Origin of the sequence: Streptomyces sp. NPDC020597, assembly GCF_044335095.1 — a bacterium.
In the GTDB taxonomy this organism is placed as follows: Bacteria; Actinomycetota; Actinomycetes; order Streptomycetales; family Streptomycetaceae; genus Streptomyces.
On the sequence record NZ_JBIRUL010000009.1, the window covers coordinates 57,672 to 105,377 of the forward strand.

37 protein-coding genes, 1 tRNA gene and 1 other RNA gene (1 of these 39 cut by a window edge) are annotated in these 47,706 nt (G+C 73.2%); 33 read left to right on the top strand and 6 right to left on the bottom strand.

Annotated features, from left to right (window positions below):
- Positions 1-135, bottom strand: partial view of a hypothetical protein gene (locus tag ACH4ZA_RS17680; protein WP_107443696.1) — the 5' portion only. It extends 60 nt beyond the left edge of the window; the window shows 135 of its 195 coding nt (coding positions 1-135); its start codon is at positions 133-135; its stop codon lies off the left edge, out of view.
- Between the two features lie 237 nt (positions 136-372).
- On the opposite strand from ACH4ZA_RS17680, the gene ftsE reads away from it, so the two are divergent.
- The 17 genes from ftsE to ACH4ZA_RS17765 all read left to right on the top strand — a co-directional run bounded on the left by ftsE (position 373) and on the right by ACH4ZA_RS17765 (position 21,652).
- Entirely contained in the window at positions 373-1,062 is a 690-nt protein-coding gene (gene ftsE, locus ACH4ZA_RS17685) for a cell division ATP-binding protein FtsE (protein WP_057574412.1), read from the top strand.
- Positions 1,063-1,122: 60 nt separating this feature from the next.
- Positions 1,123-2,040: a permease-like cell division protein FtsX gene (gene ftsX / locus ACH4ZA_RS17690; RefSeq protein WP_057574413.1), complete on the top strand. Its 918-nt coding sequence runs from the start codon at positions 1,123-1,125 to the stop codon at positions 2,038-2,040.
- Positions 2,041-2,107: 67 nt separating this feature from the next.
- On the top strand, positions 2,108-3,286 hold the full coding sequence (locus tag ACH4ZA_RS17695) for a S41 family peptidase (RefSeq protein WP_319280722.1): 1,179 nt from the start codon (positions 2,108-2,110) through the stop codon (positions 3,284-3,286).
- 73 nt (positions 3,287-3,359) lie between these two features.
- Positions 3,360-3,908 (top strand): SsrA-binding protein SmpB, encoded by a 549-nt coding sequence (smpB, locus tag ACH4ZA_RS17700; RefSeq protein WP_398430208.1) that lies wholly within the window; start codon positions 3,360-3,362, stop codon positions 3,906-3,908.
- 119 nt (positions 3,909-4,027) lie between these two features.
- Positions 4,028-4,414, top strand: a transfer-messenger RNA (tmRNA) gene (gene ssrA, locus ACH4ZA_RS17705).
- Positions 4,415-5,182: 768 nt separating this feature from the next.
- Positions 5,183-6,004, top strand: a complete 822-nt coding sequence (locus tag ACH4ZA_RS17710; protein WP_398430209.1) for a hypothetical protein — start codon at positions 5,183-5,185, stop codon at positions 6,002-6,004.
- Positions 6,005-6,861: 857 nt separating this feature from the next.
- Positions 6,862-9,000 carry a bifunctional polysaccharide deacetylase/glycosyltransferase family 2 protein gene (locus tag ACH4ZA_RS17715; protein ID WP_398430210.1) on the top strand — a complete coding sequence of 713 codons (2,139 nt, stop codon included), beginning with the start codon at positions 6,862-6,864 and terminating at the stop codon, positions 8,998-9,000.
- Positions 8,997-10,346: an acyltransferase family protein gene (locus ACH4ZA_RS17720; RefSeq protein ID WP_398430211.1), complete on the top strand. Its 1,350-nt coding sequence runs from the start codon at positions 8,997-8,999 to the stop codon at positions 10,344-10,346. Before ACH4ZA_RS17715 ends, ACH4ZA_RS17720 begins: the two co-directional genes overlap by 4 nt.
- Positions 10,347-10,513: 167 nt before the next feature.
- On the top strand, positions 10,514-11,545 hold the full coding sequence (locus tag ACH4ZA_RS17725) for a hypothetical protein (protein WP_398430212.1): 1,032 nt from the start codon (positions 10,514-10,516) through the stop codon (positions 11,543-11,545).
- Positions 11,546-11,705: 160 nt separating this feature from the next.
- Positions 11,706-13,100 carry a nitrate/nitrite transporter gene (locus ACH4ZA_RS17730; protein ID WP_398430214.1) on the top strand — a complete coding sequence of 465 codons (1,395 nt, stop codon included), beginning with the start codon at positions 11,706-11,708 and terminating at the stop codon, positions 13,098-13,100.
- Between the two features lie 95 nt (positions 13,101-13,195).
- Entirely contained in the window at positions 13,196-14,371 is a 1,176-nt protein-coding gene (locus ACH4ZA_RS17735) for a uroporphyrinogen-III synthase (protein WP_319280713.1), read from the top strand.
- A 113-nt stretch (positions 14,372-14,484) separates the two neighbouring features.
- On the top strand, positions 14,485-15,081 hold the full coding sequence (locus ACH4ZA_RS17740; protein WP_398430216.1) for a CGNR zinc finger domain-containing protein: 597 nt from the start codon (positions 14,485-14,487) through the stop codon (positions 15,079-15,081).
- 405 nt (positions 15,082-15,486) lie between these two features.
- Positions 15,487-16,008, top strand: coding sequence for a sigma-70 family RNA polymerase sigma factor (locus ACH4ZA_RS17745; protein WP_010039908.1), 522 nt, complete (start codon positions 15,487-15,489; stop codon positions 16,006-16,008).
- Positions 16,008-16,841 (top strand): zf-HC2 domain-containing protein, encoded by an 834-nt coding sequence (locus ACH4ZA_RS17750; protein ID WP_319280709.1) that lies wholly within the window; start codon positions 16,008-16,010, stop codon positions 16,839-16,841. The genes ACH4ZA_RS17745 and ACH4ZA_RS17750 overlap by 1 nt, the downstream gene beginning before the upstream one ends.
- Positions 16,842-16,910: 69 nt before the next feature.
- Positions 16,911-19,310 (top strand): HelD family protein, encoded by a 2,400-nt coding sequence (locus ACH4ZA_RS17755; protein ID WP_398430217.1) that lies wholly within the window; start codon positions 16,911-16,913, stop codon positions 19,308-19,310.
- 330 nt (positions 19,311-19,640) lie between these two features.
- Complete coding sequence (locus ACH4ZA_RS17760; protein WP_319280707.1) at positions 19,641-21,059, top strand: NAD-dependent malic enzyme; 1,419 nt, start codon at positions 19,641-19,643, stop codon at positions 21,057-21,059.
- Positions 21,060-21,370: 311 nt separating this feature from the next.
- On the top strand, positions 21,371-21,652 hold the full coding sequence (locus ACH4ZA_RS17765; protein WP_007382399.1) for an HU family DNA-binding protein: 282 nt from the start codon (positions 21,371-21,373) through the stop codon (positions 21,650-21,652).
- Positions 21,653-21,756: 104 nt separating this feature from the next.
- Here ACH4ZA_RS17765 and murA read toward each other — a convergent pair whose 3' ends face one another.
- Positions 21,757-23,103 carry a UDP-N-acetylglucosamine 1-carboxyvinyltransferase gene (gene murA / locus ACH4ZA_RS17770; protein ID WP_319280705.1) on the bottom strand — a complete coding sequence of 449 codons (1,347 nt, stop codon included), beginning with the start codon at positions 23,101-23,103 and terminating at the stop codon, positions 21,757-21,759.
- 345 nt (positions 23,104-23,448) lie between these two features.
- On the opposite strand from murA, the gene ACH4ZA_RS17775 reads away from it, so the two are divergent.
- The 8 genes from ACH4ZA_RS17775 (at position 23,449) to ACH4ZA_RS17810 (ending at position 32,991) form a co-directional block, all read left to right on the top strand.
- Positions 23,449-24,021, top strand: coding sequence for a YqgE/AlgH family protein (locus ACH4ZA_RS17775; RefSeq protein ID WP_319280703.1), 573 nt, complete (start codon positions 23,449-23,451; stop codon positions 24,019-24,021).
- A gap of 42 nt (positions 24,022-24,063) precedes the next feature.
- Positions 24,064-24,363 (top strand): DUF3039 domain-containing protein, encoded by a 300-nt coding sequence (locus ACH4ZA_RS17780; protein ID WP_069773379.1) that lies wholly within the window; start codon positions 24,064-24,066, stop codon positions 24,361-24,363.
- 268 nt (positions 24,364-24,631) lie between these two features.
- Entirely contained in the window at positions 24,632-26,254 is a 1,623-nt protein-coding gene (locus ACH4ZA_RS17785; RefSeq protein WP_319280733.1) for a beta-N-acetylhexosaminidase, read from the top strand.
- A 237-nt stretch (positions 26,255-26,491) separates the two neighbouring features.
- Complete coding sequence (locus ACH4ZA_RS17790; RefSeq protein ID WP_319280700.1) at positions 26,492-27,385, top strand: FAD binding domain-containing protein; 894 nt, start codon at positions 26,492-26,494, stop codon at positions 27,383-27,385.
- Positions 27,382-29,139 carry a 2Fe-2S iron-sulfur cluster-binding protein gene (locus ACH4ZA_RS17795; protein ID WP_398430219.1) on the top strand — a complete coding sequence of 586 codons (1,758 nt, stop codon included), beginning with the start codon at positions 27,382-27,384 and terminating at the stop codon, positions 29,137-29,139. The genes ACH4ZA_RS17790 and ACH4ZA_RS17795 overlap by 4 nt, the downstream gene beginning before the upstream one ends.
- Complete coding sequence (locus tag ACH4ZA_RS17800; protein ID WP_319276370.1) at positions 29,136-31,445, top strand: molybdopterin cofactor-binding domain-containing protein; 2,310 nt, start codon at positions 29,136-29,138, stop codon at positions 31,443-31,445. The genes ACH4ZA_RS17795 and ACH4ZA_RS17800 overlap by 4 nt, the downstream gene beginning before the upstream one ends.
- Positions 31,442-31,627, top strand: coding sequence for a hypothetical protein (locus ACH4ZA_RS17805; protein ID WP_398430220.1), 186 nt, complete (start codon positions 31,442-31,444; stop codon positions 31,625-31,627). The genes ACH4ZA_RS17800 and ACH4ZA_RS17805 overlap by 4 nt, the downstream gene beginning before the upstream one ends.
- Positions 31,628-31,899: 272 nt before the next feature.
- Complete coding sequence (locus ACH4ZA_RS17810) at positions 31,900-32,991, top strand: SUKH-4 family immunity protein (protein WP_398430221.1); 1,092 nt, start codon at positions 31,900-31,902, stop codon at positions 32,989-32,991.
- Between the two features lie 95 nt (positions 32,992-33,086).
- Here the strand turns inward: ACH4ZA_RS17810 and ACH4ZA_RS17815 are convergent.
- A tRNA-Cys gene (locus tag ACH4ZA_RS17815) sits at positions 33,087-33,161 on the bottom strand.
- A gap of 237 nt (positions 33,162-33,398) precedes the next feature.
- Between ACH4ZA_RS17815 and ACH4ZA_RS17820 the strand changes: the two genes are divergently transcribed.
- The 4 genes from ACH4ZA_RS17820 (at position 33,399) to ACH4ZA_RS17835 (ending at position 39,272) form a co-directional block, all read left to right on the top strand.
- Entirely contained in the window at positions 33,399-34,856 is a 1,458-nt protein-coding gene (locus ACH4ZA_RS17820) for an MFS transporter (RefSeq protein ID WP_398430222.1), read from the top strand.
- Positions 34,857-35,192: 336 nt separating this feature from the next.
- Positions 35,193-36,989 carry a DEAD/DEAH box helicase gene (locus ACH4ZA_RS17825; RefSeq protein WP_319276374.1) on the top strand — a complete coding sequence of 599 codons (1,797 nt, stop codon included), beginning with the start codon at positions 35,193-35,195 and terminating at the stop codon, positions 36,987-36,989.
- 499 nt (positions 36,990-37,488) lie between these two features.
- Positions 37,489-38,139: an IclR family transcriptional regulator gene (locus ACH4ZA_RS17830; protein WP_057574434.1), complete on the top strand. Its 651-nt coding sequence runs from the start codon at positions 37,489-37,491 to the stop codon at positions 38,137-38,139.
- A 341-nt stretch (positions 38,140-38,480) separates the two neighbouring features.
- Entirely contained in the window at positions 38,481-39,272 is a 792-nt protein-coding gene (locus ACH4ZA_RS17835; RefSeq protein WP_319276375.1) for a S16 family serine protease, read from the top strand.
- A gap of 117 nt (positions 39,273-39,389) precedes the next feature.
- Here ACH4ZA_RS17835 and ACH4ZA_RS17840 read toward each other — a convergent pair whose 3' ends face one another.
- The gene (locus ACH4ZA_RS17840; protein ID WP_319276376.1) at positions 39,390-39,911 is read right to left on the bottom strand and encodes an Lrp/AsnC family transcriptional regulator; all 522 of its coding nucleotides are present in this window, start codon (positions 39,909-39,911) and stop codon (positions 39,390-39,392) included.
- 126 nt (positions 39,912-40,037) lie between these two features.
- On the opposite strand from ACH4ZA_RS17840, the gene hppD reads away from it, so the two are divergent.
- Positions 40,038-41,183 (top strand): 4-hydroxyphenylpyruvate dioxygenase, encoded by a 1,146-nt coding sequence (hppD, locus tag ACH4ZA_RS17845; RefSeq protein WP_319276377.1) that lies wholly within the window; start codon positions 40,038-40,040, stop codon positions 41,181-41,183.
- 61 nt (positions 41,184-41,244) lie between these two features.
- Here the strand turns inward: hppD and ACH4ZA_RS17850 are convergent, their stop codons facing one another.
- A complete protein-coding gene (locus ACH4ZA_RS17850; protein WP_398430224.1) occupies positions 41,245-42,795 on the bottom strand; it encodes a tetratricopeptide repeat protein in 1,551 nt (516 codons plus the stop codon).
- 93 nt (positions 42,796-42,888) lie between these two features.
- On the opposite strand from ACH4ZA_RS17850, the gene ACH4ZA_RS17855 reads away from it, so the two are divergent.
- Positions 42,889-44,394 carry an FAD-binding oxidoreductase gene (locus tag ACH4ZA_RS17855; protein WP_398430226.1) on the top strand — a complete coding sequence of 502 codons (1,506 nt, stop codon included), beginning with the start codon at positions 42,889-42,891 and terminating at the stop codon, positions 44,392-44,394.
- A 45-nt stretch (positions 44,395-44,439) separates the two neighbouring features.
- Here the strand turns inward: ACH4ZA_RS17855 and ACH4ZA_RS17860 are convergent, their stop codons facing one another.
- The gene (locus ACH4ZA_RS17860; RefSeq protein ID WP_319276380.1) at positions 44,440-44,916 is read right to left on the bottom strand and encodes an SsgA family sporulation/cell division regulator; all 477 of its coding nucleotides are present in this window, start codon (positions 44,914-44,916) and stop codon (positions 44,440-44,442) included.
- Between the two features lie 307 nt (positions 44,917-45,223).
- Here ACH4ZA_RS17860 and ACH4ZA_RS17865 point away from each other — a divergent pair, with 307 nt between their 5' ends.
- Together ACH4ZA_RS17865 and ACH4ZA_RS17870 are read left to right on the top strand one after the other, a co-directional pair.
- Positions 45,224-46,768: an RDD family protein gene (locus ACH4ZA_RS17865; RefSeq protein WP_398430227.1), complete on the top strand. Its 1,545-nt coding sequence runs from the start codon at positions 45,224-45,226 to the stop codon at positions 46,766-46,768.
- Positions 46,769-46,859: 91 nt separating this feature from the next.
- Positions 46,860-47,588, top strand: coding sequence for an RDD family protein (locus ACH4ZA_RS17870; RefSeq protein ID WP_319276382.1), 729 nt, complete (start codon positions 46,860-46,862; stop codon positions 47,586-47,588).
- Positions 47,589-47,706 lie beyond the last annotated feature (118 nt).

Here is a 47,706-nt window from a genome sequence, read left to right on the forward strand (position 1 = left end):
CAGCGCCATCGGGTTCAGCCCCGCGAAGAAGTTCTCCTGCTGCTGCAGCCGCTCGCGGTTCGCGCGGCACACGGGGCACCGGCCCTCGCTCACGGGGGCCGCGCAGTTAGCGCACACCAGCCGGTCGTACGTCATGCGCCTCGCCCTCCTTGCACCGGTTCCATGGACACAACGCCTCCGAGGGCGCGAACGTTCCCCTTCCACTGTGCCAGGTTCCTCCGGTGACCGCGCGGCTCACTCGAAGAGCGCTGGGCGTACAGAGTCCCGTACAAAAACGCACAAGCCCCACCCAACCCCTCCCGACGCCTGCGCCGCCCTCCCTGGTTCGCGTATGGTCACGCTCATCTACCCCCGGCGACCCGTGGTGCATCCGTGATCCGATTCGACAACGTCTCCAAGGTCTACCCCAAGCAGACCCGCCCCGCACTGAGGGATGTCTCCCTCGAGGTGGAGAAGGGCGAGTTCGTGTTCCTCGTGGGATCCTCCGGTTCCGGCAAGTCCACCTTCCTGCGGCTGGTGCTCCGCGAGGAGCGGACCAGCCAGGGGCAGGTGCACGTCCTGGGCAAGGACCTCGCGCGTCTGTCCAACTGGAAGGTGCCGCAGATGCGCCGCCAGCTGGGGACGGTGTTCCAGGACTTCCGGCTGCTGCCGAACAAGACGGTGGCGGAGAACGTGGCCTTCGCGCAGGAGGTCATCGGCAAGTCGAAGGGTGAGATCCGCAAGTCCGTGCCGCAGGTGCTCGACCTCGTCGGGCTCGGCGGCAAGGAGGACCGGATGCCGGGTGAGCTGTCCGGCGGTGAGCAGCAGCGCGTGGCCATCGCGCGCGCGTTCGTGAACCGGCCCAAGCTGCTGATCGCGGACGAGCCGACCGGAAACCTCGACCCGCAGACCTCCGTGGGCATCATGAAACTGCTCGACCGGATCAACCGGACGGGCACGACCGTGCTGATGGCCACGCACGACCAGAACATCGTGGACCAGATGCGCAAGCGCGTCATCGAGCTGGAGCAGGGCCGCCTCGTCCGCGACCAGGCGCGCGGCGTCTACGGCTACCAGCACTGACCGCCCCCGCCATCGCCCCCGCCCTCGCGGACGCCCCCGGAAAGGCCTGAACAACACGCCATGCGCGCCCAGTTCGTACTGTCGGAGATCGGCGTAGGTCTCCGCCGCAACCTGACGATGACCTTCGCCGTCGTCGTCTCCGTAGCCCTGTCCCTGGCGCTCTTCGGTGGGTCCCTCCTGATGAGCGACCAGGTCAGCACGATGAAGGGCTACTGGTACGACAAGGTCAACGTCTCGGTCTTCCTCTGCAACAAGAGCGACGCCGAGTCGGACGCCAACTGCGCCAAGGGCGCGGTCACCGCGGACCAGAAGAAGCAGATCAAGGCCGACCTCGACAAGATGGGCGTCGTCGAGAAGGTGACGTACGAGTCGCAGGACGACGCGTACAAGCACTACAAGGAGCAGTTCGGCGACTCGCCGCTGGCCAGCTCCCTCACCCCGGACCAGATGCAGGAGTCGTACCGGATCAAGCTGAAGGACCCGGAGAAGTACCAGGTCATCGCGACCGCCTTCGACGGGCGGGACGGCGTGCAGTCGGTGCAGGACCAGAAGGGCATCCTGGACAACCTCTTCGGGCTGCTCAACGGCATGAACTGGGCGGCGCGGGCGGTGATGGCGCTGATGCTCGTGGTCGCGCTGATGCTGATCGTCAACACCGTGCGCGTCTCGGCGTTCAGCCGTCGGCGCGAGACGGGGATCATGCGGCTCGTGGGCGCGTCGGGGTTCTACATCCAGGCGCCGTTCATCGCGGAGGCCGCGGTGGCCGGGCTCATCGGCGGCACGGTCGCCTGCGGATTCCTGGTGATCGGCCGGTACTTCATCATCGACAACGGCCTGGCGCTGTCCGAGAAGCTGAACTTGATCAACTTCATCGGCTGGGACGCCGTGTTGACGAAGCTTCCACTCATCCTCGCCACGAGTCTGCTGATGCCCGCGCTTGCCGCTTTCTTCGCGTTGCGCAAGTACCTGAAGGTGTGACGCATGCCCCGAGGGTCGTACGGTCAACCGTCCGTACGGTTCTTCGGGTTCCCCTAGACTCACCGCCATGTCAGGCCGTGACCTGTTCTGTCAGCCCCGCCGTTTCGGCCGCGGGGCCACGCTGACATTGGTGTTCGCGAGCGTTCTCGTCGCCGGTGCGGCGACCGGGTCGCTTCCGCGGGTGCCGGGCGACGGGCCGCGGAACGCCTCGGGCGCCGCACCCGCCACAGCCCCGGCCGGTCACTCGGAGGCCGTCGCCCGCGCCGCCGAGGAGGCCGCCGCCGACGGCAAGTCCCCCATGGAGGCCGCCGAGCGGGCCGTCAGCCGCAGCGGGGACCGCTGGGCGGCCGTCTACTCCCCGGGCGAGTACGAGGAGTTCGAGGCATCCCTCGACGGCCGGTACACCGGCGTGGGTCTGGAGGCCCGGCGCGAGCGGGGCGGCCGGATCGAGGTCACCAAGGTGCAGCCGGGCTCGCCGGCGGCCGCCGCCGGGGTCCGCCCGGGCGACCGGCTGCGCACCGTCGACGGACGGCCCGTGGACGGCCTCCCGGTCACCGACGTCGTCGCGTTACTGCGCGGTGACGCCGAGGACGCGTCCGCCGGCACCCCCGTCCGTCTCGGACTGGAGCGCGGCAAGCGCGCGTGGACCGAGACCGTGCGCCGGGCGCTGCTGTCCACGGACTCCGTCACCGTCCGGGAAGTCGCCGACCGGGTCACCGTCGTCACCGTCGCCGCCTTCACCAAGGGCGTCGGCAGCGCCGTGCGCGGTGCCGTGCGCCGTGCGCCGGCCGACGGCAGGATCGTGCTGGACCTGCGCGGCAACTCCGGCGGCCTGGTCACCGAGGCCGTCACCACCGCCTCCGCCTTCCTCGACGGCGGCCTCGTCGCCACCTACGACGTCGACGGCGACCAGCGCGCCCTGCACGCCGAGGCGGGCGGCGACACCCGCAAGCCCCTGGTCGTCCTCGTCGACGGCGGCACGATGAGCGCGGCCGAACTGCTCACCGGTGCCCTGCAGGACCGCGGCCGGGCGATCGTCGTGGGATCGCGCACCTTCGGCAAGGGCTCCGTGCAGATGCCGCGCCGGCTGCCCGACGGCTCCGTCGCCGAGCTCACCGTCGGGCACTACCGCACCCCCTCCGGCCACGGCGTCGACGGCCGCGGCATCACCCCCGACCTGGAGGCGGACGACGGGGCGCTGGGACGGGCCGAGACCGTGCTGAGCGGGCTCGGGGACACGTCCTGAACGACCGCCGCCGCGGATCCACCCGTAATCGGCTTTCCCTTAGGCCCCGTGCAGGTGCGAAAATGGCGGGACTATGAGCAAGGGAATGTACGTACCGAAGGAGTCCCAGCCGAAGCAGGGCGGGGCGGCCGCCCCGGCCAAGGCCAAGGACGGCAAGCGCAAGATCGTCGCGCAGAACAAGAAGGCCCGGCACGACTACGCGATCATCGACGTGTACGAGGCCGGCCTGGTGCTCACCGGCACCGAGGTGAAGTCGCTGCGCCAGGGGCGCGCCTCGCTGACCGACGGCTTCGTGCAGATCGAGGGCGACGAGGCGTGGCTGCACGCCGCGCACATCCCCGAGTACAGCCAGGGCAGCTGGACCAACCACTCCGCGCGCCGCAAGCGCAAGCTGCTGCTGCACCGCGAGGAGATCGACAAGCTGGCGGTGAAGTCGGAGGAGACCGGGCACACGATCGTGCCGCTCGCCCTGTACTTCAAGGACGGCCGGGCCAAGGCCGAGATCGCGCTGGCGCGAGGCAAGAAGGAGTACGACAAGCGGCAGACCCTGCGCGAGAAGCAGGACCGCCGGGAGACGGACCGAGCGATCTCGGCGGCCAAGCGCAGGCAGCGGCACGCGTAGCCGACGCGGACGGCCTCGCCGGGAATACGGTGGCATCGTCGTGCGTTGGTCACGTACGATGGCACCTGTGCCCCACGGTGGGCACGGGCCCTCCTCGGAGGGATTTGAAAAATCAACATGGGGATGATCGGTTTCGACAGCGACTGTTGAAACAGGGGAAGCGTGTCGAGGAAGCGGCAATGATCTCGTAAACCATATGTCGCAAAAAATAATCGCCAATACCAAGAGCGATTCCCAGTCCTACGCTCTCGCTGCCTAATAAGCAGTGAGGTAGGACCCTAAAGGGTGTCAGCCCGGGAGTGTTCCCGGCCCGGATCCTGGCATAATCTAGGGAACTAAACCATCTGGCCCGGTCACGGGGTGAGATGGGAAATCAAACAGTGACTGGGCCCGTCGGCGACTTGTTCGCGTGATCGCCGGGGCCGAGAAAATCACAGCGAACTGCACACGGAGAAGCCCTGATTCTGCACCGTTGGACGCGGGTTCGATTCCCGCCATCTCCACTCATCCCATGTGACATGAAGACCCCGCTCCCTCAGGGAGCGGGGTCTTTTTGCGTGCGGCTCCGCGCGCGAGCGGTCCTGCGTACCCGGCGCGGCGTATCGCCCCCTGTGCGTGTGCGGCCGGCTCTGCGCCTGCGCCTCGGTCACCTTCCGCATGAGCATGCACGGACGATCGGTAGATGTCGGTGCGCGGTCAGAAAAGCAGGCAATCCGACATCCATCAGGGTGTATTTTCCGGCCATGCCTGGAGGGGCGCCCCGTGCGGGCCGTCGAGGCCGCCTTTCTGTCTCCCGTCCGTCGCCGGTATGACGAATGGGCTGGTCCTCTCCGGCGTCCACGGCCCGACCGCGAAGCGCCCGTCCGCCGCCGGGTGCCGGAACGCCCCTTCTGCGCCCCGGGCGGGGATGCAATCCAGCCACAGGCATGGGCATGACTTGTGTCCATAAATGACACAACGCGAATGCCGGGCCCATGCCTGCGCTAGGTTCGTGGATCTGAGCGCAATGGGATAAAAGGGGCGCGAGGGCTGGGTGGGGGCCTGGTTCCGTCGGCGTGGGCTCGGAGTCGTAGGCGCTCCCGGAACAGTTCTGTGGGGGTAGTGCGCACGTGAAGAATTGGCGAGAAGAAGCCCAACCGGAGTGGCCCGAGGCCGTGTTCCCGACGAGGGGCGTGCCGGTCGCGGGGGCGGGACCGGCAGGATCTCAGAGCGCTCCTGGGCTCGGGGGCCACTCCCTGGCGCCGATGACGGGCGGCGGAAGATACCGCTCGCTGATGGACGCACCGCGTGACAACGGCCTGCTGCCGGCCCCTGCGGACGCGAACGGGGCGCCCGGAGGCGGACCTTCGAGCGATCTCCGGGACCCCTGGGGCGAGAAGCCTGGCGGCCCGGACGGGGAGGGCGCCGATCCAGGCGAGGTGACCGTCCAGCTCGACCCGCTGAAGCAGGGTCGGCCGGACGGCTCCGACGCCGCCTGCGACGTCCCGGTCTTCGTCGACGAGTCCGGTCGCCGCAGCCGGACGTTCCGCCGCATCGGCATCTTCGTGGGCATCGCGTGCGGTGCGTACGCCGTGATCATCGTGGTCGCGCTGCTCTCGGGCAACGCCGGCGCGCCCTGGCTGCCGGTACCGGTGCCGGGCCAGGCCGACGACAAGCCGGCGGCCGGCGAGGTGGGCAGCTCCTCGGCGCCCGACGACTCCGCCTCCTCGCACCCCGGAGCGCCGGGCTCCGCGCGTCCCGGCGGGACGGGGGCCACGGCCTCCGGGGCCGCCGCCGCACCGGGCAAGCCGGGGGCGAGCAGGTCGCCGGGCGCCTCGGGCAGCGCCGCGCCGACCGGTGGGGCGTCCGCGACGGCCCGGCCCTCGGCCGGCGGAGCCGTCCGGCCCAGCGACGGCCCGACGGCCTCGGGGTCCCCGGCCTCGGGTCCGACCGGCCCGGTGGTCGCGCCGCCGGCGTCCACGCCACCGCCGCCGGCCTCCCCGCCCGCGGAGTCCCCCTCACCGGTCTCGTCCCCGTCCCCGGCCGGCGGAGCCTCGACCACCGTCGCGGGCGGCCCCGCGGAACCGGCCCCGGCCGCATCGACCCCGGCGGCCTGAGGAAGCCCCGTGAGCACGGCCGGCCGACGGCGTGCGGACGGGAAGGGACGGGGGGAATCCCGCGGGGCGCGGGGGACGGGGCAGGAACGGGGACCCGCGGCAGGGCGGGAGCAGCGGCTCGGCCGTGGGCGGCTGCGCGCCGCGCCGGCCTGACGTGCTCGATTCCGGCTCGGCCGCCACGGTTTCGCCCGGCCCGGTTCCCGTCGGCCGCCCGTCGTCACCCGCCGGCCGCGTGCCTGCGACCGGCGCGCTGCCCGGGGCACTGGCGGGGTCCCTGACCCGGCACGCTCCCCGCCGTCCGCCCGCCGTCGGCAATCCGTCCCGCTCCCGCATCCGCCGGTCGCCCCGCTGTCCCGGACCCGCATCCGTCGGGCCCCCGCAATCCGTCCCGCTCCCGCCGACCGTTGCCGACCGTTGCCGACCGTTGCCGGCCCTCCGGGCGGCGTCCGCAACCCGTCCCGCTCCGCGCCGTCCGCTCGGAGCCCGTCCGCTTCCTGCCGTACGGCCGGAGCCCGTCCCGGTTCCCGCCGCGCGCCCGGAGCCCGGTCGGCCGACCCCGCCGTCCGGCCGACCCGGTCCCCTGCCGCCGACCCGACGGGGCGGCGGCAAATCCCCGTCCGACTCTCGTCCCCGGAGAACCAGCTCTCATGGCACCCCATACCAGCCGGCGTTCGGCCCGACGGTCCGCCGTCCGGCATTCCGCGCACGCCTCCGGCGGCCAGACCGCCTCCACCGCCGCCCCGCCCGAAGGCGAGCCGGGCAGTGGACGAAAGGCCGTCCGGCGGTCCGGCGCACGACGCGGCCGGGCCGCGGGCAGCCCCGCACACGGCGCAGCCCCGCCCGGACGCCGCCGTCTGATGCCTCCTCTCAGGCTGCGCCGCTTGCTGCCGCTGCTCGTGCTCGTCGCGCTGATGGCGATGCTGATGCTGCGCGGCTATGTGCACAGCGAGATCCTCGCCGACCACCGCATCCGCCCCGACGCCGCCGCCGGCACGGTGCCCGAGAAGATCCTCGACGGCGGTCCGGTCGTCGACACCCGCGGCGGGCAGGAGACCAGCCTGCAGGTGCCCGACCACCGGATCGTGCTCACCTTCGACGACGGGCCCGACCCCACCTGGACCCCCAAGGTCCTCGACGTCCTGAAGAAGCACCGCGTGCACGCCGTCTTCTTCATCACCGGCACCATGGCCTCCCGGTACCCCGACCTGGTCCGGCGGATGGTGGACGAGGGCCACGAGATCGGCCTGCACACCTTCAACCACCCCGACCTCTCCTACCAGTCGAAGAAGCGCATCGACTGGGAGCTCACCCAGAACCAGCTGGCCCTGGCGGGAGCCGCCGGCATCCGGACGTCCCTCTTCCGGCCGCCGTACTCCTCCAGTGCGGACGCCCTCGACGACGCGTCCTGGCCGGTCACCCGCTATGTCGGAACGCGCGGCTACCTCACCGTCTTCACCACCGCCGACAGCGAGGACTGGCAACGGCCGGGCGTACGGCAGATCGTCCGCAACGCCACGCCCGAGAACGGCAAGGGCGCCATCGTGCTCATGCACGACTCCGGCGGCGACCGCCGGCAGACCGTCCAGGCCCTCGACGTCTACCTCCCCGAACTCATGCGGAAGGGTTACGCCTTCGAGAACCTCACCGAAGCCCTGCAGGCGCCGAGCGCGCACACCCCGGTCACCGGGACCGACCTGTGGAAGGGCAAGGCCTGGGTCTTCCTGGTCGGAGCCTCCGACGACATCACCGCCGTGCTGGTCGTCGGTCTCGCCGTCATCGGCGTCCTCGTCTTCGCCCGCTTCGGCCTGATGCTGCTGCTCTCGGCGATCCACACCCGCCGTACCCGCCGCCGGGGTTTCGTCTGGGGCCCCGACGCGCCCGTCACCGAACCGGCCTCGGTGCTCGTCCCTGCCTACAACGAGGCCAAGTGCATCGAGAACACGGTGCGTTCGCTGATGAAGAGCGAGCACCCGATCGAGATCCTGGTGGTCGACGACGGCTCCAGCGACGGCACCGCCCGCATCGTCGAGGACCTGCGCCTGCCCGGTGTCCGCGTCGTGCGCCAGCGCAACGCGGGCAAACCGGCCGCCCTCAACCGGGGCATCGCCAACGCCCGGCACGACCTCATCGTCATGATGGACGGCGACACGGTCTTCGAGCCGTCCACGGTCCGCGAGCTCGTCCAGCCGTTCGCCGACCCGAAGGTCGGCGCGGTCGCCGGCAACGCCAAGGTCGGCAACAAGGACACCCTCATCGGCGCCTGGCAGCACATCGAGTACGTGATGGGCTTCAACCTCGACCGCCGCATGTACGACGTCCTGCGCTGCATGCCCACCATCCCGGGAGCCGTCGGGGCGTTCCGCCGCAGCGCGCTCGACCGCGTCGGCGGCATGAGCGACGACACCCTCGCCGAGGACACCGACATCACCATGGCCATCCACCGGGACGGCTGGCACGTCGTGTACGCGGAGAAGGCACGCGCCTGGACCGAGGCCCCGGAGTCCGTCCAGCAGCTGTGGTCGCAGCGCTACCGCTGGTGCTACGGCACGATGCAGGCGATCTGGAAGCACCGCCGCGCGCTCGTCGAACGCGGACCCTCGGGCCGCTTCGGGCGGGTGGGCCTCCCGCTCGTCTCCCTCTTCATGGTCGTCGCCCCGCTCCTCGCGCCCCTCATCGACCTGTTCCTCGTCTACGGCCTGCTCTTCGGCCCGACCGGTCAGACGATCGCGGCCTGGTTCGGCGTGCTCGCCGTCCAGGCGGGCTGTGCGGCCTACGCGTTCGTCCTCGACCGCGAGCGGCTCACTCCGCTGATCTCCCTCCCGCTCCAGCAACTCCTGTACCGGCAGCTGATGTACATCGTGCTCCTCCAGTCCTGGATCACCGCGCTCACCGGCGGCCGGCTGCGCTGGCAGAAGCTGCGCCGCAAGGGACAGGTGGCCGCCCCGCCGGGCGCGGCGACGCCGGCCCCGAGCCTGGACGGGGGTGCGGTCGGATGAGCACCGAGCCGAGGACGGAGTCGAGCGGCCGGCCGAGCAGCCGTCCGGCGGACGGCAGGCCGGGGGACGGCAGGCCGGCGCACGGTCGTCCGGTGGACAGCACCGCGCGGCTGCCCCGACTGACCGAGTCGACCGGGCCCGCCGAGTCGACCGGGCCCGCCGAGGCGACCGGGCTGCCAGCGCAGCCGGGCGCGACCGCGGGTTCGGAGGCGAGGAGGAAGAGCGGCGGACGCGACCGCTACTTCGACCTCCTCCGGGCGATCGCCCTGTTCCGTGTCGTCCTGTACCACCTGATGGGCTGGGCCTGGCTCCCCGTCGTGTTCCCCTCGATGGGCGTGATGTTCGCGCTCGCCGGCAACCTGATGGCCCGCTCGCTCACCCGGCGCCCCGCGCTGGAGGTCGTACGCGGGCGCATGCGCAGGCTGCTGCCGCCGCTGTGGCTGCTGGGCGCCGTCGGGGTGAGCGGCATGCTGGCCGCGGGGTGGGGCCCGGACGAGGAAGGGCACCCCGGCTGGTGGTGGCTCCACCTCGCGTACTGGATCCTCCCGCTGAGCGACCCGCCGTACGGCGATTCCCTGCCGGGCGTGCACGGCCTGGTCGGCGACGACTGGGCCACCGACATGGGTGTGCCCCTGTGGTACCTCCGCGCCTACCTGTGGTTCGTCCTGCTCTCCCCGCTCCTGCTGCGCGCCCTGCGCCGGCTGCCCTGGCCGACGGTTCTCGCGCCGCTCGCGCTGTCCGCCGCGCTGGAGTTCGGCGCCCTCTCGCTGCCCGGCTGGCGGCTGCAGGCCGCCCTCACGGATCTCGGCACGTTCGGCGCGTGCTGGCTGCTGGGCATGGCGCACCAGGAGGGACTGCTGCGCCGACTGCCCCGCTATGTGGTGCCGTCCCTGGCCCCGGCGGTGGCGGCGACCGGTCTCTGGTACGCCCTGGGCCACCACCTCAGGGAGGGGCACGACCTCGACGACATGCCGTTCGCGCAGTCCCTGTGGTCCTTCGCCGCGGTGCTGCTGCTTCTGCACCTCAGTCCGTCCTGGACCGAGTGGCCGGCCCGGCTGCGCCGCTGGGACCGGGTGATCACGCTGCTCAACTCCCGTGCGGTGACGATCTATCTCTGGCACAACGTGTGCATCGGCGTCGTCGAGGCGCTGTGGGACCGGCTGTGGGCCGTCCCGTGGCTGGAGGACGACGCCCACTGGATCCTGGTGAGCCCGTGGCCCCAACTGCCGTTCGTCTGGCTTCTCACGGCGGTCTGCGTCGTCTGCTTCGGCTGGGTCGAGGACCTGGCGGCCCGCCGCAGGCCCCGTCTGTGGCCGGACGGACGCGTCGGCGCGCACCGCGCGTGACCGGGAGCGTGTTCCGCCCCTGCCCGCTCGCCGGGCGGGGGTGAGGGGCAGGTCGAGCGGGCCGCTGCCGATCACCGGGGCCGCGGGCGTGTGGAAGACTGCCCGCGTTGCGTGAGTGAACAGCCGTTCGGCTGGTGGGGGAGTGAGTGCCGGTGAGCAAGCGGCAGATGCGAAGCATGCTGAAGTCGATGGCGGGCGGCGGGCCCGTCGAGGTCACCAGCCCGCTGGCCTCGGTGAAGAAGCTGGCCCGGCTCGCCTTCGTGGCCCAGCAGTTCGGATACGAGTACGCGGACGCCGGGCACGGTGGCTCCCAGGGCAACGCGCTGAAACTGCTGATCGTCCCCGATCCCAGCCCGCAGGCACGCGCGCGTGCCGCGCAGAACTGGGCGCAGTACCCGAACGCGCACGACGGGTTCTCCCTGCCGCCGCTGGTCCCGGACGCCTTCGAACTCCTCAGGACCCGCATCACCTTCGACCTCACCGGCAGGCAGGCCGAGAAGCGGATGGGGTACGGCGCGCTGGGCGCCACCGCGGGGTGCGCGGTCCTCGGGATACGGCTCGGGGCCACGGGCGCCGACTTCGGCGTCGCCTCCGCCGTCTGGGTCGTCCTCATGGCCGTCTGCGGCGCCGGCTTCGCCGTCAACCGGCGCCGCAACGCCGCGTCCGGCGCCCGGCTGAAGGCCGCCGGCTTCGCCCCGGTGACCGACGCGACGGGCCGCCTGCGGTACCTGCCCCCGGGAACGGGGGCGGGAGCGGCGGCCGGTCCCGGCGGGAACGCGTACGGCGGCGGGCTCCCGGCCCAGGCGCCCGCCCACGCCCCGGCCCAGCCCCCGTACGGTCCGTACGGCACCGCTCCGGCGGCCGCCCCCGGCTACGGCTACCCGCAGCAGGCGTACCAGCCGGCGCCGTACCAGGAGCCCACGCCGTACCAGGAGCCCACGCCGTACCAGCAGCCGCAGCCGTACCAGTACCCCCACCAGCAGCCGGGGCCGTACGCCCAGCCCCAGCCCGGTCCTTCCGCCCAGCACCCGCCGCACCCCCAGCACCAGCCCGCCCCCCAGCCGTACCCGGGCCCCCAGCCGTACCCCGGGCCCCAGCAGTACCCGTACTCTTCCCAGGCCCCGCAGGCCCCGCCCTATCCGCAGCCGCAGCCCCAGCCCCAGCCGCCCGCCCCCTACGGCCGGCCGCCCCAGGACTGAGCTCGTTGCGCGACCTCTCACCGGCGGTCCGGGCAAGGTGAGAGCAACGTTCCTTTCCGGTCACCCACAGCCACAGCCCGGAAACGCGCTCTCCCTACCTTCGGGACTCATCACCGCTCATCCCCCCGGACCACCCGAGCCCGGAGCACGTGGAGGCGTCATGACAGCCCCGAGTACAGCCCCCGCACCGCCGTCCCCCGCCAAGAAGGGGAGCCGCTGGATCGAGGAGTGGGACCCCGAGAACGAGGCCTTCTGGAACGAGAAGGGCGAGAAGATCGCCCGCCGCAACCTCGTCTTCTCCGTCCTCTCCGAGCACATCGGGTTCTCGATCTGGACCATGTGGTCCGTGCTGGTGCTCTTCATGGGCCCGGAGTACGGCCTCACCCCCGCCGACAAGTTCCTGCTGACGTCGATGGTGACGCTGGTCGGAGCGGTGGTGCGGGTGCCGTACACCTTCGCCGTCGCGATCTTCGGCGGCCGGAACTGGACGATCATCTCCGCCGGCCTGCTGCTCATCCCCACCGTCGCCGCCTTCACGGTGATGGAGCCGGGGACCTCCTTCGACACCTTCCTGCTGGTCGGCCTGATCGCGGGCATCGGAGGCGGCAACTTCGCCTCCTCCATGACCAACATCAACGCCTTCTTCCCGCTCCGCAAGAAGGGCTGGGCGCTCGGGCTCAACGCCGGCGGCGGCAACATCGGCGTGCCGGTCCTCCAGCTGATCGGCCTCGCCGTCATCGGCGCGAGCGGCGGCCCGCGCGTGCTGCTCGGGATCTACATCCCGCTGATCGTGATCGCCGCGACCCTGGCCGCGCTGTTCATGGACAACCTGGCGTCCGTGAAGAACGACACCGGCGCCGCGATCGACTCCGCGAAGGACGCCCACACCTGGATCATGTCCTTCCTGTACGTCGGCACGTTCGGGTCGTTCATCGGCTACAGCTTCGCCTTCGGGCAGGTCCTGACGAACCAGTTCGGCCGGACGCCCCTCCAGGCGGCCTACCTCACCTTCATCGGCCCGCTGCTCGGCTCCCTGATCCGCCCGGTCGGCGGCTGGCTGGCCGACAAGTACGGCGGCGCGAGGATCACGCTCTACAACTACGTCGGGATGGCCGCCGCGACCGGCGTCCTGGTCTTCGCCAGCATGCAGAAGTCGCTCGGACTCTTCGTCACCGCCTTCGTGGTGCTGTTCGTGCTCAGCGGCCTCGGCAACGGGTCGACGTACAAGATGATCCCCGGCATCTTCCAGGCCAAGGCCGTCGCGAAGGGCCTGCAGGGCGAGGCCGCGGCCGCCTACGGCCGGCGTCTGTCCGGCGCCTCCATGGGACTGATCGGCGCGGTGGGCGCGCTCGGCGGCGTCGGCATCAACCTGGCCTTCCGGCAGTCGTTCCTCTCCTACGGCTCCGGCACCGGCGCCTTCGTGGCCTTCCTCGCCTTCTACGCCGTCTGCTTCGCGGTCACCTGGGCCGTATACCTTCGCCGTCCGGCCGGCCGGGTGACTGCCTCCGGCTCGGCATCCGAGGCGAAGCCGCAGCTCAGCTACGCCGAGGTGTGACGTAACACGGGCGACATCAAGCCGAACCGAGCCTGTCACGCACCGTTGACAGGCTCGTCGGCATGTAGGTCAGACGCGACTGCGGGACGAGAGCTATGCACCAGGAACAGCAACAACCGGCCACCGGCCAACGGGCCGCCGTCGAACACGGGCCTCTCGCGGGCTTCACCGTGGGCGTGACGGCCGCGCGCCGGGCCGAGGAGCTCGGCGCGCTGCTCCAGCGGCGCGGCTCGGCGGTGCTGCACGCGCCCGCCCTGCGGATCGTGCCGCTCGCCGACGACGGCGAGCTGCTCGCCGCCACCAGGGAGCTCATCGAACAGGCGCCCGACGTCGTGGTCGCCACCACCGCCATCGGCTTCCGAGGCTGGGTCGAGGCCGCCGACGGCTGGGGACTCGGCGAGCAGCTGCTCGCCCGGCTGGGCGGGGTGGAGCTGCTCGCCCGCGGCCCCAAGGTGAAGGGCGCCGTCCGGGCCGCCGGTCTGACGGAGGCGTGGTCGCCGTCCAGCGAGTCCATGGCCGAGGTGCTCGACCGGCTCCTGGAGGAGGGCGTCGAGGGGCGCCGGGTCGCCGTCCAGCTGCACGGCGAACCGCTGCCCGGGTTCGTGGAGTCGCTGCGCGCGGCGGGCGCCGAAGTGGTGGGAGTGCCCGTCTACCGGTGGATGCCGCCGGAGGACATCTCGCCGCTCGACCGGCTCATCGACGCCGCCGTCGCGCGCGGGCTGGACGCGATCACCTTCACCAGCGCGCCCGCGGCCGTCTCGCTGTTCTCCCGGGCGGAGGAGCGCGGGCTGCTGTCCGAGCTGCTCACCGCCCTGCACCACGACGTGCTGCCGGCCTGTGTCGGTCCCGTCACCGCGCTTCCGCTGCAGGCGCGCGGCGTGGACACGATCCAGCCGGAGCGGTTCCGGCTCGGGCCGCTCGTGCAGCTGCTGTGCCAGGAGCTGCCGACCCGGGCCCGGGCCCTGCCGCTCGCCGGACACCGGGTGGAGATCCGGGGGCACGCGGTGCTGGTGGACGGGGCGCTGCGGCCGGTGCCGCCGGCCGGGATGTCGCTGCTGCGGGCGCTCTCGCGGCGGCCGGGGTGGGTGGTGCCGCGGTCCGATCTGCTGCGGGCGCTGCCCGGGGCCGGACGGGACGAGCACGCCGTCGAGACGGCGATGGCCCGGCTGCGGACGGCTCTCGGGGCGCCGAAGCTGATCCAGACCGTGGTGAAGCGCGGGTACCGGCTGGCGCTCGATCCGGCCGCGGACGCCAAGTACGCGGACGTCTGAGCGGTTTGCCCGCCCCGGGGCCGCAACCGCCCCGGACGGGCTGGTTATCGGCCTCCCGCGCTGGCACTGTGAGGGGAAGGGTTCTTCCGGGAGAACGCCCAAGGCGGTGGCGCATGGCACTGGGGACGGTCACGGACTTCCACGAGCTGCGGTTCGACGCCGGGCGGTGTTGTCTCGACCTGCTGGCGACCAGTCACCCCCAGGAACATCTCGACGGCGTCGCGCCGTTGTGCGCGTGGATCCGCGGCTGCGGACTCGTCCCGCCGGGCACCCCGCTGACCCACGCCGACCCGTCGTGGCCGCCGGCCTTCCGGGAACTGCGCCGCAATATAGGACAGTTGGTGCACGGGTGGCTCGCCCACACCGCCACCGCCGCACACGACCCCGCGCTCGCCCGGGTCAACGACGCCGCCCGGGTCGCGCCGCCCGTCCCGCGCGCAGTGCCCGGCGAGGACGGCTCGCTGGTGCGTGAGTTGGAACGACCGCCCGGTTGCGCCGCGCTGCTCGCCGCGGTGGCCCTGGACGCGGTGGAGTTGCTCACCGATCCGGTCGCCCGGGCCGCACTGCGGCAGTGCGCGGGGGACAACTGCCCCATCGTGTACGTCGACACCTCCCGGGGGCGCCGTCGGCGCTGGTGCTCGAGCGAGACCTGCGGGAACCGGGAGCGGGTCGCGAGGCACCGCCGGCGCGCCGCGCTCGCGCGCGCCTGAGGACCCGTCGGGCGCCGTCCGGGCGTCCGTGGAGGGCGGCGCCGGGCGTACTCCGGGTGACCGACCGCCAACTGCCCTGTCGGGTATGCGGCTTTCGTGGAGCCGCGGCCTGGCGGTCTTCGAAGTGATTTCGATTACACACCGTTTACTCGCGCCGGTCGACGGGCAGTCGGCGTGATCTTGTCGGTGTGGTGGATTTGTAAAGAAAAGACGGTGGGAATGTGCCGCCATGTCCCCCTCGTCATGACACCCCGAAGAAAAGTGTCCCCGCGGTTTGAACGCTCAACACCCCCCCTGCGTACCCGTCGTCGAGCGACCGAAGGGGGGATCCCCCGGACACCGGAGGTGGGCGTGCGCAAAGATGCGGCCGTGGCCAATGAACGTGGATCGAGGGCCCGACATCGCATGTCCCAGCCCTCGGAACCTGACGAGGAGCTGATGCGTGCTCTGTATCGGGAGCATGCCGGACCCCTGCTTGCGTATGTCCTGCGCCTGGTTGCCGGAGATCGGCAGCGTGCCGAGGACGTCGTGCAGGAGACGCTCATCCGTGCCTGGAAGAACGCCGGTCAGCTCAATCGGGCGACCGGATCGGTACGCCCCTGGCTGGTGACGGTCGCTCGTCGCATCGTCATCGACGGCCACCGCAGCCGGCAGGCCCGGCCGCAGGAGGTCGACCCGTCGCCGCTGGAGGTCATTCCTGCGGAGGACGAGATCGACAAGGCGCTGTGGCTGATGACGCTGTCCGACGCGCTCGACGACCTGACCCCGGCCCACCGGGAGGTGCTCGTCGAGACGTACTTCAAGGGGCGTACCGTCAACGAGGCGGCCGAGACGCTCGGCATACCCAGCGGCACCGTGCGCTCAAGGGTGTTCTACGCCCTGCGGTCGATGAAGCTGGCTCTGGAGGAGCGGGGGGTGACGGCGTGATGAGCATTTACGGGGGGTTCGGAGCAGGTGGGCCGGGTATGTCTGGCCCCATGCAGGGATCTGTGGGATCTCCGAGCCCGAGCGAACACGAGACCGTCGGCGCCTACGCCCTCGGCATCCTCGACGACGCCGAGGCGACCGCCTTCGAAGCCCATCTTGCCGGCTGCGAATGGTGCGCCCAGCAGCTCGACGAGCTGGCCGGGATGGAACCGATGCTTGCCGCGCTCGCGGACCTGCCCGGTTCCGGCACCCCGGCGATCGGCGACTCCCTGTCCGCCCGCCCCAGCCCGCGTCTCGCCGAGCGGCTGGTCGACGAGATCTCCGAGCGCCGCGCGCTCAAGCGCCGCCGCTCCTTCTTCCTGGTGGCGGCCGCGGCCGCGCTGATCATCGGCGGCCCCCTCACGGTGCTGGCCGCGACCGGCGGCGACGGCGGGAGCAAGGGCGTCCAGGCGGGCTCCACCAAGTCCGCGAACTCCGCCAAGGACGCCTTCGACACGCTCGCCCAGCGGGTCTCCGCGACCGACTCCGCCACCAAGGTCTCCGCGACCGTCGCCATGGGCGAGAAGGCGTGGGGCACGGAGATCGGCGTCGAGCTGAAGAACGTCAAGGGCCCGGAGAAGTGCTCGCTGATCGCCGTCGGCAAGAACGGCGAGCGCGAGACGGTCTCCTCCTGGTCGGTCCCGGAGTGGGGCTACGGCCTTCCCGGCGCCAAGACCGAACAGGCCAAGAACCCGCTCTACGTGTCCGGCGGCGCAGCCTTCAAGACCAACGAGATCGACCACTTCGAGGTCATGACCTTCGACGGCAAGAAGCTCGTCCAGGTCGACGCGTAGTCCCGCATGGCTTCACGGGCCCCCTTCGCGTACGGTTGACGGCTGCCCAGCACGTCAGAAGGGGGCCCGGTGGCCGCTCAGGCACAGCAGGAGACCGTGGTCGGATCGGTCGACGAAGCCGCACAGGATTCCGTGGGGGATTCGGTGCGGGACCGTGAGATCAGCGTCGAACAGGTACACCTCGACCGGGTGTACCGCCGCCTCGAGGAGAAGATCCACGAGGCCGAGTTCCTCATGAACGACGCGGCCCAGCGCGGCCAGGTCGGCACGCCCGGCGCCCTCGCCGAACGGGACGCACAGGTCTTCCGGGCCGGCGTCCACCTCAACCGGCTCAACAACGAGTTCGAGGACTTCCTGTTCGGGCGGATCGACCTGCTGCTCGGCAAGGACGGCAAGAAGGGCCCGGACGGCGCCTACACCGCCGTGGAGCCCGCCGAGGGCGCCGTCCGCCCCGACAACACGGCCGACATCGCCGAGACGCTGCACATCGGCCGGATCGGCGTCCTCGACTCCGAGTACGCGCCGCTGGTCATCGACTGGCGGGCGCCCGCCGCCGCCCCGTTCTACCGCTCCACCCCCGTCGATCCGGGGCGTGTCGTGCGCCGCCGGGTCATCCGCTCCAAGGGGCGCCGCGTCCTCGGCGTCGAGGACGACCTGATGCGTCCCGAGCTGCGAGCCTCCCTGGACGGCCGCGAACTGCCCGTCATCGGCGACGGCGCCCTCATGGCCGCACTCGGCCAGGCCCGCAGCCACACCATGCGCGACATCGTCGCCTCCATCCAGGCCGAGCAGGACCTCGTCATCCGCGCCCCCGCCGCCTCCGTCACCTACGTCGAGGGCGGGCCGGGCACCGGGAAGACCGCCGTCGCGCTGCACCGGGCCGCCTACCTCCTCTACCAGGACCGGCGCCGGTACTCCGGCGGCATCCTGATCGTGTCGCCCACCCCCCTGCTGGTGGCGTACACCGAGGGCGTGCTCCCCTCCCTCGGCGAGGAGGGCCAGGTCGCCATCCGCGCCATCGGCTCCCTCGTCGACGGCGCCGAGGCCACCCTGTACGACTCCCCGGCGGTGGCCCGGGCCAAGGGGTCGTACAGGATGCTCAAGGTGCTGCGCAAAGCCGCCCGCGGCGCCCTGGAGAACGGCGACGGCGGCGGCCGCGGCGCGCGGCAGCAGACACAGCTCGGCTTCGACGACGGGCCGGACGAGGCCCCCGAGACCCCGGGCACGCCCGGCCGGCTGCGCGTCGTCGCCTTCGGCCGCCGGCTGGAGCTGGAGGCCGCCGATCTGCAGCGCGTGCGGCACAGCGCGCTCAGCGGCACCGCCCCGGTGAACCTGCTGCGCCCGCGCGCCCGCAAGCTGCTCCTGGACGCCCTGTGGGAGCGCTCCGGCGCGGCCGGCCGGCACAGCGACCCGGAGCTCGCCGCCGAGCTGCGCTCCTCCTTCGACGAGGACGTGAGCACCGAGGACGCCTTCGTCGCCTTCCTCGACGCCTGGTGGCCCGAGCTGACCCCGCAGGCCGTCCTCGGCGCCATGGCCGACGAACGGCGGCTGGGCCGCTGGGCCCGCCGGATCCTCAACCCCGGCGAGGTCCGCAAGGTCGCCCGCTCCCTCAGACGGGACGGGCTGTCCGTGCACGACATCGCCATGCTCGACGAGCTCCAGGCGGTCCTCGGCTCCCCGGCCCGCCCGCGCAAGAGGCGCGAGCTCGACCCGCTGGACCAGCTCACCGGCCTCGAGGAGCTGATGCCGACGCGCGAGGAGACCCAGCGCGAGCGCGCCGAGCGCCTCGCGCAGGAGCGCACCGAGTACGCGCACGTCATCGTCGACGAGGCGCAGGACCTCACCCCGATGCAGTGGCGCATGGTCGGCCGCCGCGGCCGGCACGCGACCTGGACGGTCGTCGGCGACCCGGCCCAGTCCTCCTGGTCCGACCCCGACGAGGCCGCCGAGGCCCGCGACGAGGCGCTCGGCACCCGCCCCCGCCGCCGCTTCCAGCTGACGGTGAACTACCGCAACCCGGCCGAGATCGCCGAGCTGGCCGCCAGGGTGCTGGCGCTGGCCATGCCGGGCGCCGAGTCCCCGTCGGCGGTCAGGTCGACGGGTGTCGTGCCCCGCTTCACGGCCGCGCGCGGCTCCCTGGCGCCGACGGTGCGCGCGGAGGCCGAGCGGCTCCTGGAACGCGTGGACGGCACCGTCGGCGTCGTCGTCGCCATGAACCGCCGTGAGGAGGCCAGGCGCTGGCTGGCCGGCCTGGGGGACCGCGTGGTGGCGCTCGGCAGCCTGGAGGCCAAGGGCCTGGAGTACGACGCCACGGTCGTCGTCTCGCCGGCGGAGATCGCCGACGAGTCGCCGGCGGGCCTGCGGGTGCTGTACGTCGCCCTCACCCGGGCGACGCAGCAGCTCACGGTGGTGTCCGGGGAGCGGGACGAGCCGGACGGACAGGGAGTGCCGGACCTTCTGCGGGACTGATCGCAGTGAACTGCCCGCACGGGAATGGCGTTCGGGCATCCGTTTGTTAGCCTGGTCGTGACACCGGCTCGATCCAAGCCCCCGGGCCCAACCTTCGTCGCCACGAGCGACCACTTGCCGCGAGGCGAGCATGGCGGGTCGGTGTCATGAACGAGGGAAGAGGCCCGCATCAGCTGTGATGCGGGCCTTTTTCTGCGCCCGGACACGGCCTCGCCCGCCCGTCCACCGAGAACAAAACGATCGCAATTCGGGGCGGCTTTCCCGTACTCGTCGGTAGGTGCGACGATCGGACCGCAATCCCGCGACCCAGCAGTGCAGAGGAAGTCGGCCATGGCAACGGCGCCCAGCGTCTCCTACTCGATGACGGTCCGGCTGGAGGTGCCCGCGAGCGGTACCGCGGTCTCCCAGCTCACCGGGGCCGTCGAGTCCCACGGAGGCTCGGTGACCGGCCTCGACGTCACGGCGTCCGGCCACGAGAAGCTCCGCATCGACGTCACCATCGCCGCCACCTCCACCTCCCACGCCGACGAGATCGTCGAGCAGTTGCGCGGCATCGAGGGCGTCACGCTCGGCAAGGTCTCCGACCGTACGTTCCTGATGCACCTCGGCGGCAAGATCGAGATGGCGTCGAAGCACCCCATCCGCAACCGCGACGACCTCTCGATGATCTACACGCCGGGTGTGGCCCGCGTCTGCATGGCGATCGCCGAGAACCCCGAGGACGCCCGCCGCCTCACCATCAAGCGCAACTCCGTTGCGGTCGTGACGGACGGCTCGGCCGTGCTGGGCCTCGGCAACATCGGCCCGAAGGCCGCGCTGCCCGTCATGGAGGGCAAGGCGGCCCTGTTCAAGCGGTTCGCCGGCATCGACGCCTGGCCGCTGTGCCTGGACACCCAGGACACCGACGCCATCGTCGAGATCGTCAAGGCGATCGCCCCCGGCTTCGCGGGCATCAACCTCGAGGACATCTCCGCCCCCCGCTGCTTCGAGATCGAGGCCCGGCTGCGCGAGGCCCTCGACATCCCCGTCTTCCACGACGACCAGCACGGCACCGCGATCGTCGTCCTCGCCTCCCTCACCAACGCCCTGCGTGTCGTCGGCAAGGGCATCGGCGACGTGCGCGTGGTCATGTCCGGCGCGGGCGCGGCCGGCACGGCCATCCTCAAGCTGCTGCTCGCCGCCGGGGTCAAGAACGCGGTCGTCGCCGACATCCACGGCGTGGTCCACGCGGACCGTCCGGACCTCGTCGACGCGGCCCCCGACTCGGCGCTGTGCTGGATCGCCGACAACACCAACCCCGAGGGCCTCACCGGCACCCTGAAGGAGGCCGTGCGCGGCGCCGACGTCTTCATCGGCGTCTCCGCCCCGAACGTGCTCGACGGCGACGACGTGGCCGCGATGGCCGAGGGCTCGATCGTGTTCGCGCTCGCGAACCCCGACCCCGAGGTCGACCCGGCGGTCGCCCGCCTGACGGCCGCGGTCGTGGCCACCGGCCGCTCCGACTTCCCCAACCAGATCAACAACGTGCTGGTCTTCCCGGGCGTCTTCCGCGGCCTGCTGGACGCGCAGTCCCGCACCGTGAACACGGAGATGATGCTCGCGGCCGCGAAGGCCCTCGCCGACGTCGTGAGCGATGACGAGCTCAACGCGAACTACATCATCCCGAGCGTCTTCAACGACAAGGTCGCGGGCGCGGTGGCGGGCGCGGTGCGCGAGGCCGCCAAGGCCGCCGGGGCGTCGGCCTCGTAGCCTTTGCAGGCTCTGCCCTGCGGCACGCGGGGGCCCGGGCGGTCTGTGACGATCGCCACGACGGCCCCCGCACCGGCGCGTCGTGGAACCCCGGGCCGTGGACGGCCCTCTAGGGTTGCGCCCGAGCCAAGCGCTCTCGTGTGACTCCCAAGGGTTGTCTCACGACTCCGAGCGGGTGCCGGATTGGCTTTCCCGCCGCAGGTAGGGGCAGGATGCGTCTCTGGGCGCGAGCACAACGACTTCGCTGTGCCCCACAGGCGGCTCTGCCGCGTGGCACGCCTCAACGGCAAGAAGAACACGGGAGTAACAACATGAACCGCAGTGAGCTGGTGGCCGCGCTGGCCGACCGCGCCGAGGTGACCCGTAAGGACGCCGACGCCGTTCTGGCCGCGTTCGCCGAGACCGTCGGCGAGATCGTCGCCAAGGGCGACGAGAAGGTCACCATCCCCGGCTTCCTGACCTTCGAGCGCACCCACCGTGCCGCTCGTACGGCGCGCAACCCGCAGACCGGTGACCCGATCCAGATCCCGGCCGGCTACAGCGTCAAGGTCTCCGCGGGCAGCAAGCTCAAGGAAGCCGCCAAGGGCAAGTAGGCCTTCGCGTACGCGACGGGATCCGCGTACGAGGCTCGGCAACGCGAATGGGGCGGCTCCCCTCGGAGGAGCCGCCCCATCGTCGTGCGCGGACAGCGGGTGGGCTAGCCGAGGGCCTTGCCCGGCAGCTCCACCTTCGCGCCGAGCTCCACCAGCTTCTCCATGAAGTTCTCGTAGCCGCGGTTGATGAGCTCGATGCCGTGCACGCGGGACGTGCCCTGGGCCGCGAGCGCGGCGATCAGGTACGAGAAGCCGCCGCGCAGGTCGGGGATGACCAGATCGGCGCCCTGGAGCTTCGTGGGGCCCGACACGACTGCGGAGTGCAGGAAGTTGCGCTGCCCGAAGCGGCAGTCGGAGCCGCCGAGGCACTCGCGGTAGAGCTGGATGTGGGCGCCCATCTGGTTGAGCGCCGAGGTGAAGCCCAGCCGGGACTCGTAGACCGTCTCGTGGACGATCGACAGGCCGGTGGCCTGGGTGAGGGCGACGACCAGCGGCTGCTGCCAGTCGGTCTGGAAGCCGGGGTGCACGTCCGTCTCGAGCGCGATGGACTTCAGGTTGCCGCCGGGGTGCCAGAAGCGGATGCCCTCGTCGTCGATCTCGAAGGCGCCGCCCACCTTGCGGTAGGTGTTCAGGAACGTCATCATCGACCGCTGCTGGGCCCCGCGGACGTAGATGTTGCCCTCCGTCGCCAGCGCCGCCGACGCCCAGGACGCGGCCTCCAGACGGTCCGACAGGGCCGCGTGGTTGTAGCCGCCGAGCTTGTCCACACCGGTGATGCGGATCGTGCGGTCGGTGTCCATCGCGATGATGGCGCCCATCTTCTGCAGCACGCAGATGAGGTCCTCGATCTCCGGCTCCACGGCCGCGTTCGAGAGCTCGGTGACGCCCTCCGCCAGGACCGCCGTCAGCAGCACCTGCTCGGTCGCGCCGACCGACGGGTACGGCAGCCGGATCTTCGTGCCGCGCAGCCGCTGCGGGGCCTCCAGGTACTGGCCGTCCTCCCGCTTCTCGATCTTCGCGCCGAACTGCCGCAGCACGTCGAAGTGGAAGTCGATGGGCCGGCCGCCGATGTCGCAGCCGCCGAGGCCCGGGATGAAGGCGTGCCCGAGGCGGTGCAGCAGCGGGCCGCAGAACAGGATCGGGATCCGGCTGGAGCCCGCGTGGGCGTCGATGTCGGCGACGTTGGCGCTCTCCACGTAGGTCGGGTCGAGCACCAGCTCGCCCGGCTCCTCGCCCGGACGGACCGTCACCCCGTGCAGTTGCAGCAGACCGCGCACGACCCGCACGTCACGGATGTCCGGGACGTTGCGCAGCCGGCTCGGCTCACTGCCCAGCAGGGCGGCGACCATGGCCTTGGGTACGAGGTTCTTCGCACCGCGGACCCGGATCTCGCCCTCGAGCGGGGTGCCGCCGTGGACAAGCAGTACGTCGTCAGAGCCGTTGACGGTCATGTGTCTCGCGTTCCATGGATGGTGGATCAGGGCAGGGCCGTTGGGGTGGGGGCAGGGCCAGATGAGACAGGGTAATCGCCGTCGGCCCCTGTGCCGTAAGCCCGAGGACGCCTCAGGATCGTCATGGCTGTGTCACAACACGAACGGTTCCCCGCCGGGCACGGAAGGTCACCGCCGCACCTCGTCGCGGCCCGTGCGCCCGGTCCGCGTCCGTGCGCCCGTCCGGCTCCCGCCGCCCCCCTCGACGTGCGTCCCACCGGCTCGCACCTCCTCGTTCCCTCGCACGCACCCGCGCACCGCGCATTGCCTCCCCACTCGGCGGGAAGATGCGGGATCATGTCTGGCATGACCGAGGTGTCCTCGCTCACAGGGCGGCTGCTCGTGGCCACGCCCGCCCTGGCGGACCCGAACTTCGACCGTGCGGTGGTGCTCCTCCTCGACCACGACGAGGAGGGCTCGCTCGGCGTCGTCCTCAACCGGCCCACCCCGGTGGGCGTCGGCGACATCCTGGAGGACTGGGCGGAGCTCGCGGGCGAACCCGGCGTCGTCTTCCAGGGCGGCCCGGTCTCCCTCGACTCGGCCCTCGGCATCGCCGTCATCCCGGGCGGTGCGGCCGTCGACGGCGCTCCGCTCGGCTGGCGCCGGGTGCACGGCGCGATCGGCCTGGTCGACCTGGAGGCCCCGCCGGAGCTCCTCGCCGCGGCTCTCGGCTCCCTGCGGATCTTCGCCGGATACGCGGGCTGGGGGCCCGGCCAGCTGGAGGACGAGCTGGTGGAGGGCGCCTGGTACGTCGTGGAGTCCGAGCCCGGCGACGTCTCCTCGCCGTCCCCCGAACGGCTCTGGCGCGAGGTGCTGCGCCGCCAGCGCAACGACCTGGCGATGGTCGCGACCTACCCGGACGACGCCTCGCTGAACTGACGCGCGTGAGCATCCCGGCCCGGCTTCAGTACGCTTGGCGCCATGAGCACTCTTGAGCCTGAGACCCAGCCCCAGCGAGGCACGGGGACGGGGACCCTCGTGGAGCCGACGCCGCAGGTGTCGCACGGCGACGGGGACCACGAGCGCTTCGCCCACTACGTCCAGAAGGACAAGATCATGGCGAGCGCCCTCGACGGGACGCCCGTCGTGGCGCTGTGCGGCAAGGTCTGGGTGCCGGGTCGCGACCCGAAGAAGTATCCGGTGTGCCCCATGTGCAAGGAGATCTTCGAGTCCATGGCGGGCGGCGGGGACGACAAGGGCAAGGGCGGCGACAAGAAGTAGCCCGCGGAGCTTCCTGGGCCCCCGGGGCGCGTTTCGGCGCGCCCTGGGGGCTTCGGCGTGTGCGCCCGGCCGCGCGGGGCGCGCGGGCGGCGCCGGCCGGTCGCGGATCGGCCCAGGTCGCGGATCGGCCCAGGTCGCCGATCGGTCCAGGTCACAGATTGGTCCAGACCTCTTGTCGGGGTGATCTCCCGGCCCTAGCCTCCGGTGTGTCGTGCGAAGCAGTGCGAAAGCGGTTCCGGAGCCCCGAAGGACTGACGTGACGTCTGCGATGGATCTCGTCCCCGCGCCCCGCTCCGTCGACGGCCCGACGCCCCGCGGTGCGGTCCTGTTCGACGAGGCCACCACCCTGTGGGCCGCTCCCGGCACGGAGAGCGCCGAACGCTGGCTGCGCGCCACGCTCGGCGCGGCGCTCGGCCTGCCCCTGCGGCCCGGACCGCGGGACGCCCGCGACTGCGTGCGGCTGTGCCTGGACGACACGCTGGAGCCCGAGGCGTACCGGCTGAGCGTCGTCGCGGACTCGGGCGTCGAGATCCGCGGCGGGGATCCCGCCGGCGTCTTCTGGGGCGCCCAGACCCTGCGGCAGCTGCTCGGCCCGGAAGCCTTCCGGCGCGCGCCCGTCCGACGCGGCGTCAAGTACGGCGTCCCGCAGCGGATCGTCGAGGACGCGCCCCGGTTCCGCTGGCGCGGCCTCATGCTGGACGTGGCCCGGCACTTCATGCCCAAGGACGGCGTCCTGCGCTACCTGGACCTGATGGCGGCGCACAAACTCAACGTCTTCCACCTCCATCTGACGGACGACCAGGGCTGGCGGATCGAGATCCGCAGACACCCCCGGCTCACCGAGGTCGGCTCCTGGCGGGCCCGCACGAAATTCGGCCATCGCGCCTCGCCGCTGTGGGAGGACAAGCCGCACGGCGGCTTCTACACCCAGGACGACATCCGGGAGATCGTCGCCTATGCGGAGCAGCGGCACATCACCGTCGTCCCCGAGATCGACGTGCCCGGCCACTCGCAGGCCGCGATCGCCGCGTATCCGGAACTCGGCAACGCCGACGTCGTCGACACCGCCGCCCTGACCGTCTGGGACAACTGGGGGATCAGTCCGAACGTGCTGGCCCCCGCCGACGTCACCCTGCGCTTCTACGAGGGGGTCTTCGAGGAGGTGCTGGAACTCTTCCCCTCGCGGTTCGTCCACGTCGGGGGTGACGAATGCCTCAAGGACCAGTGGCGGCGTTCACCGGCCGCGCAGGCCCGCATCGCCGAACTCGGCCTCGCGGACGAGGACCAGCTGCAGTCCTGGTTCATCCGCCACTTCGACGCCTGGCTCACGGCGCGCGGGCGGCGGCTGATCGGCTGGGACGAGATTTTGGAGGGCGGGCTCGCCAACGGGGCGGCCGTGTCCTCCTGGCGCGGCAGCGCGGGCGGGATCGCCGCCGCGCGGGCCGGGCACGACGTGGTGATGTGCCCGGAGCAGCAGGTGTACCTCGACCACCGGCAGGCGGACGGCGCGGACGAACCCGTGCCGATCGGCTACGTCCGCACCCTGGAGGACGTCTATCGGTTCGAGCCCGTTCCCACGGAGTTGACGCCGGCGCAGGCGCGGCACGTGCTCGGCGCCCAGGCCAACCTGTGGACCGAGGCGATGGAGGACCAGGCGCGCGTGGACTACCAGGCCTTTCCCCGCCTCGCCGCCTTCGCCGAGGTCGCCTGGAGCGACCTGCCCGCCCCGGCGGAACGGGACTTCGCCGGCTTCGAGCGGCGGATGCGGTCCCACTACGCGCGGCTCGACGCCCTGGGCGTCGGCTACCGCCCGCCGGGCGGGCCCCGGCCGTGGCAGCGGCGCCCCGGCGTCCTCGGGCGGCCCCTCGAGGGACGGCCCCCGAACCGGTGATCCGGTGCGTCACGGAGAAACCCCGTCAGGGTCACCGAAGAGAGGCAATTCACGCGCACCGGTGATGCCGTGCGAAAACGGACCATCACCGGGACGAGGTGGGCGAATGCCTCCTAGCGGACCCCCGCTCTCGGGTGTTGCGAAGATGTGCCAGAGTTGCCACGTCCGCCCTGTCAGCACGTACCGTACGGCTTCACAGGTGGGACCAGGTGGGGCAGCGGGAAGGGGCAGCCGGTTTTGAGCACGCACGCACCGCAGGCGGCGCAGGCCGTCACGCTGCCCACGACACTGGACGACGCCGTGGCGGCCCTGGCGGCCATGCCCGCCGCCGTCCCCGTGGCCGGCGGCACCGACCTCATGGCCGCCGTGAACTCGGGTCAGCTGCGCCCTGCCGGGCTGGTGGGCCTCGGCCGGATCAGCGAGATCCGCGGCTGGCAGTACCAGGACGGCCACGCCCTGCTCGGCGCCGGACTCACCCACGCGCGCATGGGCCGCCCCGACTTCGCCGCCCTGATCCCGGCGCTCGCCGCGGCCGCCCGCGCCGCCGGTCCGCCGCAGATCCGCAACGCGGGCACCCTGGGCGGCAACGTCGCCTCGGCCGCCCCCACGGGCGACGCGCTGCCCGTGCTGGCCGCGCTGGAGGCGACCCTGATCGTCGCGGGCCCGGGCGGAGCCCGCCGGGAGGTCCCGGTGTCGCACCTGCTGGCCGGCATGGAGATGCTGCGCGGCGGCGAACTCATCGGGTACGTGCGCGTGCCCCTGCTGCACGCCCCGCAGGTCTTCCTGAAGGCCACCGGCCGCACCGGTCCGGGCCGCGCGGTGGCCTCCGTCGCACTGGTCCTCGACCCCGCACGGCGCGGGGTCAGATGCGCGGTGGGCGCCATAGCGCCGATGCCGCTGCGGCCGCTCGAGGCCGAGCAGTGGGTCGCCCGGCTGATCGACTGGGACAACGGCCGCGCGATCGTCCCCGAGGCCCTCGCGGCCTTCGGCGAGTACGTCGCCGCCGCCTGCATCCCCGACCCGACGCCCGGCGTGGACGGCTCCGTGCCGGAACTTCCGCCCGCCGTACTGCACCTGCGGCGCACCGTCGCCGCACTGGCCCGACGAGCACTGGGGAGGGCGCTGTCGTGACCGACGACCGGCAGGGACCCGGACACGGACAGGAGAACGGGCAGGACCAGGGCGCGCCGCAGGGCGTCGGCCGCTGGGACCCGTTGCCCCAAGGGGACTACGACGACGGCGCGACCGCCTTCGTGAAGCTCCCCGAGGGAGGCATCGACGCCCTTCTCGCGGGCCGCGGCGACAGCCCGCTGGCCGCCCCTGGGCACGGGTACGTGCCGCCCCAGATAGCGGTGGCGCCCCCCGCGGACGACGCCGCCACCTGGGCGGCCCCGGCCGGCGGCGGCGACTGGCCGCCCGCGCAGGACACCCCGCAGACGGTGGGCGACGACCGCTTCCGGTACAACCCGGGCGCGACCGGCCAGTGGGCGTTCGAGGACGCCTCGGCGGGCCAGGGCACGCCGCAGGCGCCTCCCGCCCCGGGCCACGACGTGACCGGCCAGTGGTCGATCCCCGTCGCGGGCGGCGACCTTCCCGACGAATCGGGCGAGTTCACCGCGTCCTCCCTGGTCGAGCAGTGGGGCGGGACGCCTCCGGCCACCCTGCCCGGCGGCGCGGCCGCGCCCTGGGCGACCGAGCCGTCCGGGACCGCGCACCAGACGTGGGACCGGGCCGCCGACGAGGCCGGCCCCGGGGCCGCGGAACCGGCGTCGCACGGCCACCCGCCCGCGCACCTGTCCCCGCACGAGACCGGGACCGCGTTCGCGCCGGAGCACGACCCGTCGGCCGCGGCCCCCGACCGGGCCCGCCCCGACGCCGAGCACGCCGGCCGGCGCCCCGACCCGGGCGGCGCGTTCGCCCCGGAAGTCTCCGCCGAGGCGTACACGGTGCCCGCCGACGGCCCCGCCGCGACCGCCCCGCGGGCCGCCGAGGCCGAGGGGACCGCCGAGACGTCCGGGGAGCCGGCGAGCGCCCGCGACGGCGCCCACGGCCCCGCGGAAGCCGCCCACCGGCCCGCGCGGCCGCCCGCCGAGCCTGGCGCCGCGCACGACGACGCGCCCGCAGGCGACGACCCGCGGACCCCGCAACCGCACGCCTCCGACCCGCACGTCTCCGACCCGCAACCGTCGGACCCGCAGCCGGAGCCGGCGGCGGACGAGGGCGCCGACGACGCCACGCCGCCGTTCCACGAGGAGCACCCCCTCGCCGGTTACGTGCTGCGCGTCAACGGCTCCGACCGCCCCGTCACCGACGCCTGGATCGGCGAGTCGCTGCTCTACGTGCTGCGCGAGCGACTCGGCCTCGCGGGCGCCAAGGACGGCTGCTCGCAGGGCGAGTGCGGCGCCTGCAACGTGCAGGTGGACGGGCGGCTCGTCGCCTCCTGCCTGGTCCCGGCCGTCACCACCGCCGGCAGCGAGATCCGCACCGTCGAGGGGCTGGCCGTCGACGGGCAGCCCTCGGACGTGCAGCGGGCCCTCGCCGCCTGCGGCGCCGTCCAGTGCGGCTTCTGCGTGCCCGGCATGGCGATGACCGTGCACGACCTGCTCGAGGGCAACCCGGCGCCGTCCGAACTCGAGGCCCGCCAGGCCCTGTGCGGCAACCTGTGCCGCTGCTCCGGCTACCGGGGCGTCCTGCAGGCCGTCCAGGACGTCGTCGCCGAGCGCCGGGCGCACGCCGACGCCGAGACGGACGGCGACGAGGCACGTATCCCTCACCAGGCGGGCCCGGGCGCCGGCGGCGTGCACGCGTCGGCGTTCGAGAACCCGGCGCAGCCCCACCCGCATGACCCCGCATACGGACAGGGCCAGGACGGAGGCCAGGCGTGACGAACGAGACAGCCACCGCGGCGACCCCCGTCGAGGCGGCCCCGGCACCCGAGCCCGCCCCGCACGGCCTCGGCGTGTCCCTGCAGCCCGCCGACGTGCGCGCCAAGACCGAGGGCACCTTCCCGTACGCGGCCGACCTGTGGGCCGAGGGTCTGCTCTGGGCGGCCGTCCTGCGCTCACCGCACCCGCACGCGCGCATCGTGTCCATCGACACCTCCCACGCGCGTGAGATGCCCGGCGTGCGCGCCGTCGTCACCCACGAGGACGTCCCGGGCCGCGCGCTGCACGGCCGGGGCGCCGTGGACCGGCCCGTGTTCGCCTCCGACGTCGTCCGCCACCACGGCGAGCCCATCGCGGCCGTCGCCGCCGACCACCCGGACACCGCGCGCATGGCCGCCGCGGCCGTCATCGTCGAGTACGAGACGCTCGACCCGGTGATCGACCCGGAGCTGGCCTTCGAGGCGGAGCCCCTGCACCCCGACGGCAACCTGATCCGGCACATCCCGCTGCACCACGGCGACCCCGACGCGGCCGGCGTGGTCGTCGTCGAGGGCCAGTACCGCATCGGGCGCGCCGACCCCGCCCCCATCGGCGCCGAGGCCGGTCTCGCCGTGCCCCGTCCCGACGGCGGCGTGGAGCTCTACCTCGCCTCCACCGACCCGCACACCGACCGGGACACCGCCGCGGCCTGCTTCGGCCTCGACCCCGAACGGGTGAAGATCGTCGTCACCGGCGTGCCCGGCGCCACCGCCGACCGCGAGGACCAGGGCTTCCAGCTCCCGCTGGGCCTGCTGGCCCTCAGGACCGGCTGCCCGGTGAAGCTCACGGCGACCCGCGAGGAGTCCTTCCTCGGCCACGCCCACCGCCACCCCACACTGCTGCGCTACCGTCACCACGCCGACGCCGAGGGCCGGCTGGTGAAGGTCGAGGCGCAGATCCTGCTGGACGCGGGCGCCTACGCCGACACCTCCGCCGAGGCCCTGGCCGCCGCCGTCTCCTTCGCCTGCGGCCCGTACGTCGTGCCGAACGCCTTCATCGAGGGCTGGGCGGTGCGCACCAACAACCCGCCGTCGGGCCATGTGCGCGGCGAGGGCGCGATGCAGGTGTGCGCCGCCTACGAGGCGCAGATGGACAAGCTGGCGAAGAAGCTCGGCGTCGACCCCGCGGAGCTGCGGCTGCGCAACGTCATGGCGACCGGCGACGTCCTGCCGACCGGCCAGACGGTGACGTGCCCCGCACCGGTCGCCGAACTCCTCCAGGCCGTCCAGGAGTTCCCCCTTCCGTCGCTTCCCAAGGACGCGCCCGAAGAGGACTGGCTGCTGCCCGGCGGCCCCGAGGGCGCGGGCGAGCCGGGCGCGGTGCGCCGCGGCGTCGGCTACGGCCTGGGCATGGTCCACATGCTGGGCGCGGAGGGCGCCGACGAGGTCTCCACCGCCACCGTGAAGGTTCAGGACGGCGTCGCGACGGTGCTGTGCGCGGCCGTCGAGACCGGCCAGGGCTTCACCACGCTGGCCCGTCAGATCGTCCAGGAGACGCTGGGCGTCGACGAGGTCCACGTGGCGCCCGTGGACACCGACCAGCCCCCCGCGGGGCCCGGCTGCCGGGGCCGTCACACCTGGGTCTCCGGCGGCGCGGTGGAACGGGCGGCGAAGATGGTCCGCACCCAGCTGCTCCAGCCGCTGGCGCACAAGTTCGGCATGTCCACGGAACTGCTGCAGATCACCGACGGCAAGATCACCTCCTACGACGGCGTCCTGTCGACGACCGTCACGGAGGAGATGCACGGCAAGGAGCTGTGGGCGACCGCACAGTGCCGCCCGCACCCCACCGAGCCGCTGGACGCGGCCGGCCAGGGCGACGCCTTCGTCGGCCTCGCCTTCTGCGCGATCCGCGCGGTCGTGGACGTCGACATCGAGCTCGGCTCGGTGCGGGTCGTGGAACTCGCCGTCGCCCAGGACGTCGGCCGGATCCTGAACCCGGCCCAGCTCGCCGCCCGCATCGAGGCGGGCGTGACGCAGGGCGTGGGCATCGCGCTCACCGAGAACCTGCGCACCCCCCGCGGCCTGATCCGCCACCCCGACCTCACCGGCTACGCGCTGCCCACGGCGCTGGACGCCCCGGACATCCGGATCGTCAAACTGGTCGAGGAGCGGGACGTGGTCGCGCCGTTCGGGGCGAAGGCGGCCAGCGCGGTCCCCGTCGTCACCTCGCCGGCGGCGATCGCCTCCGCCGTCCGCGCCGCGACGGGCCGCCCCGTGAACCGCCTCCCGATAAGGCCGCAGGCCGCGGTGGTGACGGACCGGTGAGCGACCCGGCCCCGGACGGCCTGCCGGCGGACGGCCTGCCGGCGGGGGACCCGTCGGACGAGCGCCGGCCCGAAGCCCGGCAGTACGAACCCCCTCCGAGCGCGGGCAAGTTGCTGCTCTGGATCCTCCTGTTCGTGACCGCGGCGCTGGCCGTGGTGCTGGGCGGCGTGTACTTCACCTGACGGGCGCGCACCGACGCCCCGTGACACCGGGCTTGGACACCGGGTGGGAAACCGGGGTCGAACACCGGGCTCGGCTCCCGCCGGACCGGGCGATCCGGGTGGGAAGGGAACGCACGGGGCCGACGCGACGTCTTCCGGTGCGGACCGGTGCCGGGTGCGCGGGGCGGAACCCGGCACGGTCGGGCGTCGCCGCTGGTCACAGTCGTTGTCAGTGGGGCCGCATAGGCTGCGGAGCAGTGGGACGGCGCACGCGAATTCCGCCAGGGGGACCGATGAGCACGACCAGGACCACCACCGCCATGACGACGATCACCTTCACCGAGGACGAGCTGAACCCGTACATCGCACACGCCCCGGCCCGCCGCCGGCCGACCGGCCCGGGCCTGCGCGGCCTGCCGGGCGCCGAGCGACGGGAGACGGAGTCCGTCCTGCTCGACGGGATGACGGGAGAGATCTCGACGACGTACTTCTTCCACGACCGCCTCGACCTGATGGACGCCCCGCCGCTCGCACCGGCCCTGGAGAAGCTGCTCCGCTGCGCCACGGCCGTGGACGAACTGGCGGCCCTGCGCGGCCAGTTCGCCTGCTACGCCGGACGGCTCGGACCGCAGGCGGTGGCCGAGGCCTCCCGCCGGCTGCTGGCGGTGTTCGAGGCGGGCGCCGAGGGCCCGGGCGACGCCGGCGCCCTGTTCTGGAAGCTGGCCGCGGTGATCCGCCCGCTGGCCCTGATGGCCGGCCCGGGCACGACGTCAGGCCTGGCCCTGGACCTGCCGGTCCGGTTGCTGGACGAGGAGTTCGGCTCGGCGCGCGTCGTCCGCTTCGAGGACGTCGACGTCCCCGCCGCTCTCACGCACGCTCCGACCCGGCGCTTCCTGCGCGCGACGGGCCTGCCGGAGGAGGCCGCGCCGTTCTCCCTGGATCCGGACATGCCGCTGCGCACACTCGCCGAGCATCACGCCGACGACCGGGCCGCCCACGACGGCCGGGAGGCCGACCGCGACGGGGTCGGCGCCGGAAGCCGCCTCCCGGCGCACGCCGACCGCCTCATCCGGCTGGGGAGCCTCGTCGCGGACACCGGTCTCGTCGCGGACACCGGTCTCGTCGTGGACGGCGCCACGGGCGCGGTGCTGAGCTGGAGCGAGCCGGACCTCGCCCTGCGCCCGCTCAACGCCGACATCTCCACCCTCGCGTTCACCCTCTGGCTGCTGAGGCGCGAGCGGGCCCTGGACGCGCTGCGCGAACTGACCGAGGCCTGCGGCCGGCTCGCCGGCACGATGTCCCGCAACCTGGCGGCCACCGACGGGGCCCGCCGGCCCGGTCCGGTCCCCTGCGACGCCACCCCGGCCGACCCGGCGGACGCCTGACGATCCGGCACCACCACCCGGTGTCCTGGCGACGGACGAAGGCAAGGGCGACACCCTCCGGGGGTGCCGCCCTTGCCCCTTGCCCGGTCGGGCGCTGGAGACCGCGACGGGATTCGAACCCGTGTTACTCGCTTTGCAGGCGAGCCCCTGAGCCTCTCGGGCACGCGGTCGGGTCGGTGGCGGGATGCCGGCCCCGCCGTACTCGATGTGACGACCGTACGGGCGGGCCCGGACCGGGCTCAAGCAGCCGGACGGTGCTGCAACGGGACTGCCACACGCCGTTCATGAAAGGGGGCCAGGGAGCCTGCCGGGGCGGATGGGAGCCCTGGACCTAGTACCGAGGTCCCGGGTGGGGATCCGCCTTCCGACAGGTGTCAACCGCGGTTGCGCACCTTACGCTGGCGGGCATGGCAGCCCTCGAACCACGCGACGCCGTCGTCGCCGACGCCCCGGAGGACCCCGGCACGTCACCGGGTCCCGACGAGACCGTCCTCGGACGTCCCTATCGCGCCCTCAGCATCGGCATCGTCTCCGTCGTGCTGCTCATCGCCTTCGAGGCGACCGCCGTCGGGACGGCCATGCCTGTGGCGGCGCGGGAGCTCGACGGGGTGTCGCTCTACGCGTTCGCGTTCTCGGGGTACTTCACGACGAGCCTGTTCGGGATGGTGCTCGCCGGGCAGTTGTCGGACCGCAGAGGCCCGCTCGGGTCGCTCGCGGGCGGGATCGCGGCCTTCGCGGCGGGCCTCGTGCTCTCCGGCAGCGCCGGGACCATGTGGGTGTTCGTCCTCGGGCGGGCCGTGCAGGGGCTCGGGGGCGGCCTGGTGATCGTCGCGCTGTACGTCGTCGTCGGACGGGCCTATCCGGAGCGGCTGCGGCCCGCGATCATGGCCGCGTTCGCCGCGTGCTGGGTCGTGCCGTCGGTGGTGGGGCCGCTGGCCGCCGGCGCGGTGACCGAACGGCTGGGATGGCGCTGGGTCTTCCTCGGGATACCGGCCCTCGTCGTGCTTCCGCTCGCGCTGGCCCTGCCCCAGATACGGCGGCGCGCGGGGGGTCCCGTGGCGGGCACGGCGGTCGCGGCCTTCGACCGACGGCGGATCCGCCTCGCGCTCGCCGTCTCCCTCGGGGCCGGACTCCTGCAGTACGCCGCGCAGGATCTGCGGCCGCTCTCCGCGGCGCCCGCCGTCGCGGGGTGCGCGCTGCTCGTCCCCGCCGCGCTCGGACTGCTGCCGCGCGGCACCTGGCGTGCGGCGCGCGGGCTGCCCTCGGTCGTGCTGCTGCGCGGCCTGGCCGCCGGGTCGTTCATCGCCGCCGAGTCCTTCGTGCCGCTGATGCTCGTCACGCAGCGCGGACTGAGCCCCACCCTCGCCGGGTTCTCGCTCGCGGCCGGCGGAGGGACCTGGGCGCTGGGCTCGTGGGTGCAGTCGCGGCCGGGGTCGGAGCCCTACCGGCAGCGCCTCACCGTGCTCGGGATGGTGCTGGCGGCCGCCGCCGTCGCCGCGGCGCCCAGCGTGCTGGTGGCTTCCGTGCCGGTGTGGACCGTGGCCGTCGCCTGGGGCTTCGGGTGCTTCGGGATGGGCCTCGTCATCTCCTCGACCAGCGTGCTGCTGCTGCAGCTCTCCGCGCCCGAGGAGGCCGGCGCCAACTCCGCCGCCCTGCAGATCTCGGACGGGCTCTCCAACGTGCTGCTGCTCGCCGCCGGGGGAGCGGCCTTCGCGGCGCTCGGCGGCGGCGGTGTCGCGCACGCGGCCACGACCGCCGACGGCTCCTCGCACCCGGCCGCCTTCGCCGCCGTCTTCCTGCCGATGGCCGCGGTGGCACTCGCGGGCGCCTGGGTGGCGACCCGACTGCACGAGCGGCCGGCGTGACCGGCCCGGCGGCCCACGGGTGGCGAGCCTCCCCGAAGGGAAGGGGCGCCGGCCGGCGGTGACCGGGGCCGGGGTCCGGGCGAGGAACGTCACGCCGAGCAGGAAGGCCGGTACGCCGACGGGCAGGGCAGAGCGAGGCGAGGGCGACATGCTCGCGCCGTTGCCGCCGTTGCCGCCGTTGCCGCCGTTGCCGCCGTTGCCGCTCCGCTGTGAGCTGGGTCCCACCGGCGGGCGACGCGGCCTCGTCGGCGCGTTGACATCCGGGCCGCCGGTAGGGTGGCCCGGTTGTCATACGTAGCCGAGTAACGAGCAGCCCGACCCCCCGAACCGGAGACCGTGACTACCACCGCCGCCACCTCCACCTCCCACCACCTGTCGCCCGCCTTCCCCGGCCGCGCCCCCTGGGGCACCGCCGGCAAGCTGCGAGCCTGGCAGCAGGGGGCGATGGAGAAGTACATCCAGGAGCAGCCGCGCGACTTCCTCGCCGTCGCCACCCCCGGCGCCGGCAAGACGACGTTCGCGCTGACCCTCGCCTCCTGGCTGCTGCACCATCACGTCGTGCAGCAGGTCACCGTGGTCGCGCCGACCGAGCACCTGAAGAAGCAGTGGGCGGAGGCGGCGTCCCGGATAGGCATCCGGCTCGACCCCGAGTACAGCGCGGGCCCGCTCAGCAAGGACTACCACGGCGTCGCCGTGACCTACGCGGGCGTCGGCGTGCGCCCGATGCTGCACCGCAACCGCAGCGAGCAGCGCAAGACGCTCGTCATCCTCGACGAGATCCACCACGCGGGCGACAGCAAGTCGTGGGGCGAGGCGTGCCTCGAGGCGTTCGAGCCGGCGACCCGCCGTCTCGCGCTCACCGGCACGCCGTTCCGGTCGGACACCAACCCCATCCCGTTCGTGACGTACGAGGAGGGCGACGACGGCATCCGGCGGTCCGCCGCCGACTACACCTACGGGTACGGGTCGGCGCTCGCCGACCACGTCGTGCGGCCCGTCATCTTCCTCTCCTACAGCGGCAACATGCGCTGGCGGACGAAGGCCGGCGACGAGATCGCGGCCCGGCTCGGCGAGCCGATGACGAAGGACGCGATCAGCCAGGCCTGGCGCACCGCCCTCGACCCGCGCGGCGAGTGGATGCCGAGCGTGCTGCGCGCCGCCGACCAGCGCCTCACCGAGGTCAGGAAGGCCATCCCGGACGCCGGTGCGCTCGTCATCGCCTCCGACCAGGACTCCGCCCGCGCCTACGCCAAGCTGATCCGGGAGATCACCGGCTCGAAGGCGACCCTCGTCCTGTCCGACGACACCGGGGCGTCCCGTCGCATCGACGACTTCAGCGGCAGCACGGACCGCTGGATGGTCGCCGTGCGGATGGTGTCCGAGGGCGTCGACGTGCCGCGGCTCGCGGTCGGGGTGTACGCCACCACCATCTCCACCCCGCTGTTCTTCGCCCAGGCCGTGGGACGTTTCGTGCGGTCCCGGCGGCGCGGCGAGACCGCGTCGGTCTTCCTGCCGACCGTGCCCGACCTGCTCGGTTTCGCGGGGGAGATGGAGCGCGAGCGCGACCACGTCCTCGACAAGCCCAAGAAGCAGGGCGAGGAGGATCCGTACGCCGAGTCCGAGAAGGAGATGGACGAGGCGAACCGCGAGCAGGACGAGGACACCGGCGAGCAGGAGCAGTTCGCCTTCGAGGCGCTGGAGTCCGAGGCCGTCTTCGACCGGGTGACGTACAACGGGGCCGAGTTCGGCATGCAGGCCCACCCGGGCAGCGAGGAGGAGCAGGACTACCTCGGCATCCCGGGGCTGCTGGAGCCCGACCAGGTGCAACTGCTGCTGCAGAAGCGGCAGGCCAAGCAGATCGCGCACAGCAGGAAGCGGCCGGACGCCGAGGCCGATCTGCTGGAGCTGCCCGCCGAGCGTCGGCCGGTCGTCTCGCACAAGGAGATGATGGAGCTGCGCAAGCAGCTCAACACGATGGTGGCCGCGTACGTGCACCAGAGCGGCAAGCCGCACGGGGTGATCCACACCGAACTGCGGCGGGTGTGCGGCGGACCGCCGAGCGCGGAGGCGACCGCGGGACAACTGCGCCAGCGCATCGCCAAGGTGCAGGAGTGGGCGACCCGGATGAAGTGAGTCCCGGTCGCCGAAGCCCGGGAACGGGTGACCGGGAGTGGGCGACCGGGGGTGGGCGACCGGGCGGGGTGGATCCCGGCCGCGGGGGCGCCGCCGCGTCGACCCCGACGAAGCGCGTCGCGCCGGGCCCGCGGAGACCCCGTGGCGCGTCCTCGCGGTTCCCTGCGACCCCTTGCGCCTCACTGGCCCCGTCGGTCCCGCGGGGCGCATGCGCCGCCGCCGCGCTCCGTACGTACCGGGATAAATGCAGGTAGTCCCCACCGGTCCTTGACCGGATTCTGGACGGAGCCTTCCGCTCAGCGAACCGGCTTCGCTACTGTCCCGCTACGCACACGCCCCGTGGCAGCGCCGCCGCGGAGCGCAGCCGTGAAGCGACCGGGCCCGGACACGCCGGGGCCGTCTGTCGATCGGAGGCCTCTGTGGCGCGTCACTGACGGGACTCGGTGACGCCCCCGCCGCGACGGAGGCAGCCGACCTCACCACTTAAGGAGTGGGCGTCGTGACCGCGGAGACCTCTCAGACGCTCGACCGGGGACTGAAAGTCCTCAAGCTGCTGGCCGACACCGACCACGGGCTGACCGTCACCGAGCTTTCCAACAAACTGGGCGTCAACCGGACCGTCGTGTACCGGTTGCTCGCCACACTGGAGCAGCACGCGCTGGTACGGCGTGACCTGGGCGGACGAGCCCGGGTCGGCCTCGGCGTGCTGCGGCTCGGCCGCCAGGTGCATCCGCTGGTGCGGGAGGCCGCGCTGCCCGCGCTGCGCTCGCTGGCCGAGGACATAGGCGCGACCGCGCATCTGACGTTGGTGGACGGGACGGAGGCGCTCGCCGTCGCCGTCGTCGAGCCGACCTGGACGGATTACCACGTGGCGTACCGGGCGGGGTTCCGGCATCCCCTGGACCGGGGGGCGGCGGGCCGGGCGATCCTCTCCGCCCGGCAGAAGACGGCACGTCACGCGGACGAGCCCGGCTACACGCTGACGCACGGTGAGCTGGAGGCCGGCGCGAGCGGCGCGGCGGCCCCGCTGCTGGGCGTGACCGGCGTCGAGGGCAGCGTGGGCGTGGTGATGCTGGCCGACGCCGTGCCGGAGCGGGTCGGCCCGCGCGTCGTGGACGCGGCTCGCGAAGTGGCGGAGGCGCTGCGCTGACCTGGGCCGCATCGCGCCACCCGGCCACCCGGCCACCCGGCCACCCGGCCACCCGGCCACCCGGCCACCCGGCCACCCGGCCACCCGGCCACTTGGCCACCTGCGTCCGGGCCGTGCCACCCGCGTCCGGGCCGTGCCGCCCGCACTGCGGTCTTCCCACACGCGCTCCGCTCGCCCCGCACGCACGCCGGTCGCGCGGGCGGAGTGCGGGTGGCGAGCGCGAGGGCAGTCGGGGGCACGGGCATGGGCACCGCAGGCACGGTCGTCTCGAGCACGGTCGTCTCCAGCGGGGGCGTCGTCCAGCCGCGAGTCCCGGCGCCTCGTCACGTTAGATTGACTCCGTGCTCTCTCGCCTCTCACGCCCCCGGGCTCTCGCCGTCTGCGCCCTGCCCCTCGTGGTGCTGCTCGCCACGGCCGCGTTCGCGCCACTGCCGTTCTCGGTGGCGCAGCCGGGGATGACGGCGAACGTCCTCGGCGACAACAAGGGCACCCCGGTGATCACGATCTCCGGCGCGCCCGTGCGGGACACCAGCGGACAGCTGCGCATGACGACGATCGAGGCGACCGGCCCCGACGCGCGCGTCACGCTCGGTGATGTGCTCGACGGCTGGTTCCGCACCGACCAGGCGATCATGCCGCGCGACGCGGTGTACCCCAGCGGGGAGAGCACCAAGGAGATCGAGCGGCACAACACCGAGCAGATGCAGGACTCCCAGGACGCGGCGACCCAGGCGGCGCTGGCCTATCTGAAGCTGGGCGAGGACGACGTCGACGTCACGCTGAAACTGGCCGACGTGGGCGGCCCCAGCGCCGGGCTGCTGTTCTCGCTCGGAATCGTCGACAAGCTCGACGGCGACGGCTCCGGCGGCGACCTCACGGGAGGCCGCACGATCGCCGGCACGGGCACCATCGACGCCGGCGGCAAGGTCGGCGCGGTCGGCGGGGTGGCCCTGAAGACGCAGGCCGCCCGGCGGGACGGCGCGACCGTGTTCCTCGTCCCCAAGGAGGAGTGCTCCGACGCGAAGTCAGAGCTGCCCAAGGGGCTTCGGCTGGTCCCGGTCACCACGCTCAAGGGCGCGGTGAACGCGCTCGTCGCGCTGGAGAAGGGCAGGGGCCCGGTCCCCAGCTGCTGAGCGCCGGCCACCGCACGGCCCTCCTCCGGTCGGCCGTCCGCCCGGCCTCCGCTCCCCCCGACCCTGCCCGGCCCCCGCCCCCTTGGCTCTGCCGCCAGCCCCCGGCCCCGCCCGGCCTCACCGCCCTCTGTCGACCGCGTCCTCTCCGGGCCGTCGTGCGGCCTGCTCCGCGGCCTGCTCCGCCGCCTGTTCCACGAGTGGGATGACCCGCAGCGGGACGGGGTTCTCCATCACGATCGCGGTGGAGGCCCGGACGATGCCGTCGAAGCCGACGACCCGGTCGATCACCCGCTGGAGATCGGCGTTGGAGCGGGCCACCAGCCGGCACAGCATGTCCCCGCCGCCGGTGGTGGTGTGCAGCTCCAGCACCTCGGGCACCGAACCCAGGTGGGCCCGGACGTCGGCCCCCTGGCCCTGTCGGATCTGCAGTGTGGCGAACGCGGTGACCGGGTAGCCGAGGGCCGCCGGATCGACCTCGGGACCGAATCCCCGGATGACGCCGTTCGCCTGCAGCCGGTCGAGACGTGCCTGCACCGTCCCGCGGGCCACGCCCAGCCGCCGGGACATCTCCAGCACCCCCAGCCGCGGCTCCCGTGCCAGCAGCACGATGATCCGGCCGTCCAGACGATCGATCCCCATGGCGTCCGCCTCCACGATGGTCACCCTGTACAGAAAGCCCGCCGAAACCGCCGAGCAGCTGTACAGGTTGCCCAGGCGATACGCGAACTATTGCGCATCTTGCAGTGCTGGCGCGAGGCTTTCGTTATGACCCAGACCACACACCTCACTCCCGACACCGCGCGGCAGGCAGACCCCTTCCCGGTCAAGGGAATGGACGCGGTCGTCTTCGCCGTGGGCAACGCCAAACAGGCGGCGCACTACTACTCCACCGCCTTCGGCATGAAACTGGTCGCCTACTGCGGACCCGAGACCGGTAACCGCGAGACCGCCTCGTACGTGCTCACCAACGGCTCGGCCCGCTTCGTCCTCACCTCGGTCGTCAAGGCCGCCACCGCCTGGGGCGGATTCCTGGAGCGGCATGTGGCCGAGCACGGCGACGGCGTCGTCGACCTCGCCATCGAGGTCCCGGACGCCCGCGCCGCCTACGCCTACGCCATCGAGCACGGCGCCCGCTCCGTCGCCGAGCCCTACGAGCTCAAGGACGAGCACGGCACGGTCGTCCTCGCCGCGATCGCCACCTACGGCGAGACCCGGCACACCCTCGTCGACCGCTCCGGCTACGACGGCCCCTACCTCCCCGGCTACGTGAGCGCCGACCCGATCGTCGAGCCCCCCGCCCAGCGCACCTTCCAGGCCATCGACCACTGCGTCGGCAACGTCGAGCTCGGCCGGATGAACGAGTGGGTCGGCTTCTACAACACGGTCATGGGCTTCACGAACATGAAGGAGTTCGTGGGCGACGACATCGCCACCGAGTACAGCGCGCTGATGTCGAAGGTGGTGGCCGACGGCACGCTCAAGGTCAAGTTCCCGATCAACGAGCCCGCCGTCGCCAAGAAGAAGTCCCAGATCGACGAGTACCTCGAGTTCTACGGCGGCGCCGGCGTCCAGCACATCGCGCTCAACACCAACGACATCGTGCAGACCGTCCGCACGATGCGCGCGGCCGGGGTGCGGTTCCTCGACACCCCCGACTCCTACTACGACACCCTCGGCGAGTGGGTCGGCGACACCCGCGTCCCCGTCGACACCCTGCGCGAGCTGAAGATCCTCGCCGACCGCGACGAGGACGGCTACCTGCTGCAGATCTTCACCAAGCCGGTCCAGGACAAGCCGACCGTGTTCTTCGAGATCATCGAACGCCACGGCTCGATGGGATTCGGCAAGGGCAACTTCAAGGCCCTCTTCGAGGCGATCGAACGGGAGCAGGACAAGCGCGGCAACCTGTGACCGGCGGGCCGACCGTCGGGTCGCGCCACACCGCGCACGCGCGCCGATTCCGGCCGCGGCGCTAGTCGGGCAGTTCGGCCGGGGGCGGCTCCTCGCCGAGGCCGGCGAGGGCGGCCCGGGCCGCCGGGCCGAACAGGGGCGAGAAGTTCGGGTTGATCCGCAGCGCCTCCTGAAGATGGCGTCGCGCGGGGCCGTCCTTCCCCAGCGCCCGTTCGATCACCGCCAGGTGGTGCACGTACGGCGCGCTGTACACCGCGCCCCCGTGCACCCGGTCGGTGGCGATCGAGGCGAACCTCAGCGCCGCCTCGTCGTCCCCGGCCCGGTGCAGCGCCCAGCCCAGCGCGTCCGCGACGGCGACGCCCGGCTGCCGCCGCCACTCGGCCCGCAGTCGCCGCACCGCCGACGCCGGGTCCCCGTGGTCCGCCTCGAACCGGCCGAGCGTCAGCTCCCCGTCGACGCCGCCGGCCGACTCCTGCCGGACCAGTGCCCGCAGCCGGTCGTACTGCACCCGCGCCGCCTGGGCCAGCCCCAGCGACTCGTACAGCTCGCCCAGCTCCAGCGCGTACTGCGGCAGCGGCTGCCGTTCCAGCGCCACCCGGTACGCGCTCAGCGCCTCCGTCGTCCGCCCCAGCGCCGCCAGCGCCCTGCCCTGACCGGCCTGCGCCGCCCGCTGGTCCGGGTCGAGCCGGACCGCCTCCTGGAAGTGCCGCAGCGCGTCCTGCGGCTCACCGCGCTCCCAGGCGAGCTGCCCGGCCCGCTCCAGCCACGCCGCCTGCTCGGCGGGGGAGACGGCGCCGACCGCCGCGTCCGCCAGCGCGGCCTGCGCGTCCTCACGCCGGCCCCGGTCCCAGTAGACGCCCGCCGCCCGTCCCCGCACGGCAGGACCGGAGTGCAGCGCCGTCATCGCGTCCAGGGCCTTCAGGGCCTTCTTGTAGTCCCCCATGCCGGTGTACGCGTCGATGAGCTGCGGATACGTCGTCCAGCGCTTCGGCGCCTCCTTGCGCGCGGCCTCGCCCCAGCGCAGTGCCGCGGGGAAGTCCCGGCGGGCGTTGGCCAGCGCGGCGAGACCGCCGAGGGCGTCCGCGTTGCCCCGGGGGCGGGCCTTGAGCGAGGCCCGCAACGCCCGCTCGGCCTTCGGGTACAGGACGGCGACCTCGGCGGTGCGCCGGCCCTGCTCGAGGTACGCCGTGCCGAGCACCGCCCAGGACCGGGCGTCCCCGGGACGCTCCCGCACCGCCCGCTCCCGTTCCTCGATCAGTGCCGCCAGTTCGGGCAGCGCGGCCGCCACCCCCGCCCGCACCGCCGATCCCGCCTGGGCACCCGGAGCCGCCACCGGCGCGCCGTGTCCCGACGGCCCCTCGCCGGGCAGACACACCAGCACCCCGCCTCCCAGCACCAGACACCCCGCGAGCGAGCCGACGACCAGACGCCGGCGCCGTCGCCGGCGCACGGCGGAGGCTTCCTCGCCCTCCCCGGAACCCTCCTCCGCGGCTCCTGCGGCGGCTTCGTCGACGGCCTGCGCGGCGGGTTCCCCGGCGGCTGCCGCGAGCGCCTCCGCAGGAGTCCCGTCGGGGGCGGTGCGCTCTTCGGCGGCGCGCTCCTCGTTCTCCATGGCGCTCACTGTGCGTCAGTACGACGACCGTGCGACGTCAGCCGGAGGGTCCCCGGACGGGGGTTCACACCGATGGCCCCGGAGTGCGAGCCTGTGATCATGAGCCGTTGGGAAGCACCAGCCGAAGAAGACACCGCGGCGACCGACGAGACCGCGGCCACCGACGAAACCACGACGACCGACGAAACCGCGCCGCCGCACGACACGGCGGCGGCGCACGGCATCGCGGCGGCCGGCGGCCTGCTGGACCGGCTGCGCGCCGGCCTGCCGGACGGGTCCGTCCTCACCGACCCCGACGTCACGGCCTCCTACGCCAACGACATGGCGAGCTTCTGCCCGTCCGGCGTCCCGGCCGTCGTCGTGCTGCCGCGCACCGCGGAAGAGGTGCAGCACGTCCTGCGCACGGCGAGCGAGCTGCGCGTCCCGGTCGTCCCGCAGGGCGCCCGCACCGGTCTGTCCGGAGCCGCCAACGCCTCCGACGGCTGCATCGTCCTGTCCCTGACCCGGATGGACCGCATCCTCGAGATCAACCCGGTCGACCGGATCGCCGTCGTCGAACCCGGCGTCGTCAACGCGGCCCTCTCGCGTGCCGTGGGCGAGCACGGCCTGTACTACCCGCCCGACCCGTCGAGCTGGGAGACGTGCACGATCGGCGGCAACATCGGCACCGCCTCGGGCGGACTGTGCTGCGTGAAGTACGGGGTGACGGCCGAGTACGTCCTCGGACTCGACGTGGTGCTCGCCGACGGACGGCTGATGTCCACCGGCCGCCGCACCGCGAAGGGCGTCGCCGGGTACGACCTCACCCGCCTGTTCGTCGGCTCCGAGGGCTCGCTGGGCGTCGTCGTGCGGGCCGTCCTCGCCCTGAAGCCGCGGCCGCCGCAGCAGTTGGTGCTGGCGGCCGAGTTCGCCTCGTCCTCCTCCGCCTGCGACGCGGTGTGCCGGATCATGGCGGGCGGACACGTGCCGTCCCTCCTCGAACTGATGGACCGCACGACCGTCAGGGCCGTCAACGCCCTGACCCGCATGGGCCTGCCGGAGTCCACCGAGGCCCTGCTGCTCGCGGCCTTCGACACCCCCGACCCGGCCGCGGACCTCGCCGTCGTCGGCGCGCTGTGCGAGGCGGCCGGCGCCACCCGGGTGGTCCCCGCCGACGACGCTGCCGAGTCCGAACTCCTGCTCCAGGCACGGCGGTCGTCGCTCGTCGCGCTGGAGGCCGTCAAGGGCACGACGATGATCGACGACGTGTGCGTGCCGCGCTCCCGGCTCGCCGAGATGATCGAGGGCGTTGAACGCATCGCCCACGCACACGGACTGACCATCGGGGTCGTCGCCCACGCCGGAGACGGCAACACCCACCCCACGGTCTGCTTCGACGCGGCGGACCCCGACGAGTGCCGGCGCGCCCGCGCGTCCTTCGACGAGATCATGGGCCTCGGCCTGGAACTCGGCGGCACCATCACCGGCGAGCACGGCGTCGGCGTGCTGAAGAAGGAGTGGCTGGCCCGCGAGATCGGCCCGGTGGGCGTCGAGATGCAGCGCGCCGTCAAAGCCGCCTTCGACCCGCTGGGCATCCTCAACCCGGGCAAGCTGTTCTGAGACCGGGCACGCCCTCGTGAGCCGCCCGGCCTCCGCCCCGGCGGCTCACTCGCCGTCCCGGGACTCGTCCGACGGCCACGGGTCGCACAGCCACAGGTCGTCCGCGGGCGTCGGGGCGAGCAGCTCGGCCAGCGCGTCGTCGATGCCGAGCCGGTCGCCCTCGGCGCCCGGGGGCACCGCCCGCAGGGTCCGCTCCAGCCAGGCCGAGACCTGGGCCGCCGGCGCTTCGAGCAGGGCGTCCCCGTCGGGCGAGCTCAGCGCCATCAGCACCACGCTGCGCCCCTCCGACTTCGTCGGCCACACCCGTACGTCCCCGTACCCGCACGGCCGGAACACCCCCTCCACCAGCAGTTCGCGGGCGAACGTCCAGCCCACCGGGTGCGCGGAGTTGATGTGGAAGGTCACGTGGACGGCGAACGGGTCGTCGGTGCGGTAGCCGAGCCGGGCCGGCACCGGGACGGCGCGCTCCGGCGACAGGATCAGTCTGAGCTCCAGCTCGCGCTCCACCACGGTGTGCTGCATGTCGTTCTCCTCTCGTCGACGGGCCCGTTCGCGGCCCGTGGGCGGGCCCGTGTGCGGGCTCGTACGAGTGGAGAGCCGCCGGCGCCGCATCCATTACGCGGGTCTGCGGAAATTTTTTCGGCGGACTTCCGGCACCGGCCCGGTGCGGACCCTCCGAGTCCGCTGCGGACGGTTCCGAACGTGTGAAGAGCGTGCACGGGGTTGCCCGGAAAGGGGCGGGTCCGCCAGGACTGGCGGTGGGGCTTGCGTCCGTCTGATAGATGTGGAGCCCCCCATCCCACCCCCGAGCAGATACGGGACGACGGACATGAGCGCCCCAACCCCGGCACCCGGCGACGACAGGCCCCGCGAGGGGTATTACCCGGACCCGTCCATCCCTGGATACGTCCGGTACTGGAACGGTTCCGCCTGGGTGCCGGGCACCAGCCGGCCGGCCCCGTCCGACGGCCGACCGCTCACCGCCCCGTCCGGCGGCTCGCCCGCCGCCCCGGTGGAGGAGACCGGCCCGCACTTCTTCGACGAGGACCCCCAGCCCGACGGTCCCGCCCCGGTGAACCCGTACAGCGGCCGTCCCGAACCGGCCGCGGCGTGGGGCGCGGACCGTTCCCACCAGTCCGGCTTCGGCGGCGACCAGGACCGCCGGGTCTCCTGGGGCGCTCCGCCGGCCGCCGACCCGAGAAGGCCCTCGCCCGCCCAGGTCCAGCCCGACGGCGCCTCGACGAGCACCGACGGCATGACGACGATCCCGCCCGCCGAGCCGGAGGCGGGCGCGGCCGCCGGGGACGTGGTCTCCGGGGGCACGTTCGTCTTCCGCCGGCCGACCGCGGGCGACGGCACCCCGGCCGCGCCCCCCGGGTTCGGAGCCGGCAAGGCGGCGGCCGACCGGGCGGCCGCGCCGGGACCGGGCGCCCCGGCTCCGCAGGGGCCCGCGCGGATCCCGTCCCCGCAGGGTCCCGCGCAGGCCGCGGCGGCTCCCGGCCCGCAGGGCCACGGGTTCCCGCCCGCGCCCTCGGCGCCCTCCGCTGCCCAGTCCGCCGGGCCGTCCGTCGCACAGGCGCCCGCGCCCGCGTCCGCCTCCGCGCCGCCGTCCGCGCCTCAGCAGTTCCCTCAGCCCGGTCAGCCCGCCCAGCCCGGTCAGCCTGCTCCGGGCGTGCCCCACCAGAGCACCGGCCCAGGCGGCCCGGGCGCCGTTCAGTCACGGCCGGCCGCGGCCCCCGCCGCATCCGCCCCCATGGCCGCGGGGGCCGGGGGCGGCCAGCCCTCCTGGGCGCAGCAGGTGCACCGGCTCACCGGAGCCGAGGACGGACCCGTCACGCCCTGGAAGCCGCCGGTCGACGATGTCTTCCAGGCGGCCGCCCGGCGTCAGGCCGAGGCGCGTCCCGCGGGCCTGGGCAAGCGGCTGGCCGCCCGCCTCGTGGACACGCTCGTCCTCGGGGCCGTCACCGCCGGAGCCGCCCTGCCGCTCGGCGTGCGGGCCCTCGACCACGTCGACGAGAAGATCGACGCGGCCAAGCTGAGCGGAGAGACCGTCACGGTCTGGCTGCTGGACGGCACGACGGCGGTGTACCTGGGGATCGTCCTCGCCGTCCTGCTGGTCTTCGGGATCCTCTACGAGGCGCTGCCGACCGCCAGGTGGGGCCGCACGCTGGGCAAGAAGCTGCTGGGGCTCCAGGTGCGCGACATCGAGGGCGGCGAACCCCCGTCCTACGGGGCGGCCCTGAGCCGCTGGCTGGTCTACAGCGTGCCCGGTCTGCTGGCCGTCGGAGTGGTGGGCGTCCTGTGGGGCCTGTTCGACCGGCCGTGGCGGCAGTGCTGGCACGACAAGGCGGCGCACACGTTCGTCGCCGGCTGACCGGGGCCCCGGCCGGCCCGGCCCGGCGGGCGTACCCCGGACGGCCGCTCGCCGGGTGCGGAGCCGGGGGGTTCGCGGTCGACTCGGGGGCATGACCAACGAACCGCCTCCCGGATCCGGCGGTGGCGAGCCGCCGGAGGACGACCCGCTCTGGAAGCGGCCGCCGCAGCCACCGCCCGACGAGGGGCCGCCCCCGTTCGGCCAGGGGCGGGGCTCGCCGTACGACGCCCCGCAGGACCCGTACGGGGGCGGGCCGGGCGGCGGAGGACCCTACGGAGGCGGTCCTCGGGGAGGCGGCCCCTACGGCGGTGATCCCTACGGCGGCGGCGGGGGCGACCCTTACGGCGGTTACCCGGCGGACCCTCTCGCCGGGATGCCGCCGCTCGCCGACAGCGGCAGGCGCACACTGGCCCGGATCATCGACATGATCCTCGTCTTCGTGGTGGTGTCGCTGCTGGCATGGGCGTTCGGGGTGGCGCAGTACACCGTGGACGCGGACCGGATCGAGTTCGGCAAGACCTTCGGGCGGGAGCTCGTCGCCGCGATCCTGTACGTCGCGTACGACACGATCCTCATCGCCCGTACGGGTCAGACGCTGGGCAAGAGGTGGCTCGGCATGCGGGTGGCCAACCTCGACAACGGCTCGACGCCCTCCGCACAGACGTCCCTGGTGCGCGCCCTGGTGCTGTGGGTTCCGTTCGCGTTCTGCTGCGCCTGTCTGTGGACGGCGGTCTGCGGCGGCTGGAGCTACTTCGACAAGCCCTACAAGCAGGGCCTGCACGACAAGGCGGCCAAGACGGTGGTGGTCGCCACCCGTTGACGCGCCGTACGGCGGCGGCGGGGGGGGCGGGGTCGGGGGCGGGCCGTACGGTGGGGCGGCGCGCCCCCGAGCGGGCGGGCGGGGGCGGGTGGGGGGAGGGGGGGCGGGCCGGGCGGGG

Coding starts and splice junctions, on each gene's coding strand:
- ftsX (WP_057574413.1), top strand. CDS start 1,123: ATGCGCGCCCAGTTCGTACTGTCGGAGATCGGCGTAGGTCTCCGCCGC.
- ACH4ZA_RS17695 (WP_319280722.1), top strand. CDS start 2,108: ATGTCAGGCCGTGACCTGTTCTGTCAGCCCCGCCGTTTCGGCCGCGGG.
- smpB (WP_398430208.1), top strand. CDS start 3,360: ATGAGCAAGGGAATGTACGTACCGAAGGAGTCCCAGCCGAAGCAGGGC.
- ACH4ZA_RS17710 (WP_398430209.1), top strand. CDS start 5,183: ATGGACGCACCGCGTGACAACGGCCTGCTGCCGGCCCCTGCGGACGCG.
- ACH4ZA_RS17715 (WP_398430210.1), top strand. CDS start 6,862: ATGCCTCCTCTCAGGCTGCGCCGCTTGCTGCCGCTGCTCGTGCTCGTC.
- ACH4ZA_RS17720 (WP_398430211.1), top strand. CDS start 8,997: ATGAGCACCGAGCCGAGGACGGAGTCGAGCGGCCGGCCGAGCAGCCGT.
- ACH4ZA_RS17725 (WP_398430212.1), top strand. CDS start 10,514: ATGCGAAGCATGCTGAAGTCGATGGCGGGCGGCGGGCCCGTCGAGGTC.
- ACH4ZA_RS17730 (WP_398430214.1), top strand. CDS start 11,706: ATGACAGCCCCGAGTACAGCCCCCGCACCGCCGTCCCCCGCCAAGAAG.
- ACH4ZA_RS17735 (WP_319280713.1), top strand. CDS start 13,196: ATGCACCAGGAACAGCAACAACCGGCCACCGGCCAACGGGCCGCCGTC.
- ACH4ZA_RS17740 (WP_398430216.1), top strand. CDS start 14,485: ATGGCACTGGGGACGGTCACGGACTTCCACGAGCTGCGGTTCGACGCC.
- ACH4ZA_RS17745 (WP_010039908.1), top strand. CDS start 15,487: ATGTCCCAGCCCTCGGAACCTGACGAGGAGCTGATGCGTGCTCTGTAT.
- ACH4ZA_RS17750 (WP_319280709.1), top strand. CDS start 16,008: ATGAGCATTTACGGGGGGTTCGGAGCAGGTGGGCCGGGTATGTCTGGC.
- ACH4ZA_RS17760 (WP_319280707.1), top strand. CDS start 19,641: ATGGCAACGGCGCCCAGCGTCTCCTACTCGATGACGGTCCGGCTGGAG.
- ACH4ZA_RS17765 (WP_007382399.1), top strand. CDS start 21,371: ATGAACCGCAGTGAGCTGGTGGCCGCGCTGGCCGACCGCGCCGAGGTG.
- murA (WP_319280705.1), bottom strand. CDS start 23,103: ATGACCGTCAACGGCTCTGACGACGTACTGCTTGTCCACGGCGGCACC.
- ACH4ZA_RS17775 (WP_319280703.1), top strand. CDS start 23,449: ATGACCGAGGTGTCCTCGCTCACAGGGCGGCTGCTCGTGGCCACGCCC.
- ACH4ZA_RS17780 (WP_069773379.1), top strand. CDS start 24,064: ATGAGCACTCTTGAGCCTGAGACCCAGCCCCAGCGAGGCACGGGGACG.
- ACH4ZA_RS17785 (WP_319280733.1), top strand. CDS start 24,632: ATGGATCTCGTCCCCGCGCCCCGCTCCGTCGACGGCCCGACGCCCCGC.
- ACH4ZA_RS17810 (WP_398430221.1), top strand. CDS start 31,900: ATGAGCACGACCAGGACCACCACCGCCATGACGACGATCACCTTCACC.
- ACH4ZA_RS17820 (WP_398430222.1), top strand. CDS start 33,399: ATGGCAGCCCTCGAACCACGCGACGCCGTCGTCGCCGACGCCCCGGAG.
- ACH4ZA_RS17840 (WP_319276376.1), bottom strand. CDS start 39,911: ATGGGGATCGATCGTCTGGACGGCCGGATCATCGTGCTGCTGGCACGG.
- hppD (WP_319276377.1), top strand. CDS start 40,038: ATGACCCAGACCACACACCTCACTCCCGACACCGCGCGGCAGGCAGAC.
- ACH4ZA_RS17850 (WP_398430224.1), bottom strand. CDS start 42,795: ATGGAGAACGAGGAGCGCGCCGCCGAAGAGCGCACCGCCCCCGACGGG.
- ACH4ZA_RS17860 (WP_319276380.1), bottom strand. CDS start 44,916: ATGCAGCACACCGTGGTGGAGCGCGAGCTGGAGCTCAGACTGATCCTG.
- ACH4ZA_RS17865 (WP_398430227.1), top strand. CDS start 45,224: ATGAGCGCCCCAACCCCGGCACCCGGCGACGACAGGCCCCGCGAGGGG.
- ACH4ZA_RS17870 (WP_319276382.1), top strand. CDS start 46,860: ATGACCAACGAACCGCCTCCCGGATCCGGCGGTGGCGAGCCGCCGGAG.